Genomic DNA, 54598 nt, shown 5'->3' on the forward strand with positions numbered 1-54598 from the left:
CCCGTCAGCGGCATCACCGTCGCGGCGACCAGCGTCGTGGCCGCCGCCGTGCTGGTACTGGCGGGCACCGAGCCGGTACCGGTCGCCAGACCGGTCGGCGCGCCCCACATCGTCGGCGCGGCGGTGTCCACGACGCAGACCGCGGGCCCGCCGCCGGTCACGCGGCCCGGGCGTGCGCCCGGTGCCCAGCCGCGGATCGCGATCTTCGGTGACTCGGTCGCGTACACCCTCGGCGAGTTCCTGCTGCCGGTACAGAGCGGCCTCGCCGTCACCAGCCGCGGCAAGTGGGGCTGCGGCATCACCCGGCGACCGGCCTGGTTCATGGATGCCCCGCACGGCGTCATCGCCGACTGCGAACAGTGGGACCAGCGCTGGCGCAAGGACGTGGACACCGACGACCCGGACGTCGCCGTCATCCTGCTCGACCGCTGGGAACTCATGGCACGCGAGCTCAACGGCCGCTACCAGCACCTCGGCGACCCGGACTACGACGCGTACATCACCGGCGAACTCCGGCTCGCCATCGCCACCGCGTCGGTACGGGGTGCGCGGGTGGTGCTGCTGACCGCACCGTATCTGCGCCCGCCGGAGCGGCCGGACGGCAGCCAGTACCCCGAGGACACCCCGGAGCGCGTCGACGCCTGGAACCGGCTGCTGGCCCGGGAGGCCGCCGCGAACCCCGTACACCCGACGGTCCTCGACCTCAACCGGGTCATCTGCCCCGGTGGCGCGTTCGCGTGGTCGGTCGGCGGCGTACGGGTACGCAGCGACGGCGTGCACCTCACCCCGGAGGGGGTGCAGCAGATCATCGCACCATGGCTGCTGCCGCGCCTGGCCGCCGTGGCGATGACGTAAGAATGGCGCTCGACGACGCCATCGGGCGGGCTCCCTACCAGGCGTCCGAGTAGCGCACCGGCACCCCGAACTCGGCGGCCCGCCGTACGATCGCCGGCCCGGCCCGCTCGGCGAGCGCCGCGATAGTCAGCGACGGATTGACGCACAGCGACGTCGGTACGGCCGAACCGTCGGTGACGAACAGGCCGGGGTGGCCGCGTAGCTCGTTGCTGTCGTCCAGCGCGGAGGTGGCGGGGTCGTCGCCCATGCGGCACGACGACAGCGGATGGGCGCACAGCGCGCCGCCGACGTCGCTCCACGGGCGTACCCGGGACAGGCCGTCGCGCTCCAGTACCGCCCGAGCCTCGGTGTCCGCCGCGGCCCAGCCGCGCAGCGTGTTCGCGGTCGGCGCGTACCGCAGCGGGCTCAGCCCGATCGACGAGGCGAGCCGCGTGAACGCGCCGGTCGGCGGCGGCACCCCGAAGGTACCTTCGTTGTCGTCCTCGGTCATGGCCAGCACGGTCAGCCAGGAGCGCCACCGGGCGCTCAGCTCCTTCTTCTCCACGCCGAACCAGCTCGACCCGGCGTCGCCGCTGCGGGTCAGCAGGTTGGTGATGGTGGGGAAGTAGATCTGCTGCAGGGAGAAGCGGGTGAACTCCGCCGCGTGCGGGTCGAGCCGGTCGTAGCTCATCGATCCGATCGGCTTGCCGATGTGCAGCGCCTCGTACGGCACCCCCGGCTCGCGTTCGAGGCCCAGTACGTCCCGGATCCGGTCCTCGTTCATCGCGGCGACGCTGACCCGGTCACCGTTGCTGGAGAAGTACCGGCCGACGGCCGCGGGCACCCCGCCGAGCGCGGCCGCCGAACGTTGCAGCAGGACCGGGGTCGCCATCGCGCCGGCCGCCAGGACGACGATCTTGGCCTCGATCGCGCCGCCGCCGGTAGGTACCCGGTAGTCGTCACCATCCACTGTGGTGTACGTGACGCGGTACCGGTAGCCGGGCGTGACCGCGGGCCCGATGAGCTGCACCTCGTGCAGCGGCCGGATCTCCGCGCCGTGCGCGAGCGCCGCCGGGAGGTAGTTGAGCAGCATGGACCGCTTGGCGTCGAAGCGGCAGCCGGAGAGCATCCAGTTGCAGTTGGTACAGCGCCGCAGGTCCACGGCGACCGGGACCGGGTTGCAGGTGCGGCCGGCGTTGCGGCAGGCGGCCGCGAAAAGCCCACCCGGGTACGGGACGTCGTGCCACGACTGCTGCGCCACCGGGAGGGTCTGCTCGACCCGCTCGTACCAGGGATCCAGCGTCGCCCGCCGCAGCGACGCCGGCCAGAGCCGGTGCCCCAGGCTGCCCCGCCGATCGAACACGAAGCCGGGCGCGCGCAGCGAGGCGGCGAAGTAGACGACGCTGGAGCCGCCGACACAGTTGCCGGCGACCACGGTGATCCCGTCGCCCTGGATCAGATCGACGATCCGGGTGTACGTGCCGAGCCGCAGATCGTGGGTGAAGTCCTCGGTCCGCAGCCACGGCCCGCGCTCCAGGACGACGACCTTCGCGCCGCCCGCGGCGAGGCGGTACGCCGGGATCGCGCCGCCGAAGCCGCTGCCGATCACGACGACGTCGGTGGTCTCCGTTGCCGCGTTCATGCCGGGCTGCCGGACGGGGTGGTCGACGGGTGCGGATCGGCCAGCGTGCGCTGGTAGGAGAACCGGGGGTAGCGCCACAGTCCGTCGGCGTCGGGCTGCGGGAACCGCAGGTGCGCCAGGCCCGGGTGGCCGTGCCGCACCGCGTCGGGCGTGTGCAGGTGCGCGGCCGTGTCGAAGGCCAGCGCGGAGACCAGGGCGAGCAGCAGCCACAGCTTCTGGTCGGGCGTACCGGGCCGTAGCAGGTCCGCGGCCAGGGCGGCGCGATCGGCGTACCGCAGGCCGACGAACGGCGGCTGGAGCGACAGCGGCGGCTGGAGTGACAGCGGCGGCTGGAGCGACAGCGGGGGCCGGCCGTGCGTGGTGGCGTACCCGGTCGCCTCGACGTCGAGCAGGCCCGCCAGCCCGGGCAGCAGCGGCGTGAGGCCGAGCTCGGGCGCCCTCAGGAGCGTGATCGCGCCGGCCTGTACCGCGCCGGGACCCGGGGCCGCCCCGGCGAGCGCGTGGTCGCCCGGGTACCGCTTCACTCCGGGCACGATGGTGTCCGCGAACGCCTCCAGCGTGGCGACGGTGACCGGGTCGACGGGCAGGGCTGGGCCGGCGGACAGGGCCGGGCTGGCGGACGCCCGACCGGCCGGCGCGACCGCGTACAGCGCGCCGACCGCGGCGGCCAACCCGCGCAGCAGGGCCCGCCGGGACAGGGCCCGCCGGGACAGGGCCCGCCGGGACAGGGCCCGCCGGGACAGGGCGCCGGTCATCGGCACGGCAAGCCCAGGGGGAGCCGCACCCGCGCGCCCCGCGCGGCGGGTGCGGCGGGTGCGGTGGCGCCGGCGATCGTGTCGGCCAGGTCGGGCCGGTACGGGCGCAGTTCGGTGGCGACCCGTTCGGCGTCCGCGGGCTGCCCGGCGACCGTGAAGTTCGCCAGCCGCGCGGCGGCCTCGCCGGCCCGCTTGTCGAACCAGTAGCTGCCGTCCCAGCCGACGAGCCTGGTACTGCCGGGGCCGACCTGCACGCTCCAGTGGTCGACCTGCCAGTACCGGCAGGCGGGCACCGCGACGGCGAAGCGCGCCGGCTCGGCGAGCGCGAAACGCAGCGCGCCACCGTTGTCGGCGGTGATGTCCCGCTTGCTGTACTCGACGCAGAGCGGGTCGCTGCCGGCAAGCTCCAGCGGTGGCTTTTCGCCCTCGCCGAAGTGGTGGAAGTGGCACTCGCCGGCGAACGCCGGGTCGGCGTAGGCGGCCACGATCGGAGTCGCCGCGGCGGCGGGTGCGGCGGCGGGTGCGGCGGGCGCGAGCAGCGGCAGGGCAGCCGCCAGGGCGACGACGGTCGACTTCAGCGATCCATGCATGATCAGGCCGCTCCTCCCGCAGCCGGCGAAGCCTTCACCGGCGGGCTGCATTCGGCGTATCGTGATTCGGCGTATCGTGCCGCACCGGTACGTCCGACCACAAGGGAGTCACTCCTCGGCGCGGATCGCTCAGGCACGGATCCCTCAAGCACGGATCGCTCAAGCACGGATCGGTACTCCGTGTTCCCGGTCGTCGGTGAGGATCTCGAACAGCGCCCGGTGCTCGGCGACCAGCGTCTCGCGGGTACCGGTCGCCCGGTCGGTCACCTCCACCTCGCAGCGCGCGATCTTTGTGTTGAGGCAGTGCTTCACGCCGCCGGGCGGGTTCGCGTACGCGAGACCCACGAACGCCTCGGCCGGCGCCTCGATGCGCCCCCACACCCGTACGGTGTCCGACTGCGACGCGAACTCCCAGAAGAAGTACCCGAACCGGCCGCTCGCCCGCAGCCCCTGCCGCAGCGTGTTCATCGAGTGTTCCCGACCGCCGTGCCGCAGGACCAGCAGGGTGACCAGCGGCGTGCTCACCGGGCCGATCCGGTTGGCCGCCGTGGTGACCTCCAGAAAGGTGTCGGGGGCGTTGTCGAAGCCGGCCACCTGGCCGAAGGCGTACCGGTCGGTGTGCCGGCTGCCCCAGTTGTGGTTCTGGCTGCCCACCCAGCCGTCGACCGGCACCAGGCGTCCGTCGGCCACGAGTTCGCCGTCGTAGCGCGCCAGGGGAGTGCCGACCAGGCTCTTCGCGGTCGGGAAGCGGCCGGTGTACAGCCGCTTCGGCAGCAGGTACAGCGGCGGTTGGCCGTCCGTGTAGGTGAGGTCCCAACGGGTCTCGCCGGCTCTGCCGGCCAAAGCGTGCGGCTCCAGCGTGGAGTCCGCGATCCGCACCCCGAAGGCCCGCCGGTCGTACGCGCAGTCGGCGATCGGGTGCTCACGCTTGGCTACCACGTGCTCCCCGGTCTCCCCGTCGAACAGCACGAACCACAGCTCACCGAGCGCGTCCGCCGGCCGGCCCGCAGGACTGAAGACCGTGTACCGGATCCAGCAGGCGAGCGGCCGGGTGGGGTGGTTGGCCCGCTGGTAGAAGCTCTCATAGTGGCCACCCGGCCGGCCGGGTTCGTACCGTGCCCAGTTGACCTGCTGGTCCATCGGTGAATCCGGCCGCATCGGTCCGCCGCCCTCCCTGTGTCATTGACGATCACTGTCATTGACGATCACTGTCATTGACGATCACTGTCATTGACGATCACCGTCATCGACGATCACCGCTGAGGGTATCCGTCGGCAACCCCCCGGAGCCGGGAGACCATAGACTGCCGTCGTGACGAGCATGCAGGACCCGGGCGGGTACGACCTGGGCGCCATGAGCCAGCGGCTGAGCTGGGTGGCCGAGGATCTGCGGCGCGCCGGGGATCAGCTCCGGCAGGCCGTCGACGGCGCCGAGTCGCTCAGCTACGAGGCGGCGTCGAGCGACGGTCTGGTACGGATCAGCGTGAACGGCCGGGGTCGGGTCACCTCGCTGGAGCTGAGCCCGTACGTGCTGCGCCAGGACCCGGACACGCTGGACGCCGCCCTCACCGCGACGCTGAACGACGCACTCGGGCAGGCGCGCGCGGGCTCCCGGCAGGCGCTGTCGGAGGCGCTCCCGCCGCACCTGCGTGCCGGCATCGAGCAGACGGTGGACGACGCCCGACGGGAGGGCCCACGGTGACCATGCCCTCGCCGGACGAGCGGATGGAGCAGCTCCAGCGGGCGGTCGAGGACTACCCGTACCGGGTCAGGCGGCTGACCGAGGACGCCGCCGAGGCGGCGGCGCAGAAGGTGACGGGGGAGGCCGGCAACGGCCAGGTTGTCGTCACGGTCACCGGCGGCGGTGCGATCGACAGCGTCCGGGTGACCTACGGCGCCCTGCGCGAGCTGGACAACCGGACCCTCGCCGACCGGGTGATGGCCGCGGTCAACGACGGACTGGAACGGGCCGAGGCGCTGATGCCCGGCGCGGGAGAGCCCGACGACGCGGCCGCCGAGGAGGCGCTCCACCGGTTCGAGCAGCGCATGGACGACCTGCTCTACGAGCTGGACTACATCGACCGGAAGCTGAACCGGATCGACGAATAGAGGCGGCGCCGGCCTACCGCTGCGCCTCGCCTACCTCTGAGCGTGGTCCTGGGCGTCGCTGGCGTCCTGCCAGCCCTCGACGTAGTCCTTCCCGGTCGCGTAGAGCTTGCCGCCCCCGCCCGGGATGTTGACGGTGCCGCCGGTGGCAGCGGAGATCCCCTTGGACGTGGCCGCGTACTGGATGCTGGAGCTCGTCATCGCGCCGAGCTTGTCCCAGCCCTTGGCGGTCTTGGCGAGTGCCTTGCCATCCTTGAGCACCTCGAGAAGCTGCTTGACCACCTGGCTGATCGTCTTGAGGAGCTGGCTGAGCTTGCGGAAGATCTCGGCGACCTTGGCGAGGACCTGGGCGAGCTTCTCGACCACGCGGGCCACCTTCGCCAGCGTGTCGACGGCCTTGGCGACGACCGCGGCCACGCCGGCCGCGAGGCTGGTGCCGAGCGAGATCACCGCCAGCGCCACGTTCACCGCGATCGTGCCCAGCGCGAACATGATCAGGCTCGTCACCAGGTCGATGATCATGTTGGCGCTCTCGACACAGGCCTGGGCCCCGGACTCCAGCACCTCCTTGACCGGCTTGATGGCCTCGGCCAGCTTCGCCAGCTGCTCCTCGACGTGCTGCATCTTCTCGGTGAACGCGTCGTAGGCGTCGCCGCGCCACTGACCGGCGAGGGCCGCGCGGGCCTGTACCTGCTGCTGGCCGACCAGGTGCACGGACTCGGCGATCTGCACGTACTGGCCCGCGGCGGCCATCAGCGCGTCGGGGTTGCCGGCCACCGACTTCAGGCAGCCGTTCGCCCAGTCGAACGGCTCGTGCAGGACCTCCTGCACCAGGCTGGGCAGCGAGGAGAACCACGACTCCAGCTTGTTGGCGTGCTGCTCCCCGCTCATCGGACCCCCCGGATGTCGACGCCGCTGAGGCCCTGCTCGACGGCGGTGTGGCTGTCGCGCGCCGCCTGGTCGGAGGTGGTGTACGCGACGACGACGCCCCGGACCGTCGCGGCGATCTCCGCCAGGGCCTCGGAAGCCGAGGAGATCGAGTCGGCGCAGCCGGTGACGAACTCGTCGTACGCCTCGTAGATCCGGCCGCCGATGCCCGGTACGTAGCCGAAGGCGTCCCGCGGCACGTGCACACCGTCCATCCGGCTACGCAGGTTGCCGTACTCCTGCTGGCGGCTCATCGTGGAGGCCGCGAACCCCTCCACCGCATGCGGCTCGATGTAGAACTCGCTCATGGTGCCCCCGTCTGTGTGGTCGGACCGGCCAGCGCCGCCACCAGGGAACGGCCTCGGGCGGCGGACACGAAGCCCGGGGTCCAGGCCTTCATCGACCCGTCGGTGAAGCGCACCTCCACCCGGCCTCGCTGGAACAGCAGCTTGCCCCGGCGGGTCGCGGACGCCACCGCGGTCCGCGGCACCTCGAAGAGGATCTCGTAGCTTCCCTTGTCCGGCTTGTCCTCGGCCAGCACCAGCAGGCGCCGGTCGGTGACCGCGTACGCCATCTCGCCGCCGTACGACTTGGCCGTGCGCCACAGCCGGCCCGCCAGCGACCCCGGGGCACCTTCGCCGGAGATGCCGCCCATCCACCGGTCGATGCGGTTGGGATTGACCTGCAGTCCACCCTGGAACGGGTCGAACCCCTCGATGAACCTGTCGGAGCGGGGCAGCGGCCCGCGCTTCTCGACGTACTGGCGCATCCGGGGAGTCAACTCGGCGACCGTACGCTCGAGCCGGCTCTCGTCACCGATGAGCGGCTCCCGGTAGGGGCCCATGTCGATCAGCCGTTCGCCGGGCTCCAGCACCGCGGCAACGTCCGCCCCGTACAGCTTCACGTAGTTGACCAGCGGCATGTCCCGGTGCTCTTCCATCCATCTAGACAGCGGCGGACCTCACCATATCGGTCGGCCGATCCGCCGTGCCACCCCCGCTACTCCGCTGTGGGCGCGGGCGCCGCCGCACGGCGCCGCTTCTCTAGCATGGTTCCGGGCTCCCCGGCGACGGACCGGCGGGGGCGGCGTGCGGCGAGGGCGAAGGCGGATGTCATCGGTGAGCATGGATGCGGATACGTGGCTGCCCCCGACCGTCATCCCGCAGCAGCGGGGCGCCGCCGAGGCGCGCGGCGAACTCGTCGAGCGCGGTGGGTTTCTCGTCCAGGCCGGCCGGCGGCTCGGTCAGGTCGTCCGCCGTCGGCCGTCGGGGATAACGCCGAATCAATGGAACAGCGCCGTCCGTACCCACCTGACCTTCGTGGTCTGGGAAGCGGACGCGGTGACGCCGGTGGCGCACGAGTCCGCGATCAACGCCGTGTTCGCCGGTCACGATGCGGCCATGCTGTGCCTCTCAAGACGCTCGACATCGCTGAGCCACGGCTCGTCGGCCGGGACCTCCTGGGGCGCGACTTCGCCGAACTCAGGCTGCGCCGGGACCAGATGGCGGGCGCCTTCGAGTACGACCACCTCTCGTTCGGGTAGCCCTACGGGCTCGTGGGCACAGCCTCACGGGCGGACCGTCGACCGCGATCCGCCGGGCAGGGTCCGCTCGTCGACCACGTCGAGCCTGAGGTCGGGCCGTTCGGCCGCCAGCCGCCGCATCCGGTCGAGGATGGCGTCGTCGTCGGTGACCACCCGGTACTGCCGATCGTTCCGGCTGGCCACGATGCTCTCCACGTACTCGTCCGGGGTGCGGTTGTACCGCAGCCAGATGAAGGTGAACCAGTCGGTGGTCCGGTCCCGCCGGAGGCTGCACAGCAGCTGCATGGTGATGGTGTCGACCCTGTGCCGGGTGTGCACGATCAACGCCCGGTCGTCGTTCGGCGTGTAGCGGTGGACGCGGTAGGCCAGGTGGGCCGCGACCACGCCGGCCGGGTTGCGCCGGAGGTAGTCGTTGACCCAGCCGCTGTTCGCGGTGGCAACCCCGGGCCGCACCTCGAGACCGCCGGTGACGGCGGCGACAGCCGCCACGCACGCGGTGGCGATGACGGCCATCCGGCGCCGGCCGTCGACGCCGAGCTTGAGCCGCCCCAGCAGGGGGGTGGCCGCGCCGGCGGCGACCAGCGCCGTCACGATCACGCAGTACATCATCTTGTCGAAGAAGTAGGCGAGCGTGCCGATCAGGTAGAGCTGCACGGCTGCGAGCGCCGCCGTCGCGCCCACCACCGTCGCGACCGACGCTGTCACCGAGCGCAGCATCGGCGACCAGCGCCGGGCGCAGGCCAGGGCCAGGACGAACAGCGCCAGCAGGACGGCGGCGTGGCCCAACGGCACGGTACGGATGCCGAACTGCTGGACCAGGAGGGCCCACGAGTGGTCGGAGGCGTTCTTCATCCGCGGGATCGGGGCCACCGCCACCGTGACCACGCCCGCCGTCAACAGCACCGGCCAGTGTCGCAGCAGCCGGCGGCGGTAGGTCCACCCGTACAGCAGCAGCGGGACCGCCGCGAGCGGCAGCAGCAGGTAGTACGTGAAGGCGACGCCCAGCACCGCGGCCGAGAGCGCGACGATCTGCTGTCGCGTGCTGGGCAACGGCCGGGCCGCCAGCACCATGATGAACACGAGGTACGTCATGCCGACCACCTGCGGCGCGAACCCGTACCTCCACCCGTCGAAGAGGTCGCCGAAGAGCAGGTAGCCACAGATGAGCCCGGCGACCGGCCAGAAGGTGAAGATCCGGGCCGACGGACCGGCCAGCCGCCGGGCACCCCAGATCATGACCAGGCCCAGCATCGAGTAGGCCAGGATGTCGTAGCCGAGAAAGCGCGAGTACGCCGCCGTCGCGTCACCGGGGACCGTCGTGGAGGTGAGGAAGTTGTCGAGCACCGCGCCGACCATGTGGGCGCCGGCCGGATAGGTGCGGTCCGTGTGCATGACCCACTGCGCCGTCACGGCCGACTCGGGCGTGAAGAACAGGTACCCGCCGGCGCGCCGCATCGAGTCCATGACCATGAAGTGGCGGTGCAGGTCCTCACCGAGCACGAGCATGCCGAAGCGGTCGGGCAGCGCGCGGACCAGGTACGGGATGCCCAGCAGTGCGGCGAACCCGCCCGCCGGGACGGCCACCAGCAGGTCGGAGCGGCGCGGCCGCGGCAGGCTGGGCGCCCGTCCACGCACCCCCCAGAGCAGCACCACGACGGTCAACGCCGTGCCGCCCAGCGCCACCGGATGCAGGTGCCACGGCCACACCGAGAACAGCAGGCCCGCGAGGCAGGTGGTGCCGGCCAGCGTGATCAGTGACAGCACGAGCCGGTCCATCAGGGTGCCCGCCCGGTCCAGCACGACGGCGGTGGCGACCACCACCAGGACCAGCAGCAGCCAGTCGGCGCGCGCCGCGTGCAGCGCCACGGCCGCCAGCCAGGCGCCGGCCAGGCCGGCGGCGGTCAGGAGCAGGCGCCGGCCGAGCGTCGGAGCGCTGCGCGGACGCCGTGCCGCTCCGGACGCCCGCCCCACGGCCGGCGGTGCGCCGTCGGCCACCCGGGTAGCGGCCGGAGCCGGGTCCTGGGCGGACGGGTCCTGGTCAGGCGAGTCCTGATCGAGCTGGGACGTCATCGCGGTCGTTGTTCCGTTTCTGTGCTGGCTGCGCGTCACGTCGGCGCCGTCACCGGCTGGCGTCTGCGTTCCTCTCATGGCGAGCCCCCGCTCTCGCGCCGTGTGGCGGCGCTCCTGTCCAGAAGTGTTCCAGACTGTTCGCGGACGGCGGCGCTCACCGTACCGGGCATGAGCCGGTCTGCTCCGACCGGACCAGCCCCGAAGATCCGGGCCAACCGCCCGTTCCCGCGCCGAGCCGCGCGGGGCTCAGGACGAGCGGGTACGCGGCCGGCGCCAGCCCCGCTGGAGCAGGTGGTCGACGAGCAGCAGGGTCGGCCCGCTCGCGTGCTCGACGGAGGCCGCGTGCCAGGGCCGGCGCAGGGGGGTACCCGGGACCGGCACGACCGCCAACCGCCCCTCGGCCAGCTCCCGCTCCACCGCGGCCCGGGACACCAGCGTCAGCCCGAGCCCGGCGACCGCCCCGGCCACCACCGCGCCGTTGGACCCCAGGACCAGCCGGGGCGGGTCGATCTCCAGCCCGGCCAGCAGCGACTCGCAGGTGGACCGGGTACCCGAGCCGGGCTCCCGGAGCAGCCAGGTGCGGCCCGCGAGGTCTGCCTGCGCGCCGGTCCCACCCGCCTCCACCACCACCAGTTCGTTCGGGAGCGCAGCCCTTACCCGCGCGTCCAGGCCCGCCGGTGGCCGGCCGGCGATGGTCAGGTCGACGGCGTGGTCGCGCAGCAGCGTCCAGACGTGGTCGCTCGCCCCGACCGAGAGCCGGATCTGGATGCCCGGGTGCGCCGTGCGGAACGAGGCCAACAGGTCGGGCAGGAGATGGTCGGCGGCGGTGGTGACGGCCCCGACCGCCACCTCGCCGCGCTCCGGGTCGAGTTCGCCCCGGGCTGCGGCGCCGGCCCGGTCCAGCAGGCCGAGCATCTGGCGGGCGTACCGGGCGTAGACCCGGCCCGACGGGGTCAGCCGCAGGCCGCGCCCGTCCCGCTCGACGAGCGCGACGCCGACGTCGCGGCTGAGCGCGGCGACGGCGGCCGACACCGCGGACTCGGTGACCACCAGGCGGCGGGCAGCCTCCCGGACCGAGCCGGAGTCGGCGACCTCGACGAACGCGCGCAGCCTCGGGAACGTCACGGCGCTCTCTCAATCGAACGCTCAAGTGTCACGCGGGAACTCTTGATGGACAGTCAAAGCCTGCCACGACGAGCATGGATCTGACGAGAGGAGCCCGTCATGGCGGACACCACCAACCGTTGGGCGGCCGGGGTGATCCCGTACGCGGACATGGGCTACTGGCAGCCCGACTACGAGCCCAAGCCGACGGACGTGCTCGCGGCGTTCCGGGTGACGCCGCAGCCGGGGGTTCCGCCGAACGAGGCGGGCGCCGCGGTGGCGGGCGAGTCCTCCACGGCCACCTGGACGGTGGTGTGGACCGACCGGCTCACCGCGTACGAGAACTACCAGGGCAAGTGCTACCGGGTCGACCCGGTACCGGCCCGGGAGGGCCAGTACATCGCGCACATCGCGTACTCGCTCGATCTGTTCGAGGAGGGCTCGATCGCCAACCTCACCTCCTCGATCATCGGCAACGTCTTCGGGTTCAAGGCGGTCAAGGCGCTGCGGCTGGAGGACATGCGGATCCCGCCGCACTACACCAAGACCTTCCAGGGCCCCGCGCACGGCATCGTGATGGAGCGGGAGCACCTGAACAAGTACGGCCGCCCGCTGCTCGGCGCGACCACCAAGCCCAAGCTCGGGCTGTCGGCGCGCAACTACGGCCGGGTGGTCTACGAGGCGCTGCGCGGCGGCCTGGACTTCACCAAGGACGACGAGAACATCAACTCCCAGCCGTTCATGCGCTGGCACGACCGGTACCTGTTCTGCATGGAGGCGGTCAACCGGGCGCAGGCCGAGACCGGTGAGATCAAGGGCCACTACCTCAACGTCACCGCGGCGACCATGGAGGACATGTACGAGCGGGCCGAGTTCGCCAAGGAGCTGGGCAGCGTCATCATCATGATCGACCTGACCGTCGGGTACACCGCGATCCAGTCGATGGCGAAGTGGGCCCGGGCCAACGGCCTGATCCTGCACCTGCACCGGGCCGGCCACGGCACGTACACCCGGCAGAAGGACCACGGCGTCAGCTTCCGGGTGATCGCGAAGTGGATGCGGCTGGCCGGGGTGGACCACATCCACGCCGGTACCGTCGTCGGCAAGCTGGAAGGCGACCCGAACATGGTCGCCGGCTTCTACGACACGCTGCGCCTGGGCAGGGTGGACCCCGACCCGCGCAAGGGCCTCTACTACGAGCAGGACTGGGCGTCGATGCCCGGCGTCATGCCGGTCGCCTCCGGCGGGATCCACGCCGGCCAGATGCACCAGCTCCTGCACTACCTGGGCGAGGACGTCGTACTCCAGTTCGGCGGCGGCACGATCGGGCACCCGATGGGGATCGCGGCCGGCGCGACGGCCAACCGGGTCGCGGTGGAGGCCATCATCAAGGCGCGCAACGAGGGGCGCGACTACTTCATGGAGGGGCCGGAGATCCTGCGGGCCGCGGCCAAGCACTCCCGGGAGCTGGACGTGGCGCTGAACACCTGGGGTGACATCACGTTCAACTACGAGTCCACCGACACGCCCGACGTCGTCGAGACGCCGACATCGGTATAGGAGGAGGCGCGCGATGCGGATCACCCAGGGCACGTTCTCGTACCTGCCGGACCTCAGCGACGACGAGATCAGGGCGCAGATCCAGTACGCCCTCGACAACGGCTGGCCGTTGTCGGTGGAGTTCACCGACGACCCGCACCCCCGCAACAGCTACTGGGAGATGTGGGGGCTGCCGATGTTCGACCTGCACGACGCGGCCGGGGTGCTGTACGAGGTGAACGAGTGCCGCCGCGCGTACCCCAACCGGTACATCAAGGTGAACGCCTACGACGCGCGGTTCGGGCGGCAGACCACCGCGCTGTCGTTCATCGTGAGCCGGCCCGCGGAAGAGCCCGGGTTCCGGCTCGACCGGCAGGAGTCGGCCGGCCGGATGATCCGCTACACCACCCATCCGTACGCGCTGGACCTGCCGTCCGGCGACCGGTACCCGCAGCCGTGACCGGCGGGCGACCCGCGTTCGGCATGCGCGGTGATATCGGCGAAGCCGACGGGCGGGTGTCCGACGACGCCGATGATCGGCTCCCCGACGACGCCACCGTCGACCTCGCCGCCGAACGCGCGGCCGCCGGCATCGACGAGGTGCTCGACTCGTTGGACCGGGAGCTGGTCGGGCTCGCGGCGGTGAAGACGCGGATCAGCGAGATCGCCGCCCTGCTGCTCGTGGACCGGGTACGGGCGAGGTTCGGCCTGTCGGCCTCCCGGCCGAACCTGCACATGTCGTTCACCGGCAGCCCCGGTACCGGCAAGACGACCGTGGCGATGCGCATGGCGGAACTGCTGCGCCGGGTCGGGTACCTCGAACGCGGCCACCTGGTCGCGGTGACCCGCGACGACCTGGTCGGGCAGTATGTCGGGCACACCGCGCCGAAGACCCGCGAGGTGCTCAAGCGGGCTATGGGCGGGGTGCTTTTCATCGACGAGGCGTACTACCTGTACCGGGCCGAGAACGAGCGGGACTACGGCCAGGAGGCGATCGAGATCCTGCTCCAGGTCATGGAGAACCAGCGGGACGACATCGTGGTGATCCTGGCCGGCTACGCCGAGCGGATGGACACCTTCTTCGCCTCCAACCCGGGGATGAGCTCCCGGATCGCCCACCACCTGAACTTTCCCGACTACGACCTGGACGAGCTGGCGGCGATCGGTGGACTGATGCTGGAGCAGCAGCGGTACCGGCTGTCGGAGGACGCCGAGGAGACATTCCGCGAGTACCTGCGGCTGCGGATGCTGCGCCCGCGCTTCGCGAACGCCCGCAGCGTCCGCAACGCCGTGGAGCGGGCGAGGTTGCGGCACGCCAACCGCCTGCTCGGTGGTGCCGGGCACGCGTGGACCAGGGACGACCTGATGCGGTTGGAGCCGGCGGACTTCCTGGCCAGCCGGGTGTTCAGGGAGGCGGAGCCGCCGTCCGGCCCTGTCGGGGGACCCGGCTAAGGTCTGTCGATGGCCGGTGCGGCGCGGGTGACGTATCGCAGCGGGCTCACCGACAGCTCCCGATGGGAACGGTTTCCGTTCCGGCCCGGTGACATCGTGATCAGTACGCCGTCGAAGTGCGGGACGACGTGGATGCAGATGATCTGCGCTCTGCTGATCTTTCAGAGCGCAGATCTACCCGCGTCGTTGACCACGTTGTCTCCCTGGCTCGACATGCGGCTGCGGCCGATCGATGAAGTCCTTGCGCTACTCGAAGCGCAGCAGCATCGGCGGTTCATCAAGACTCACACCCCGCTGGACGGTCTGCCGCAGGTCGACGGCGTCACGTACGTGTGCGTGGGACGCGATCCGCGGGACGTCGCTGTATCCATGGACCATCACCGCGCCAACCTGAACCGCGACGTCTTCGAGAGGCTGCTGCCCCAGAAGCATCATGACGCGAGAACGGTCCACCCCGGCCGACCGGGCGACCAACGCGAGCGTGTCCTCCGGTGGATACTTGACCCGCGACCGCCGACGATGAACCTGGACTCGCTGCGGGGAGTCGTGCGGCACCTCGGCGGTGCCTGGGCTCGGCGGCAGGAACCGGCGGTGGTGCTCATGCACCACGCCGAGCTGTCCCGCGACCTGTACGGACAGATGCGGAGCCTGGCCGGGCGGCTGGGTATCACCATGCCCGGCAGGCTGTGGCCGACGCTGGTGGAGGCTGCCTCATTCGACCGCATGCGGGCACGAGCCGGTGATCTCGTGCCCGACGAGCGACTCGGGCTGTTCTCGAACAGGGACAGCTTCTTCCGATCCGGCAGGCCCGAGCAGTGGCGGGCTGTGTTCACCGCAGATGATCTCGTGGCGTACGAGGATCTGCTGCGGTCACTGGCCCCGGAGGACCTGATGACCTGGTTGGCAAACGGACGGTGACCCTTGGGCGGGTCGCCCGGCTGGTCAGCGGCCGATAACGTCGAGAAAGACGGTGCCGCTGCTGATATCGAGATAGACGGGCCCGCTGTATCGGGCTGTGCGCACGTCCTTGGCGAACTCATCGCTGACCTGCCAGGCGCCGGCCGCGGGTAGGAAGGGGCGCAGCTCGGCACGTAGCGACGCATCCCAGTTCGCGGGCGCGGGCTTCCACTTGTAGCGCGAGGCGGCCGATGCGAGGGCCTGGGGCGGCAGCACTGCCAGCGCCTGGATGTGCACGTCGGTAGGCCCGGGTACGCCACCGTTGTCGGACCCGGCCGCCGAGCCCTGCCAGTGGACCGTGGTGAAATCACCGAGCTGAGGAAAGCGCTTCGCGATCGGCTCCCGGTCGGTACGCACTGCCGACGTGCTCATGGTGGTGGTCCTCTCCGCGGGGCGTCGGTCGGTGGGGGAGCTGCCTTGGGTGCAGCCGGTGAGAGCCAGCAGGGTCACCGACAATACGGCCGCGGCGCGCAGGTCAGCCATTGTTGCGCCGGTCCACGCGGTCCTCACCGGGAGCGTTGCGTTCGGGGCCGGTGTCGGCGCTGACGTCGGACGACTCGCCGATCGTCCATGTCACAGTGCGTTCCACCTGTCCGTGCGTAGGGAACCCCTTGGCCCAGCCAAGAGTTGAGAACCGGCCGTTTTCGTTGTCGGGTGCCCCGGTGGCGATGTCGGCGGCGTTCGCGTTGAAGTTGTACATGTCCTCGGCGTGTACCTTGATCTTCATCGTGATCTGGTTGCCGTTGACGACCACGTCGGACGTGCCGTAGACGGTGTGGTCGCCGAGGGCCTTCTGCCAGTTCTCGGTCGCTGGGTAGCCGCCCAGAGCCGTGACTGAGGATGGGTTTCCCGTCATCTGGAAGCCGGTCTGTCCGGTCTCGCGGTAGATCCGCTCCGCCTCCTTCTGCGCGGAGAGGATCTCATTGTCCACCGCCAGTCGGATGTTCGCGTCCTCCCGGTACGCCTCCTCGTAGTCCACCCGCAGGTCCGTGCCGGTTCCGTCCATGTAATGGGCGTAGGCGGCGGTGGCGTCGTCCAGGTCGACCCGAAGCAACTGGCCACCGCGCAGCTTGGCCTTCCACTTGGCCCAGCTGGCGTAGTCGCCGGGCGTCGGCGCGGCGTTGGGGTCGTATGGGAAGTCGTCGTCGAACGTCAGGTCGGGCGCCGTCGGCGGTCCGACGTGGTATTTGCCGTGGATATCCTCCAGGCCCGGCGTCTCGTCAACGATCTTCGCGCTGAGTGGTGAGCTCGCCAGGAAGTCGGGCAGTAGCCGATAGGCCGCGGTGAGCTGGCCGACGGCGTCTTCGCGCGCTTCCGTCTCGATACGGAGCGCGTCGTCGTAGGCGGCGGTGGCGCGGTGCCACAGCCGGTCGGCTTCGGCGCGTACCTTCTCGATCTCGTCGTGGACGCCGAGCTCGATCAGCCAGTCCGTGACTCCGGTGGTACTGCGCAGGTCGTTCCACTGCCGCAGCGGGTCGGAGAAGCGCACCTGCAATGACTGGGTGGCCACGATAGGTGCGATCAGCGCGTGCAACTGGCCCTCCGCGGTGACACCGTCCGCCACCAGTGTCTGGGCTTGGACCTGTGCCCGAGCATAGGCGGTGACAGCCTGCCCAGCCTTGTCGAACCCGTCATGTAGACCCTCGGCGAGGTCGATCGTCTCCTTGAGGCGCCGCTCGTAGAGATCCGCCGCATCGGATCTCCACTCCACCTTGCCTGGCAGGCCGTCGAGCGTTGGCAGTGCCGTACGAATGATGCTCTTGGTGCGTAGGCACTCCTCGCCGACCGCGTTGACGAAGCCGGGATTCATGTCCTCGATGTACTTCGCCGCGTCGTGGTAGGCCATGGCGTCACTTCGTTCGGTGGTCGGCGGCCCGGAACGTCGACGCCGTCAGGAACCTCGTCATGTCCTGTTCGGTCGCCTCGTCGGTCTGCTGGTAACCGATTGCCGCGGCCTTGACCCGTGTCGACAGCGCCGCGAGCAGCGCGACAAGGTCCTGGTACTGATCGTGCGCGAAATCCCCGAACAAGCGCATGGCCCGCGCCACATCCGGGTGGCTCGCAGGGTCCCTCGCCCAGTCCAGCAGGAAGCGGTCGAACTGCCCGGCCTGCAAGTCATGGGCCAGGTCGTGCAAGGTCGCGGCCGCGCCCGTGAGCGACGTGGGATCAACCTGAAATTCTCCCGTCATCGCCACCTGCCAGATCAACCGCTGTTGTTTCGACACGATACCCGCCGTGGTCAACCGCTGATCATCGTTGATTCGTCAACCGTGCTGCCGGCCGGTTCTGGAATCATGCCAGGCATGACTTCCGAATCGAGGCAGCTCAGCGTGCGGATCGACCGGTCGGCGGCCGACGTGTACGAATACGTCTCGAACCCGGCGAATCTCCCGCAGTGGGCTCCGGGACTGGGCAGCACCGTCGAGAACGTCGACGGACAGTGGTACGTGGAGACTCCGTCGGGCCGGGCCGGCTTCGCTTCGTGGAGCGCAACAAGTACGGCGTCCTCGACCACGACGTCACGATGCCGTCAGGTGAAGTCGTCTACAACCCGATGCGGGTCGTTCCCGACGGTGACGGCTGCGAGGTGGTGTTCACCCTGCGCCGACTGACCGACATGAGCCACGGGGAATTCGCCCGCGATGCGGGTCTGGTGCAGGCCGATCTTCAGCGGTTGAAGCGGGTGCTCGAAGCCGCAGGCTAGGCCGGCGACTGTTTCCCCGGGGAGTCGATCACTTTCGTTGTCGATCCCCGGCGCGTTCGGCTACCGTCGGGGGCGGCCCGCGCCTTGACAGGTTACGGGCCGTTTCCCTGCGGATGACCTCGACAGGGTGGTGGGCGTGGCGATGTCGAGGGAGGCGTCGGAACATGGTCTCCCCGATGGCGGTGGAGCGGCTGCAGCGTGGTGATCACGCGTGCTGGCTGTACAGCGACGAGCCGCAACGGCTGACTGCCACGGCCCGGTACGTGCAGGCCGGGCTCGACGGCGGCGAGAAGGTGCTCCTGCTCACCGAGAGCATCCGGCCCGACGCGTTGCTGGCCGGCCTCGACGCGCACGGTGTCGACGGGGCCGCACCGACCCGGTCCGGTCAACTCGAGATCATCACGGCGGATGAGGCATACCTGGCCACCCGTGGTTTCGACCCGGAGGTGATGATCGCGGGCTGGCCCGGTGTGATCGCGTCGGCCCGCGACGGTGGGTGGTCCGGTCTGCGGGTGGCCGCGGACATGAGCTGGGCACTGCGGGCGACCGTCGACGACTCCCGGCTGGCCTGGTACGAAGCGCACGTCAACGCCGTGTTCAGCGACACCTACACGACCGTGGTGTGCCAGTACGACCGGAGCCGGTTTCCGGCGACTGAGCTGCGCCGGATCTCGGCGGCCCATCCGGCGACGATCCCGGTGGGCGCGGACGGTGCCTGGGAACCGTTGCTGCACGTGACGCGCATGACCGACCCACCCGGGCTTCGCCTGTCCGGTGAGGTGGACATGTCCAACCGCCCCGCGGTCGCCGCGACGCTGTACGACGGGATCGCGGACGGTGCACACAGCGGGCGGGAGTTCGTCGTCGACGTCGCCGCGCTCCGGTTCGCAGACGTGGCTACCGCGGAGCTGCTGGTGGCCGCGGCCCGGACCGGCCCGGCCGGCCTTGCCGTCGTCGGTTGTTCGCCTGCCCTGGCCAGGATGATGACCTGGGTGGCTGAGGCCGACGGCGCCGGTGCTGAGGCGGCTGTGCCTGGGTTGAGGATCGTTGTCCGGGAGCGGGCGTCATGACTGTCGTGGCAGAGACCGGGGCCCGGCCCCGGGGTGATTTCGATCACCTGGCCCTGTTCTACCGGAACTCCGACGAGTTCGCGGCGGGCGCCGTCGCGTTCGTGCGGGACGGGCTGGCAGCCGGGGAGCCGACGCTGGTGTCCCTGGCGGGTGAGCACCTGGACCTCATCCGCGGCCGGTTCGGCGGGTACGGCGCCGACGTCCGTTTCCTCGACGCCGCGGCGGCCGCCCGTAACCCCGGGCGGATCATCGCGGAGGTGCTGTGGCCGTTCGCCGCCGCGCATCCCGGCCGGCGGGTACGCGTCGTCGGTGAGTCGATCTGGCCCGGTCGCGCCGGGTTCGAATACCACGCCTGCGTGGCGCACGAGTCCGCGATCAACGCCGTGTTCGCCGGTCACGATGCGGCCATGCTGTGCCTGTACGACGCTGTGGGCCTGCCCGAGACCGTGCTGTCCGACGCCGGTCGCACCCATCCGCTGCTGACGGACGGTGCCCGGATCAGCATCAGTCCCGGCTACGCCGCTCCGGAGGCGATCGTCCTGCGGGACCGGCGACTACCCGAGGCCCCGGCTACGGCGGTGACCATGGTGTACTCCGACGAGTCGATGCTGCGCCAGGTACGGCGCTTCGTCGTCGCGCACGCCGCCACCGCGGACCTGAGCCCCGAGCGGGCCGACGACCTGTGCGTCGCCGTGAACGAACTGGCCTCCAACACTCTCCGGTACACCGCCGGGCCCGGCCGCTTGTCCATCTGGACCGAGGCTGACGTCCTGGTCTGCCAGATCGACGACGACGGTCACATCACCGACCCGACGGTCGGCCGCGTCCCGCCCGGCCACGACCGCACGGGCGGCCGCGGCCTGCTACTGGCCCATCGGCTCTGTGACCTGACGTGCATCCACAGCAGTGGCGAAGGCACCCGGATCCGGGTACACGTCAACCGGTAGCCCGGCTGCGGGTGGCCGAACGGTTGCCATAGCATGATCGAATAGCTGGCGGGTGTCCGCTGAAACCGCTGCGGCAGTCGGTGAAAGGGGAAGAGCCGAGTTGTCCACGACCGTTGACGGCACCGCCCTGAACGACCCGGCCAGGCTGGCCGCGGTGCACCGCTACGAGATCCTCGACGCCCCCCGCGACGGGGAGTTCGACGTGATCGCGGAAGCAGCCGCCGCGCTGTGCGGCACCCCGATCGCCACTGTCAGCATCGTCGACGCCGACCGGGTGTGGTTCGCCGCTGCCCAGGGTCTTGACGGTGTCGCTCAGGTGGGCACCGAGCCGGGCCTGTGTGCGTCGGCTTTCCTGGCCGATGACGTGTACGTCGTCAACGACGCCTCGATCGACCCTCGTACTCTCGACCACCCGTTGGTGCGCGGCGAGTTGGGGCTGCGCTTCTACGCGGCCGCGCCGATCACCACCGCCGATGGATACCACCTGGGCACCGTCACCGCCATCGACTCCACCCCGCGGGAGTTGACCGAAGCGCAGACCGCCGTGCTGGGCAAGCTCGCCACGGTGGCCGCCCAGCAGCTGGAGCTGCGCCTGTCCGCCATCAAGGCGGTACGGGCCGAGCGGCAGCTACGGGCCGAGGCCGAAGAGCGCGCCGCCGCTTCGGCGAAGCTGGCCATGCAGATGCGTGAGGCCGCCGAAGCGCAGCGCAACACCCCCCACCCGGCACTGTGCCAGCTCGGGGGCACCGAGGGCTGCTCCGCCCCGGCGGAGCTGAAGGTCGCCGACTCGTGGGGCGACTCCGCCTGGGGCTGCGCCGCGCACGTCGAGGAAGCCATCATCAACGTCCGGTCGGTCTTCATCGCCAGCGAAGAGCTCAACGGACTGGCTGCTTACCGCAACCGCCACCGATCGCGCTGAGGGCGGGCAGCGCGCCGCAGCACCCTATCGGCGGCGCCGCCAGCCGGGCGCCGGGTGCACGGCGCGCTGCAGTTCGGGCAGCTCGCTCAGCACGGCCGCGCGTACCGCCGCCAGGTCGGCGGCCGGCACCCGGTCGAGCACGTCAGGGGCGTCGCCGGGCAGCGGCAGGTCCAGCGACCAGCTCGCCACCAGCAGGGCGACCAGCTCACCGAGGTCCAGCTCGTCCGGCGGTCCGCCGCCCAGGCTGATCAGCTGGCGCTGGAGCCGCCGCCGCTCCCGTACCGTGAAGGTGAGCGGATCCCGCAGCACCGCCCAGTGGCCGTCGGCCAGCGGCACCCGTTGCCCGGCGAGCAGCAGGTCGCGGATGGACAGGACGCCGAGCACCCCGGACCCGTCGGCCACGATGAGATGGCGGAAGTGGTGCGCGGCCATCTCGGCCGCCGCCTCGTAGATCTCCCAGTCCGGTTCGACCGTCACCACGTCGCGGGTCATCAGTTTCTCGACCCGGGTCTCGTCCAGCCCCATCCCCTCGGCTACCGCCCGCAGGACGTCCCGCTCGGTGAGGATCCCCACCAGGTTGTCCTCGTTCAGTACCACCGCCGAGCCGACCCGGTGCTCCACCATGTGCCGGGCCGCGTCGCGCAGGGACCATCCGGGCCCCACCGACACCACGTACGCGTTGCTCAGGTCGCCGACCTTCATATCGACGTCACCTGGCCGGTGTCGAGCGGTTCGTAGCTCCAGTCCGGCAGCTTCCGGTCGTACCCGGTGTCGTACCTGAACCGGCCGGCCGTACGGTCGAAGTCGACGATCTTCGGAATCGGCAGCGCGCGCGGCCGTGGGCAGGCCCGGCCCAGGTGCGCGGCGAACTCGTCGGCGAACTGCTCCACACTGCTGCGTACCAGGCCTGCGTGGCCGACCGGCAGGGCGCACCGGTGGCCGCCGGTGACGCTGCGGCACTTGCCGGCCAGCGCGGCCAGGTCGTCCTCTTCGCCGTCGCCGCGCTCGATGCGCGCCAGGATCGCGCTGATGTCGTGCGATCCGTTCTTGCAGGCGGGGCACTGCGCGCACGACTCGACGTAGAGGAATCGCGAGCAGGCCAGGGTGGCCGCGACGACGCAGCCGGAGCCGTCCAGGGCCAGGAAGCCGCCCGAGCCGAGGCCGGACCCGGCGTCCCGCAGCGCGTCGAACTCCAGCGGGGTGTCGAACCGGCGCCGGTCGAGCACGCCGTGCGAGACGCCGGGGAACACCGCCTTGAGGTCCTCGTCGCCGGGCGGTCCGCCGCCCACGTCGTACAGCAGGGTCCGCAGCGGTACGCCGAGCGGCAGCTCGTAGACGCCGGGTCGCCGGACGTCCCCGCAGAGCGTGAACAGCATCGTGCCCGGCGAACGGTCGGTCCCTAGTAGACGGAAATGCTCGGCACCGTCGCGGACGATGCGCGGCACGTTCGCCAGCGTCTCCACGTTGTTCACCAGGGTCGGGTTCGGCGAGCCGGGCCGGGCGAACAGGCCCACCTGGTACGAGGGCAGGATCCGGGGGAGCGGCTCGCTGTTCTCCAGTACCTCGAGGAGGGCCTTCTCCTCCCCGAAGAGGTACTCGTCCGGGCCGGCGGTGATCGTGACCGGTACCGGGCCGAGCAGGTCGGCCCGCTCCATCTCCTCGACCGCGCGCCGCAGGACCGCCAGCTCGTGCCGGTACCCGCCCTTGACCGCGACGTACGCGCAGGCCGCGCCGACCGCGTACGCGGCGATCGCGAGCCCTTCGAGCACCTGGTACGGGTTGTGGCCCAGCAGCCACCGGTCCTTGAACGTCGCCGGCTCGCCCTCCGCCGCGTTGCACACCACGAACCTCGTCGGACACGGGTGCTCGCTGATCGCCGACCACTTGACCCCGGTGGGAAAGCCGGCCCCGCCCCGACCGCGCAGCCCGGAGCGCCGCACCTCGTCGATGACCACGTCGGGCGGTACCCGCAGCGTGATGGAGAGCGCCTCCCCGCCGCCGGCGGCCCGGTACGCCGCCAGGGTCGTGACCGGCCCGCCGGCGAGCAGCACGCTGCTCATCGGTCCGTACTCGCGGCCGCGGTGAGCAGGTGGTACGCGATGAAGAGCTGCCCGATGGCGAGCGGGTCGGAGTGGCGCCGCCGGTTGCCCTCCAGGAACATGCCGATCGTGCGGCGCTGTACGTGGTGGTCGAAGTCCATCCGGTCCCACAGCAGCGACTCCAGGTGCCTGGTCTCCTCCCGGGAGATGTCGCGGTCCACGTCGAACAGGTCGACCGGGTGGCCCGCGTCCCGGCCCAGCCGCAGCCGTACCGAACCGCAGCCGTCCGCCGCCGCCTTGTCGACCAGTTCGGTGAGGGCGCGGTGCGAGATCGTCGGGCGCAGCACCATGGACAGGGCCAGCCGGGAGTCGTCGACCGACCCCTCGACCGGCTGGAACCGCACCACGATGTCGGCGGTGTCGCGCTGCGGGCGTACAAACGCCGCCGAGTCCGGCTCGCGCCGCTTCAGCTCCGCGACGACCTCTTCCGGGGTGTACCCGCGGGCGGCGCAGTCGCGGCGAACCTTCCACACGCGACGGAGCTCCTCCGCCGGGTCGAGGTAGACCGTCACCGCGAAGCAGTTGCGCATCGCCCTGGTGGTCAACGACAGCAACCCCTCGACCACCATGAACTGCCGCGGTGCGAGGTACTCGGGAGCGGCGAACGTACCGTTGCGGTGGTCGTACACCGGCTTGAGCAGCGGCTCTCCGGCCGCGAGCAGCCGCAGGTGCTGCGCCAGGATGTCCATGTGGTTGCACTCCGCGTGCAGCGGGGTGATGTCCAGCTCGCGGCGGCGGACCCGGTCGTAGCGGTGGTAGTCGTCGGTGCACAGCTGTCCGACGCGGCCGTGCCCGAGGATCTGGAGCAGTCCATCGGTGAAGGTCGTCTTGCCGGCGGCGCTGTCGCCGGCGATTCCGAGTATGGCTGGCCTCATGCCCCTTCACCTCCGTGCCTGGATGGTCACCGTAGGGCACGGGCGGGGCTCGGGGCATCCTTCCAGCGGGGTGGAGTAGAGGGGGGAAACGACCTCCCCCACCACGGGGAATTCACTCCTGTCACTCGGTTACCGGGGCAAGCGTACGTACCCTGTCAGGATGGGAAGCAGTCGTTCGCTGCTTCGGCTGATGGCCGTCGACGACCACCAGATGGTGCTTGACGGTCTGGGGGCGATGCTGGCCCCGTACTCCGACCGGGTCGAGATCGTCGCGGAGACCCGGGAGCCCGCCCAGGCGCTCGACCTCGTCGTCCAGTGCGAGCCCGACGTGGTGCTGCTCGACGTCCGCCTCAAGGACAGCAGCGGGCTCGACCTGTGCGCCGACATCCTCCGCCGCCGGCCGGAGTGCAAGGTCGTCTTCCTGACCGTGTACGACGACGAGCAGTACCTCTACCAGGCGCTGCGGCTGGGCGCCTCGGGCTTCCTGCTCAAACGGGTACGCGGCGGTGAGTTGGTCGACTACCTGACCCGCATCTGTGAGGGGGAGGTGCTGATCGACCCGACGCTCGCGGGGCGGGTGGCGCTGTCCGCCGCCCGCCTGCACAGCCAGCGCTTCTGGCCGGGTGCGCACCTGGGCCTGACCCAGCGGGAGAGCGAGGTCCTCGCGCTGCTCGTGGCAGGGCAGTCCAACCGGGCGATCGGCGCCCGGCTCACCATCGGCGAGGAGACGGTCAAGAGCCACGTCCGTGCCGTGTACCGCAAGCTCGGCGTCTCCGACCGGGCCGCCGCGGTCGCCGTCGCGCTGCGCGAGGGGGTCTTCCGATGAAGAACGGCGTCCTCCGGTGACCGGCCTCGGGTTGACCGACGCCGCACAGGAGGCCCGGCTGCTCTCCCGGATCATCGAGACCATCTCGACCGGCCTCGACCTGGACGCGATCGTCCGGGCCGTCGCCGCGCTGATCATCGAGACCACCGCGACGGACGTCTGCTTCGTACACGTGCTGGACGACACCGGGCGGCGCCTGCACCTGCGCGGCGCGACGCCGCCGTTCGACGCCCTCGCGGGGCACATCGAACTTGCCGTGGGGGAGGGGGTGGCCGGGTGGGTGGCCGCGCACGGCGAACCCGTCGTCATCGTCGACAACAAGCTCGCCGACCACCGGTACAAGTACATCCCGGCCCTGCGTGGCGAGGACTTCACGTCGCTGGCCTCGGTACCGGTCACCACCCCGACCGGACACCTCGTCGGCGTGCTCAACGTGCACAGCCGGCGTCGCCGCGAGTTCACCGACGTCGACGTGCGGCTGCTCGGTACGGTCGCCGGGCTGATGGCCGGCGCCATCGAGAACGCCCGGCTGCACCAGCGGCTGGCCGAGCGCGAGGAGGCGCTGGAGCGCTTCGCCGAGCGGGTGGTACAGAGCCAGGAGGCGGAGCGGCGCCGGCTGGCAGGGGACATCCACGACGGGATCAGTCAGCGGATCGTGAGCCTCAGCTTCCACCTGTCCGCTGCCGCCGACGCCCTCCCGTACGCCCCGGTGTACGCCGCCGGCCAGATCGCGCGGGCCCAGCGGCTGGCCGAGGCGGCGCTGGACGAGACCCGCTTCGCGATCGCCGGCCTGCGCCCGCCGGTCCTCGACGACCTCGGCCTGACCGCGAGCCTGGAGAGCCTGGCCGGCTCACTGCCCCATGTGGAGGTACACGTCGAGGCGTCGCCCTGCCGGCTGCCCGAGCACGTGGAGACCGCCGTGTACCGCATCGCCCAGGAGGCGCTGCAGAACGTCGTCAAGCACGCCGGGGCGCGGACCGCGACGGTCCGGCTGGAGGTCGAGCCGGGTGGCGTGGTCCTGACCGTCTCCGACGACGGGCGGGGATTCGACCCGGCGGAGGTGGCGGAGCGGGCCGCGCCGACCTACGGGCTGGCCGGCATGCGGGAGCGCGCCGAACTGCTCGGGGGAGCGTTGACGCTGCGCAGCGGCCCCGGGGCGGGTACCACGCTGCGACTGGACGTACCGCTGCGGCTGGACGTACCGCCGCCGGCCGTCGGTGGGGGCTGAGTACCGGCGGCCGGCGCCGGCCGCCGGTACTCAGCCGGGCGGGGAGTTCGGCTTGTCAGCCCGGGCGGCGGAACCCGGCGATGGGCAGCACGTCGATCTTTGCCATGCGTACGACGTCTCCGGTCTGGGGTGCGTGCACCATCCAGCCGCCGCCGACGTACATGCCCACGTGGTGCAGATCCCGGAAGAAGAACACCAGGTCGCCCGGGCGCAGGTCGGCGCGGTTGACCGGCTTGGTCTGCTGCCACTGCCAGTTGGTGTAGTGCCCGAGCGTGGCCCCGGCGGTGGACCAGGCCGTCAGCGTCAGGCCGGAGCAGTCGTAGCCGTACGGCCCGGCCGCCGCCCAGATGTACGGCTTGCCGATCAGTCCACAGGCGACCTTGGCCGCCGCGCCGCCCCGGCCGCCGGAGTACTCGACGGGGCAGGCCACGGGTCGCAGGTTCGTCGCGGCGGCCGTCGTCACCTGCTGGCGCAGCGCCTGCAGGTTGGCGAGCTGGCTCTCGATCCGCGCCTTCCGGGCGGCGAGGTCCGCGTCCTGGCGGCGCTGCTGCGCGATCAGGTCGTCGATGACCCTCTTGTCGGCGGCGTACCGGTCGCGCGCGGCGGTCACGTCGCTGATCTGTACCCGCTTGTCGTGGGCCAGGGCGTTGAGCACCGACAACTGCTGGGCGAGCGTGGCCGGCGATCCGCTTTCGAGCAGGGCGTTCAGGGTCGAGGTACCGCGGCCCTTGTACGCCTGGACCGCGATGTCGCTGACCTTCGCCATCGCCGCGTCCACCTGTACCTGCAACGGCAGGATCCGTTGCTGGAGTTCGGCGGCCCTGGCCTGGTTGGCCTGCAACTCGCCGTGGACCCTGTTGTACTGCTCGACCAGGGGTTCGAGCTCGTTCCACGCCTTGTCGATCTGCGCCTCGACGGTCCCCTGGTCGGGGTCCGCGTTGGCGTGCGCCGCCGGAAACAGGACGGCCGTCAGCGCGACGGTGGCGGCGGCTACCAGTACCCGCAGCGGTCTTCGGCGGGGCCGGTTGCCAGGCGTGTGCGGTGCCACAGAGGGCAGCTCCTCTTCCTCGTACCGCCTACCGGGTTAGCTGACGGGTTCGGGCGGGAAGTGTCGCCCTACCGCGCACGCGCGGATTCACCCCAGTGGGTAGTGGTTCCCCGGTTCACATCCGTGATTCGACGGCGACCGCCGCGGCCGCACCAGGCGACCTGGCAACGACGGTCGGCCTGACGATAGTGAGAGCGGCCGGTCGAACGTGGCAGGCGCCGACCAAGTTCACTAGGACAGGCGAATTACTACTTCTGTCCGTAATCGTCTGATTTCTCTGCGTGTTCGGATGGCTCCTCTGCGTCGGTCTTGGCGACTACGCCGGGCCCGATCCGGAGGGTCGCTACGCCGGGCGGAGTGACCGGGCCGCCGGCGAGCACGGCCTCCACGTGGGCGATCAGACCGGCGGGTGAGAGCGGCTTGTGCAGCAGCAGCGTGGCGCCCAACGTGCCGGCTGTCTCGGCGCGGATCCGGCCGCCGGTCACCACGATGATCGGGATGTCGGCGATCTCGGGGTCGGCTCTGATCGCGGCGACCATTTCCAGCCCGGACATGCCGGGTGGCATCTCGATGTCGGTGAGGACCAGATCCGGCCCGAGGGCGCGGATCTGGGTGAGTGCGGCGTCGGCGTCCGGGCATGCCGTCACATCGTGCCCCGCGCGCGCGAGCGTCCGGGCGAACGCTGCGAGCAGGTCCGCGTCGTCGTCTGCGATGACCATTCTGGCCATGGATCTCAGACCGCCACCGGCCGGTACCGCTGGCGCGGTGTGGGGAGAGGGCCGGGCACCGTCACGGACGTGTCGTCGGTGTGCCTCTCGTCGAACATGCGGCGCTGCTCCTCGGACACGAGGCGCGCCAGTTTGGTGAGTGCCAGGCCGGACAGTTCGTCGGTCGCGCCGTCGTCCAGGTTGTCGACGAAGCTTCGCCGGCCCTGGGCGCTGGTGACGTCGCCGCCGGCCGCCTCCCACTCGTCCATCGCGCGGAGCACGTTGCCGAGCTCCGCCACGTCCGCCAGCAGGGTACGTCTGTTCGTCATGGGTCCTACCTCCTGCTCTGTCTGGCGTCACTGTCGCGACGGATGTCACCGCTTATGCCCACTTTCGGGGGAATACGTTCGGATGAAGATTCCGGCGGGTACCGCGTTCGTCGCGGTGTGAGCAGCCCGTGGGTCCGGTAGCGGTCGCCGAAAGGTCGACGCCGACGTGGTGGTTCGCGGGCGCCGGACGGTGACGGGGGTCCTGTCGGCCGAGACAGGGTGCGTGTCGGATCGGCGGGGGGGCTGGGGGAGGGCGGGGAGCGCCCTCCCCCAGCGGGGTCCGGCTCCACGGGGTGAGCCGGACCGGCGGGCGGCCTGGGGGTGCGGCCCGCCGGGGTCAGGATCAGGGTGAGGAGCTCGTGGCGGGCTGCGTGGTGCTGTTGGCGCTCAGTTTGTTGCCGGAGCCGGTGTTGTTGCCGGTCTGGTTGCCCGAGCCCTCGTTGTTGCCGGAGCCTTTCTTGTCGCCTTTGCCGGCACCGGGGCCCGTGTTGGGGCTGGCGCTGCCACTGGCCGACGGCGTCGCGGCCAGCAGGGCCTGGCAGAACCCGTCGACCTTGTCCTTGGCGCCGGCCGCCGTGACCAGCGTCGAGAATGCGGGATTGGCGAGCATCTGCTCGCGCTTCTTGGCGTTGTTGCCGGCGAGGTAGGCGCGACACAGCCCGACCACCGCCGGCGAGGGGGGCTTCGAAGCGTCGGGTCCGTGGGATTTCCGCGGGCCGGTCGACCCGTCGACCTTGCCCGGGCTGCGCGTGGTGACGGCGGGGTGCGCCGCGGAGAAGCCGGCGGAGCTGGCCGGAGCGGGCGGTGTCAACGGATTGGGCAGCGTGCCCACGCCGGCCGCCAGCGCCACTCCGCCCACGGTGGTGGTAGCGGCGGCGACCGCGATCACCTTGACGGTGAGTACCCTCATCACCGCACTTCGGATCACGGATAGCCGACCCGGCTGCCCGCCGGGCTGCATCGCGGCCGTGCGGAACGCCGAGGCGCTGACGTCCTCGCTCGTGAGTTCGCCTGGCCGGCCGGGCACGGCCGCCGCGGTCAGCACGGCCGCCAGCGGCGGGTGCGGGTGGCGTGCGCCCATCGGCGCCCCGCTGAGTAGTTGCTCGGCGGTGCGACGGTCGATGTGGCGGGGTGGCTGGTTGTTCATCTCGTCTCAGTAGGCGCCGTGGCCCACATTTCTGTCACACTCTCGTCCGGGAGGGCGTCGTCCCGGGCGGCGGCGAGTTGGTCGAGGCGTTCGGCGAGCCGGCGCAGCCCCCGGTAGGAGGCGGTCCGCACGGCCCCGGCCCGCTTGCCCAGGACCTTCCCGGCGGTCTCGGCGTCGAGACCGACCACGGCGCGAAGCAGTACCGCTTCGGCCTGGTCGCGGGGGAGTGACCGGATCAGCGCCAGCGCCGCGTCGGTCGAGATCGATTCCGTGGCGCTCTCGGCGGTGTCCCCACGGCCGGGCAGCTCCACCAGGTCCTCCACCGGGACGGTGACCGCCGGACGCCGGCGCTGGTGGCGCAGGTGATCCATGGCCCGGTTGCGGCCGATCCTGGCCACCCAAGCCCGGAACTCGTCCTTGCCCCGGAAGGAGCGCATGTCCCGGGCGACCTGCAGCCAGGTCTCGGAGGCGACATCCTCGGCGTCATCGCCGACCAGGGCCCGCAGATAGCGGAGCAGGCCAGGCTGAACCGCCCGGTACAGGCCGCGGAACGCCGTCTCGTCGCCGTTCCGCGCGGCGGAGACCAGCGGAGACAGATCCGTCGGCCGCATTGCCGACGGATTACCTTCTGTCACCAGGACTCCCTCGCCACGCAGTAACGCCATGTACCTCTAGTAGGCGTCACCGCGTCCGAAAACGTCACGCTCGCGAAGTTCGCGGGCTGGCCGGCCACGGGTCGCGACCATGCCCGATGCGTGTCCGCGGGAAAAGATTGTGACATCGCAACCACGATCGGCCTTCAACGGCCCGGGTGATCGTGAGGAGGGTGTCGGGCGCTACCGCAGATCCAGGGCGTCGCCCCGGGTCGCGCCGTCCAGGCTCCCGAACACCCGTAGTCGCGAGGTCAGTCCGCGGGTGTGCAATCCCTGGTAGATGAGTTCCTGCGGGGCTGACAGCCGCAGCTCCACCCCGGCCGCGGTGCACGCCCGGTCACACGCGTCCAGCATCGCCAGCCCGGCCGAGTCACACTCCTCGACCTCGGCGAGGTCCACCACCAGTACCCGTTGGTCGCCAGCCAGCAGGCGGGCCACCTCGGGCTCCACCGTCAGCACGGTGTCCGAGCAGAGTCCACCGGACAGGGCGAGGACGGCGGCCCCGTGCATCTCGTACGTCGACCAGCTCAGGTCCATTCTCCGGCGTTACCCAACGGTGCCGAATATTGCACTGAGTAACAACGGAGTCACGCCGAGGCGGTGGCCGCCATCCCGAGGATCTCGGCCAGACCGACGGTGTCCAGCTTGTACCGCATGAAGGCACTGGGGTTGTCCACGACGAACGGAGTGTTCTGCCGGCGGGCCGTGCGGTAGCCGCCCACCAGGGCGCGCAGGCCCATGGAGTCCATGAAGGTCACGCCGCCGACGTCGACCACCAGTCGGTCGGGCCCCGGTACGAGCGCGTCGGCCAGGGCCTGTCGAAGCAGGTCGGCGGTGCGCAGGTCGAACTCGCCGCGCGCGCTGACCAGCGCGACGCCGTCAGCGCATCGACGGACGCTGACTTGAGCCGGCGTCGACATCACAACCTCCTCGTGGCGGTACGAGGCTTAAGGCCCACCGGAGAGGGGCCCTAAACATGCCGGCCGGAGAAGTCTTGACTTGGGGTAGTGGCTGAAATACGTTCGCTCCACTCTGATGTATCAGATCTTTATTCAGATATTTCAGAGCGGTTTCCCTCCTGCCTGCGAGCGATCGAGGAGCCACCATGGCCGGTCCCGCCACACCGATAACCAGCATCGACGACGCGCCGTTGACCCCGTTTCACAAGCGCCTGATGTACCGGTGCTCCGGAGGCCCGTTCCTGGACGGCTACATCCTGAGCATCGTCGGCGTGGCCGCCACCGGCATGACGACCGACCTGAACCTCAGCGTCTCGGCGCTCAGCGCGGTCGGCGCGGCCGCCCTGGTCGGAATCTTCGTCGGCGCGATCATCTTCGGCCGGCTCACCGACCGGATCGGCCGCGAGGTCATGTACACGGTCGACCTGATCGTGCTGGTGGTGGCGTCGGTGCTGAGCGCCTTCGCCGACTCGGCCTGGCAGGTCATCCTGCTCCGGTTCATCCTGGGGCTGGCCATCGGCGCGGACTACCCCATCGCCACCGCGCTCCTGGCGGAGTGGCTACCGCGACGCAACCGGGGCAAGATGCTCGGCGCGCTCATCCTGTTCTGGTACATCGGCGCCACCGCCGCCTACGCCGTGGGCTACCTGATGATCGAGTTCGGCGGGGACGGCCTGTGGCGGTGGATGCTGGGCAGCGCGGCGGTGCCGGGCCTGGTCATCCTGTTGATGCGGATGGGTACCCCCGAATCCCCGCGTTGGCTGGCCCAGCACGGCCGGCTCGACAAGGCCCGCGAGGTTGTCGCGAAGGTCTTCGGCGACTCGGTGGACGTCGACGCGGTGCTGGCTGCGGAGACCGCGGGTACGGGCGGGCGTCGCGGCCGGTTCAGTGACGTGTTCCGGGGCGTCTATCTGCGCCGGATGGCCTTCTGCGGCCTGTTCTACCTGTGTCAGGTGACCCCGCTGTTCGCGATCTACACGTTCGGCCCGATCATCCTGGAGGCGTTCGGCCTGAACGAGGGGACCCTGGCCTACCTGGGCTCGGCCCTGATCAGCCTGCTGTTCCTCATCGGCTGCGTCCCGGCGCTGCGGTGGGTGGACGCCTGGGGACGCCGCCCTCTGATCATCTGGTCCTTCGTCCTGATGGTCATCCCGCTCGCGGTGCTCGGCATCGTGCCGACCGCGCCCGCGGCCGTCATCATCACGTGCTTCTGCCTCTACGCGCTGTTCTCGGGCGGCCCCAACATCCTCGAGTGGACGTACCCGAACGAACTGTTCCCGACCAACGTGCGGGCCACGGCGGTCGGCATCTCCACCGGGATCAGCCGCATCGGGGCCGCGATCGGCACCTACCTGCTTCCGCAGTCCCTGACCAAGATCGGCGCCGGCCCCACGATGCTCGTCGGCGCCGTGATCACCCTGGTCGGGCTCGTCGTCTGCATCGCCTGGGCCGAGGAGACCAAGGACGCCGCCCTCGGCGCCGAGGGCGACCGGGCACCGCTGGCGACGGTGTGACCGGAATGGCCCGCCTCGTGGATCCGCTCCTGGAGCCGTTCCAGCTCAAGAACCTCCGGCTCCGCAACCGGGTGGTCAGCACCTCCCACGAGCCCGCCTACTCCGAAGAGGGCATGCCGAAGGAGCGGTACCGCCGTTACCACGTGGAGAAGGCGAAGGGCGGGATCGGGCTGACGATGATCGGTGGTTCCGCCATCGTCGCGCCGGACAGCCCGGCCGCCTTCGGAAACCTGCACGTGTACAAGGACGAGATCGTGCCGTGGCTGGCAGAGTTGGCGGACGCCGTACACGAGGCGGGCGCCCACGTGATGTGCCAGATCACCCACCTGGGCCGGCGTACCAGCAACTACGCGGGGGACTGGCTGCCCGTGGTCGCGCCGTCGCCGTTGCGGGAGCCCGCTCACCGGGCCTTCCCGAAGACCGCCGAGCCGTGGGACCTCGACCGGATCGTCCGCGCGTACGCCGATGCGGCGGCGCGCTGCCGGGAGAGCGGCCTCGACGGGGTGGAGTTCGAGGCGTACGGCCACCTCCTCGACGGCTTCTGGTCGCCGGCCACCAACCGCCGCGACGACGAGTTCGGCGGCGACCTCGAAGGCCGGCTGCGCTTCCCGCTGCGGGTGATCCGCGCCGTCCGCGAGGCCGTCGGACCGGACCTCGCCGTCGGCATGCGCATGTCGCTCGACGAGGACATGCCGGGCGGCCTCGGCAGCGAGGAGGGGCTCACGATCGCGCGGCGGGTGGTCGCGGAGGGCGTCGACTTCATCAGCGTCATCCGGGGCCACATCGACACCGACGAGGGGTTGGCGCGGGTCATCCCGCCGATGGGTACGCCCTCCGCCCCGCACCTGCGGTTCGCCGGAGAGGTCAGGCGGTCCGTGGGCGTACCGGTGATGCACGCGGCGCGCATCAACGACGTGGCGACGGCCCGGTACGCGATCCGCGAGGGGCTGCTGGACCTCGTCGGCATGACCCGCGCGCACATCGCGGACCCGCACATCGTCGCCAAGGTCCGGGCCGGCGAGGAGGACCGGATCCGCCCCTGCGTGGGCGCCGGGTACTGCCTCGACGCGATCTACCAGGCCAGCGACGCCAAGTGCATCCACAATCCCGCCACCGGCCGGGAGGACCGGCTGCCGCACCTGGTACCCGCCACCGCCGGGCCGGCCCGCAAGGCGGTGGTCATCGGCGCCGGTCCGGCCGGCCTGGAGGCGGCCCGCGTCCTCGGCGAGCGGGGCCACCGTGTCGTGGTGTTCGAGGCGAACGGGTTTGCCGGGGGCCAGGTGCGCCTGTCGGCGTCGCTGCCGCGCCGCCGCGACATGATGGGCATCGTCGACTGGCGGGTGGACGAGTGCAAGCACCTCGGCGTGGACCTCCGCTACAACGTGTACGCCGAGGCCGCCGACGTCCTGGCAGAGGAGCCGGACGTGGTCGTCGTGGCTACTGGCGGCCTGCCGAACACGGAGTTCCTGACGGCCGGTGCCGAGCTGGTGTCGGACACCTGGGACGTGCTGAGCGGGTCGCTGCGGGCCACCGGCGAGGTGCTGCTGTACGACGACAACGGTGGTCACCCCGGTCTGGACGCGGCGGAGGCGCTGGCCGCCGGCGGGGCGCGGCTGGAGTTCGTCACGCCGGAACGGATCCTCGCGCCCGACGTGGGCGGCATGAACTACCCGGGGTACTTCACGGCGTTCGCGGCGCACGACGTACGCGTGACGCTGAACCACCGGCTCGTGGGCGTCGAGCGGCGCGACGGGCGTCTGGTCGCGCAGCTGTACAACGAGTACGCCGGGATCAGCCGGGAACGGGTGGTCGACCACGTGGTGGTCGAGCACGGCACACTGCCCCAGGACGAGCTGTACTTCTCGCTGGTGGCGGGATCGTCCAACGGCGGCGAGGTCGACCAGGCCGCGCTGCTCGACCTGCGTCCGCAGCGGGTGCGGCGCAACCCGGACGGGCGGTACCAGCTGTTCCGGATCGGGGACGCGGTGGCGAGCCGCAACGTCCACGCCGCCGTGTACGACGCGTACCGGCTCTGCCTGGCCCTGTGAGCGGTCAGAACATCTCGCGGACGTCCTCCTCGAACGCCCGGACGTGGTTCTCGGCCGCCTCACGGGCGCGGGCCGGGTCACGGTCGAGGATCGCGCGGATGACGTCCGCCTGACCGCGGACGTGCTCGCCCAGGTGGGGCAGGCGTTCGAGGGCGAGGTTCCAGATCCGCAGGGACTGGTCGAGGTTCGTGGTCAGCACGTCCAGCAGGTACGCGTTGTGGGTGAGCCGGTACACCGTACGGTGGATCGCCGTGTCGAGATCGAGAAGCTCGTCGTGCCCGGAGACGGTGTCGAGCCGCTCCAACAGTTGACGGAGCTCCTGCCGCTCCTCGTACCGGGCCCGCAGGGCGGCGCGCTCGGCGGCCAGGCCCTCGAGCCGCTCCCGGATCTCGCAGATCGCCTCCAGGTCGGCGATGTCCATCTCGGCGGCGAACGTTCCACTGCGCGGCCGGATGACCACGAGCTTCTGGTACGCGAGCCGCTTGATCGCGGCGCGGACCGGCGTCCGCCCGACCCCCAGCTCGGTGGCGAGCCGTTCCTCGTCGATCGGGGCGCCGGGCGCTATCTCCAGCGTCACCAGCTTGTTGCGGATGGCCTCGTACGCGCGGTCGGAGAGCAGTTGGGCGTCCGGCTCGCGGCTTTTCGCCGGCCTTCCTTTCGAGGACGGCGGCCCTTTCGAGGACGGCGACGCTTGGGTCGAGGACGGCGACATTCCGGCACCTCTGAAATATTTAATCGTGGTCGTAAAATTTCAGTATCCGGCACGTGACCATAACATCATCATTGCCGAACGCCCCGTCCGCGACGACCCTGGCCGCAGAGTCCATCGCAGACGGGAGGCTATCGATGAACCATTTGCCGATCATGGCATCGTTTAGCCGGTGGACACCGAACAGCCCTTCCGGGCGCTACCGGCGGCGCTCGGGACGCCGGTGGAGCCGGCGGAGCCGCTCACCCACAACGAAGGCAACGCCGCGACCGGCGGCATCTGGCGGGTACGGGGCACGCTCGGCGCCGCGGTCCTCAAAATCGCGCGTCCACCGTCCGTCGAACCGGTCGGTTCTCCGGCGTGGCAGACCAGCGACGAGCCGAGCCACTGGAACTACTGGCGGCGCGAGGTCCTGGCCTACACGACCGGCTTCGCCGCCACCGCCTACGCCGACGCGGGCATCGCGGCACCGGCCCTGCTGGAGGTGAGCGAACGCCCCGACGGCGCGGTCGAACTGTGGCTGGCCGAGGCGGCGGGCGCGCCGGGCACCACCTGGACGGTGCCCCGGCTGGCGCAGTTCGCATACCGGTTGGGGGCGGCCCAGGCCGGGTGGGTCGACCGGGTCCCGCCGCTGCCGTGGCTGTCCCGGCGATGGTTGGCGCAGTACCTGGCCAGCGGGCCGAGCCGGCGGGTGAGCGTCGACGACGGGTACTGGGACCACCCGGCCGCCGAGGCGTGGCCGGGTGAGGTATGCCGACGACTGAGGGATCTGTGGACGCGGCGCGACACGGTCCTCGCGGTCGCTGAGGCGACGCCGAGGACCCTGTGCCACCTCGACGTGTGGCCCTCCAACCTGATCGGGGACCAGACGTCGACCGTACTGCTGGACTGGTCCTTCACCGGCGAGGGCGGGCTCGGCGAGGACATCGCCAACCTCATCGTGGACAGCGTCGCCGACGGCCTGATGGACGCGACGTTGCTGCCGGAGATCACCGCCGGCGTCACCGACGGGTACCTCGCCGGGCTGCGGGACGGCGGCTGGACGGGCTCACCCGACACGGTGCGGCACGCCATCGCGGCGTGCGGAGCGGCGAAGTACAGCTGGTTCGGCCCGGCCGTGCTCGGCCGGGTGGTCCGCGACGGGTCGTTCGGTCACCCGCAGTACGGCCGGGACCGTTCGGGAACCCAGGCGCTGCACCGGCTCGAAGGTCTCGTCAGTCTGCTTGCCGACTGGACGGCGACGGTACGGTCCTGACCTGCGTACCGTTCGTTGGGCTCCCGTGAGGGTGTGAGTTAGTGCCGTCGCAGCCCGGGTAGGCCCCAGCGTCATAACTCGACAGGCCCGCCACGAACGCCCGCCTCGCCGCGACCGATCCCCGATCCCCGACCGGGTTCGTCGTGGCGCGAGAGACGCTCGCTTCCTGCTCACGCGCTACGCCCGGGTGGCGTCGGAGTCGCTGCGGCCGCTCGCGGCGCCGGTCGCGTACGTGGCAGCCGTGGTGGGCTTACTGGCTGTGCTGGTCATACCCGCAGGCCCGCCGCAGCCGGCGGTGCGCAAGGTGTGCGTGAGTGACGGGGCCCAGGCCAAAGCCGTGGCCGGCCTGGCCAACTTCGCCGGCTGGCTGCGACGCAACGGGGTCTCCGGCTTCATCGGTGAGGTCGGCTGGCCGTCCAACAGGGACAGTCGGCAGTGGAACGCGCTGGCCGATACCTGGTACACCGCGGCTGACCGGATCGGCCTGCCGGTGACGGCATGGGCGGCCGGATCGTGGCCGGCGGACTATCCGATGGCGATCTACCGGTCGGGCCCCGATCCGTCGGAGGTGAACGTACCGGGACCGCAGGCGGCCGTCCTGACGCGGCACCCCAGTACCGGCCGTTACCTGCGCGGGGTCAACCTGGCATACGGCTCGTTCGGAGCGGCTGACACGAATGTCGCCTTCGGCGCGGGCAACCCCGGCCGGTACGGCTTCGAGTACGGGTACGAGGCCTCCGGCACGTACCGTGACCTTGCCGCGCGGGGCGTGCGACTGGTACGGCTCGCGGTGAGCTGGGAACGGCTCCAGCCGGTACCGTTCGGGCCGCTGGACCTTGACGAGCTGACCCGGGTGCGCGCCGCGCTCGACCGGGCCGACCGGGCGCACCTAGCGGTCGTCTTGGATCTGCACAACTACGGCGACTTCGCCGCCGGTGGCGGGGCGCACGGCCAGATCCACCGCCTGCTGCTCGGATCGCCCCAGCTGCCGACCACCGCCCTGGCCGACTTCTGGAAGCGGATGGCGCGGGCCGTCGCCGACGAGCCGTCGGTCGTCGCGTTCACCATCCTGAACGAACCGACCCGGCTGGCCGCCGCCGGCCGGGCGGGGGCGCTGATCTGGGAACGGGCCGCGCAGCAGTCCGTCGACGCGATCCGCCGTACCGGCTCCACCACCGCGGTGATGATCAGCGGGTACCTGCCGATGGGCCCGCCGGCGTGGGGGCAGATGCACCCCCACGCCTGGGTCCGCGACCCACTCGGCCGGGTCGCCTACGAGTCGCACGCGTACTTCGACAGCGACGGCAGCGGCCGCTACACCGCTGGTTACGCCGAGGAGGTACGTCGCGTCGGCCCGGTACCGAGTCGCTGCCTCTGGCTCGCGCCGCTCGCCACCCGGGCGCTGCCCACCGTCACCGGCCCCACGGGCCGGTGATCGCGAAGTCGGCCCACCACGCGCCCTCCAGCTCGTGGCTGCGGGTCACCTGCTCGGGGTCGGCTACCGGGCCTTCCCGGCGGGGATCTGTACGGCGATCTCGGCCCCGAGCCGCGAGCCGTCGGACAGGCGGAGGTCGTCGCCGCTCCAGAACCGGCCGGGGTCGTACCAGTTCGGCCGGCGCCCGGCCGGGAGCAGGCCCATGGCCTCGTACGTGACCGCGACGACCTCGGCGCAGTAGGCGGTCTCCAGCCGGGCGTCCCGACCGGCCCGGCCGTCCCGGCCGTCCCGGCGCACCGCCGGCACCCGGCCGCGCAGCCACCGCCCGAACAGCTGCGCCGTCGACGGGAACGGGGTGCCGTCCAGCCGGGCGACGGTACGCAGGACCGCGTCCTCCATCTGCCGGCTCGCCTCGGGTTCGAGCTGGCGCAGCCAGGCCCGTTGGCCGTACCGGTTGGCCCAGTGGCAGACCGCGTCCCGCAGGTCGTGCAGCTGGACGCCGCGCTGGTGGCCGCCGGACCACAGGTCGGGCAGCGACCGGCCGAGCTCGGCGTGCCACATCAGTGGCGGCAGGTCGTCGAGGACGACGGACATGCCGACGTGGTTGACGGGGCTGTTCGTGGTCAGCTGGATCGCCCGGTCCGGCATCGTGCGGCCACGGAAGACCCAGACGTCGCCGGTACGGGTCAGTTGAAGCGCCTCGTCGAGCCCGATACTCATGTCGGACTATCCTATGTAGATGCGTTGGTGGAAGGTAGTCGGCCTGGCGGGCATCGTCGGTGTCGCGGCGACCGGGGTCGTGATCACCCGGGCCGAGCGGCGGCGCCGGGCGTACACCCCGGAGGAGATCCGTACCCGGTTGCGTGACCGGTACACGGCGGCGTCCGGGGGCGCCTGAGCCGGGATCTGCGGGTCAGGAACGGCATCAACGCCGATCTCACCGTCCCGTGGGACGCCATCGCCACCGTCGGGGCGCGCGAACGCAGCCGCGAGAAGTCCCGCTCCCTCCAACTCGACCGGGACGGCACCGGTACCGTGCTGAACGTCGTCACGGCCAGCCGGACCAACGTGGAGCTCGCGCTTCGTTCTCCGCTCGCGGTACGCCTACCCGAGGGCGAGGAGTCCGTGACCGAGATCCGGCTGTTCGCCGACGACGCTCGCGAGCTGGTCGCCCGGGTGCGCGAGTACCTACCTGCCGGGACGGAGACCAACCGGTAACCCCGGAACGTGACGAGGCGGCGATCCGCATCGTGCCCGCCGGGCCCGCCGTGCCCCTGTGGACGAGCGCCCCGGTCGTCGCCGCCCTGGACGCCCCGCAAATCGGTTGCCGGCCGAGCCGGCCTCTGCTGCACTGCGATTGACAGCCGGTCGACCCAGGAGGGGAAATGCGCGAAGCGTTCGTGTTCATCCGGAAGGTAATCATCGCCTACCCAGAGGACATGACGCTTCGTGAAATCGCTGAACGTGGGGATCCTGGCGCATGTCGACGCCGGTAAGACGAGCCTGACCGAGCGGCTGCTCTACACCGTCGGGGTCATCGACCAGCTCGGCAGCGTCGACGACGGCAGCACCCAGACCGACACTTTGACGCTGGAACGGCAACGCGGCATCACGATCAAGTCCGCGGTGGTCTCGTTCGTCGTCGACGGCGTCACCGTCAACCTGATCGACACGCCCGGTCACCCGGACTTCATCGCCGAGGTCGAGCGGGTGTTGAGCGTGCTCGACGGCGCGGTCCTGGTGGTGTCCGCCGTGGAGGGTGTGCAGGCGCAGACCCGGGTGTTGCTTCGCACGCTGCGGCGGCTTGGCATTCCCACCCTCATCTTCGTCAACAAGATCGACCGCGGTGGCGCGCGCTACGACGGTGTGCTGCGGGCCATCGCCGAGAAGCTGACGCCGGCGGTCGTCGCGATGGGGTCGGTACGCGACCTCGGTACCCGCGACGGTGATTTCCTCCCGTACGGCGCGACCGACGCCGCCTTCACGGCCGGCCTGGCCGAGCTGCTGGCCGACCACGACGACGCGTTCCTGGCCGCGTACGTCGCCGACGAGGCGGCCGTCTCGTACCCCTGTCTTCGTGGCGGGTTGGCCGCGCTGGCCGGGCGGGCCCTGGTGCATCCGGTGTTCTTCGGCTCGGCGATCACGGGCGCCGGCGTGGCGTCGCTGATCGCCGGGATCACGGAGTTGCTGCCCGGGACGGACGGCGACGTCGACGGCCCGGTGTCGGGCACCGTGTTCAAGGTGGAGCGCGGTCGGGCGGGGGAGCGGGTCGCGTACGTCCGGATGTGGTCGGGAACGGTACGCGTGCGGGACCGGCTGGCGGCGGGCAAGGTGACCGCGATCAGCGCGTTCGAGCGCGGGGCGGCCGTCGAGCGGGCGTCGGTGTCCGCGGGGCAGATCGGCAAGGTGTGGGGTCTGGGGGAGGTCCGCATCGGCGACGCGATCGGTGTACCGCGAACGAGTCCGGGAAGTCACCATTTCGCCCCGCCGACGCTGGAAACGATCGTCGTGCCGCGCCGCCGCGCCGACAACGGGGTGCTGCGCGTGGCGCTCGCCCAACTGGCCGAGCAGGACCCGCTGATCGACGTGCGGTACGACGACGTCCGGCGCGAGATGTCGGTCTGGCTCTACGGCCAGGTGCAGCAGGAGGTCGTCCAGGCCACGCTGGCGGCCGATTTCGGTATCGACGTCACCTTCGGCGAGACCACGACGATCTGTATCGAGCGGCCCGCCGCCACCGGTGCGGCGGTCGAGGTGCTCGGGGTGGAGCCCAACCCGTTCCTGGCGACGGTCGGGCTGCGCGTCGAGCCGGCCCCGATCGGCACCGGCGTGCGATTCCGGCTGGGGGTCGAACCCGGGTCGATGCCGCCCGCGTTCTTCGTGGCGGTCGAGGAGACCGTCACCGAGACCCTGCGGCAGGGGGTCCACGGATGGCAGGTCACCGACTGCACGGTCACCATGACGCACTCGGGCTACCGGGCGCGGCAGAGCCACTCCCACGGTGTCTTCGACAAGAGCATGTCGAGCACGGCCGGGGACTTCCGCAACCTGACGCCGCTGGTCCTGATGACCGCGCTGCGGCAGGCCGGCACCGAGGTGTACGAGCCGATGCACCGGTTCCGCCTGGAGCTACCGGCGGACACGCTCGGTTCCGTCCTGCCCGTACTGGCGGGGCTGCGCGCCGTGCCGCAGCCGACGTCGACCGGCACGCTGGAGGGCGAGATCCCGGCGGCCAGGGTGTACGAACTGCAGCAACGGCTGCCGGGGCTGACCCGCGGCGAGGGCGTACTGGAGTCCGCCTTCGACCGCTACCAGCCGGTGCGCGGCAGCGTACCGACCCGGCCCCGGTCCGACCACAACCCGCTGGACCGCAAGGAGTACCTGCTGCGCGTCGTCCGGCGGGCCGGAGCCCGGGAGGCCGGGTGACCGAAGATGCCGGGGCGCCGAGATCGCACTGACGCTGCGCGGTCGGCGGCCTGACCACCGCATCTCGGGCCGGTCCAGTGCCAGCACCGCGTCCAACGCGCCGGGCAACGCGTACACCGGCAGCGGCGCCGGCGGGTCGTCGCGCAACGCCCGCGCCCGCAGCAGCGGGGGTCATGTGAGAGATGCTCGCAAGGACGCGGCCGCCGCCGGGGACGAGGTGCGGCCGCCGTACTCCGGCGTTAGCGTTGCTTGAGTGCCCGTAACGAGAGTGGCCCGGATGGCGACCGGAGCGTTCGTCGTCATGCTTGCGTTGGGCCTACTGGGAGTGCTCACATCGTCCACTCGCCGTTTGCACTCGACCCCCAGGGACCCCACACCCACCGACTTCTCCCTGGGACCGCAGGACAGGTCCTCCCACGGCGACGACCTGGTGTCCGTCACGACCCTGGTGAAAAACCTGGACGTTCCCTGGGGCGTGACCTTTCTGCCCGACGGCGGTGCCCTGGTGACCGAGCGGCAGACGTTGCGGATTCTCAAGGTCGGACCGGGGCGGGGGCCGACCGGCGAGCTCACCGTGACCGGCGTGGCCACGATCACCGAGGCGTACTCCAACAACGAGGGGGGCCTGCTCGGCATCGCCGCCTCGCCGCACTTCGCCCGGGACAGCACCGTCTTCCTCTTCTACACCACCAGGATCGACAACCGGATCGCGAAGATGCGGCTCGGCGGGCGGCCGGTGCCGATCCTCACCGGCATCCCGCACGCCGGTGTCCACAATGGTGGTCGGCTCGTGTTCGGCCCCGACGGCTTTCTCTACGCGAGTACCGGTGACGCGTCGCGGGCCGGGCACTCGCAGGACCTCGACGACCTCGGCGGGAAGATCCTCCGGATGACCACGGACGGCAGGCCCCCGCCCGGCAACCCGTTCCCGCGCTCGCTGGTCTGGTCGTACGGCCACCGCAACCCGGAGGGTATGGCCTGGGACGACGAGGGCCACATGTACTCGGCCGAGATCGGCGAGGCGGTGTGGGACGAGCTCAACGTCATCCGGCCGGGCCGCAACTACGGCTGGCCGAAGGTCGAAGGCATCGGCACCGACCCGGCCTACGTCGACCCGATCGTGACGTGGCGCCCCGAGGTGGGTGTCGCCGACGGCGTCGCGATCCTCGGCCGGGTCGCGATCGTCACCTGCCTGCGCGGCCAGCGCATCTACCTCGTACGCCTCAACGACGCGGTGGTGACCGGCTTCAGCAGCCAGCGGGTCGACGGCGTCGGAGTCGGCACGTCCAGCATCCGCTGGCGACCGGGCGCCGGCGTCGCGAGCCGCCCGATGGAGGCGCTGACCGGCAGGTACGGCCGGCTGCGCGCCGCCGTCCCGGCGCCCGACGGCAGCCTCTGGATCACCACGTCCAACCGGGACGGGCGTAACCAGCCCGTCCCGGAGGACGATCGGATCCTCCGGCTCACCCTGCACCCACCCGGGACGAGCCCCACCCCGGGGCCGCGCTGACGCCTGCCCGGCCTCAGCGATACACCCGTACCCGGCCGTTGGTGGCGTACGCGAGCACCTGGTCGATCTCTTCGACCGGCCGGCGGAGTGTCCTGACGGCGAAGCGGATGCCCTTGATGCCCAGCACCTTGCGGCGTAGGACGCGCTGGATGTCGGGATGGTCGAGCCCCACGACTCCAGGTGTGGTCGCGGTGACGCCAGGTCCGAGGTCCAGGACGAGGAACCGCTGCCCACGCCATCTCGCCAGGTGGAAACCGGCGACCGCGTACCAGGGCAGGAACACCGAGTCCGACGCTGCATCGAGACTGAGGCGCAGCCCGTCGGCGGTGATACGCATCGCCACCGGGGGGACGCCCGCCGTCTCCCAGAACTTCCGCAGGCGCCGCACGGTGGCCAGCCGGCGCCCGCCGTCGGCGCAGAGGATCACTCCAGGGATGGCCATCAGCAGCAGCGCGAAGTCCGCTCCGGACCGGAAAGCGAGCGCGGTCGCGAGGGTGAGCGCGACGATCAGCACACCACCGGCCAACCCTGTCCAGGCAGAGGTGACCAGTGCGCGCAGGGTCACGACCCGCGCCCGTGACACCACCGCCTGGTCGATCTCCACGATGTAGTCCGGCATCGAGGCCTGTCCCGGGTGCACCCGCACAGTTTGGAGCACAGGTCCGGTGCCACCAAGTCCCGCTTCGGCTTCGGGAACGAGGACGGCATGGTGCCCGGTGCGCGGGACGGCTACCCGGACCTGCCGAGTTCGTCGACGAGGCGGGCGGTGACCGGGGTGTCGACGCCGTGCCGCCGGGCCGCGCGCAGGACAGCGCCGCCGATGGCGTCCAGCTCGGTCGGCCGGTTGGCCTCGACGTCGCGCTGCATGGAGGACTTCATGCCCGGCGCCACCCGGTCGAACATGCCGAGGACCGTCGCCGGGTCCACCTGGGAGCCGGCTGCCCCCGCCACCGCGGCGACCTCGCCGATCACCGCTTCGAGGTCGGCTCGCCGCTGCTGGCGTACCACCCCGGCCGGCGCACCGGCGTGCGTGGTCAGCAGCGCCAGCGGCGCCAGGAACGCGAGCTTGTCCCAGAGCAGGGCCGTCTCGTCATCGCGGACCTTCACGTCGAGCCCGGCCTGCCCCAGCTGGGCCGCGAGCGCGTCGACACGGTCGCGCGGCGCGGTGTCGCTGGCCACCTCGATCCAGGAGAACGGGCTGGTGTGCTCGATGCGCCCGGGCGAGACCCGCGTCGACTCCACCCGGATCGCGCCGGCGACGACCTGCTCTGCGGGGAAACGCGTACGCAGCGCGGCCATGTGGTCGACGCCGTTGAGCAGGGGGAGCACCAGGCCGTCGCCCAGCGCCTGCGCCGGTACGCCGGTCAGCGCCGCGTCCAGGCTCGTCGCCTTGGTCGCCACCAGGCACAGGTCGACCGGCCGGTCGAGTTGCGCTGCCGCGGTCGCCGGCGTGTGGAAGTCACCGAACTGCGCGCTCTGCACGCTGATCCCGCCCGAGTTCAACGCCGCCGCGGTGTCCGGCTTCGCCACGTACACCACGGGGTGTCCGGCCCGCGCCAGGACCGCACCGAGCAGACCGCCGACCCCGCCCGGGCCGACGATCGCGACGCTCCACCGCGAATCAGACATTCGCCCTCCCACTCACACGTCACCGCCAGCCGTGGTGATCATCGCGAAGTCTATGCCGGGCCCGCTGGGGCGAGTCAGCCCCGAGGGTCAGGGTCAACCGATCGCCGCCTTCATGAACCAGGACGTGACCCGGGGCCGGCCGTCGAGCTCCACTCGCCCGGTGGCCCACAGCAGCACCTGGACCGGGTCGCCGGGCGGGACGTCGGGGAACAGCCGGGCCAGTACCGCGGCGCACAGCGGCCCCGGCGGCAGCCAGTCGATGCCCAGACCCTGCGTGATGTCGTACGTGTGCATCAGGGTCTCGTTGACCCCGAGCGCCGCGAAGCCGCCCGGGTCGGTCGGTCCCCAGTGCCAGGCGCGGGCATCCGGTCCGGCCGCGGACAGCGCGCCGCTCAGGAGCCGTCCGCAGGCGGTGACCACTCCGAGCACGTCGCGCGGCGGCGTGCCGGCCCGGACGACCAGGTCGTACGGCAGGTAGCCGTCGCCGGCTCCGGCCGCTACCTGGCCGGCGTAGGCCAGCAGGTCATGGGCGACATGGGCGGCCGTCGTCCAGCAACTCCAGTCCAGGGATCCGGCCCGGGCCCGCCAGTCCCGGGAGGCGTGCGGGGTGAGTACCCGTACCATCTCGGCTACGGCCCGGTCGACGTCGCGGCTGTCCAGGGTGTCCATGTCTCAGATGGTCACCGTCAGCGCGGTGAGGCGCCAGGCCCCCGGATCCGGAATGCGCCGGGCGCCGCCGTCGGCGAGCGCGAGCCGAGGGAAGCGACGCAGCAGTGCGGTGAGCGCGACCTCGGTCTGTACCCGGGCCAGCGCCGCCCCGAGGCAGAAGTGCGGCCCGTGGGCGTAGCCCAGGTGCGCCTTCCGGCCGGCCGGGCACACGTCGTCAAGCAGAGCATCCACTATGTACTCGACTCGCGGCCGGAACTCGGCAGCGCGCCGGGCGGTGAACGCGGGGGACACCAACCGGCGCAGCCGGGCGTGCTCGGGCCCGTTCATCGAATGCATGGTCCGCATGTACTTGAGGCAGTGTTCGGGCACGTCGAGGCGCAGGTAACTGGCGTCGGTCGGCTCGAATCGGGGGTCCGTGAGCATCGCCTTCGCGTCGTCGTACCGGGTGACGGCCCACATCGTGCCGAACCCGGGCGCCACCAGGCGTGCGAGCGGCGCACGTTCGCGCGCCTGCCCGTACGCGGCGAGCGGGTCCGTCAGGACGGCCGGCGCGGCGCTGGCGGACTTCGCGCGCGCCTGGCTGGCCCGCCTACCGCTGGCCACCGAGGACCGGCAGAGCGCGAGCCGGCTGGGGCGCGACCTCATCCCCGAAATCCTGGCCGACGACCGGACCAGCCGCCCGTATGCGCAGCTGACGAGCCTGAACGCGATCCTGCTCGGACTCGCGCTGGAGCAGTTGCGGCCGAAGCGGGCAGGGGCGCGCATGGTACGGGCGGCCGAGGTCGCCCTGACCGCCCTGCACGGCGCCGGCCAGCTCGCCGCGGCGGCGCCCGGGTTCGGTGAGCCGTTCGCCGTGGTCCGCGCCTGCCAGCAGCTCGCCGAGCTCGACCTCGACGACGGGTGGCAGCCCGCCCACCTGCCACACGTCCCGCCGGCCCGACCCGTCGACCGACCGTGGGCTCCGCCGGCCATGACCGACGCCCTGCGCGACGAGCCGGCGAACCTGACCGGTGACGGCATCGTGGCGATCCTCGGTCTGCACCGCCTGGCCGCCATCGAGGAGGCGCTCCGTGCGGCGCCGCCGACGGCAGCGGTGACCGCGGTCCTCGTCACCGGTTACCCCGGCGAGCTCGGGCCGCTCGCCCGCCTCACGCTGACCGAGCTGCGCGGCTGTCTTCGGGCCGCCGTCCCGTCGACGGCCTGGCCGCGCCTCCAGATCGTGCACGACGAATCGGGTGCCCTCGCCGCCGCCGCGGACGTACTCGCGCGCAGCGATGCCACCGAGAGCGCGGTACGCGTCAAGGCCGGCCGGATCGTCGCCCGTGCCGACGGCTACGGCGCCTGTCACGCGGTCGCCTCGGTGTGACGCTTCCGGCTGGTCAGAGCCGCGCGACGGGCGCCGCCCGCTGGGTCGTCCAGCAGAGCAGCCCGACCGGCAGGATCGCCCAGCAGGACAGCAACCGGTAGACGAGTACCGCGGCGGCGGCGGGTACCGCGGCCGCACCGGCGGCGGTGAGCGCGAGGAGCAGACTGGCCTCGATGACGCCGATGCCGCCAGGGGTGAGGGGAATCTGCCGGACCAGTTGCAGGGCGAGGTAGGTGGTGGCGACGGTCAGCGCGGGTATGGCGAGCGCCAGGGCCCGCAGGGCGGCGAGGAGGCACGCCAGGTCGGTCAGCCAGTTCAGCACCGCCAGGGCGGCGACGGCCAACCAGCATTCGACACCGACCGCCCTGGCCAGCGCCATCGAGCGCCGTGCGGTGTCGTGCAGTCGGCGTACCGGCGAACCCCCGCCGTCGTACGGCCGTGGGGCGGACGACAGAGCGGTGGCTCGACCGGGGAGGGGGCGGGCGGCGAGCAGGACCAGCCCGGCTACGGCCACCCCGGCGGTCAGGTACGTCAGCCGGGCGTCGGGAGCCACGGCCCAGAGCAGGGCGTCGCCGGTGTAGAGCAGGGCCAGGCCGATCAGCGAGGCGAGCCCGGACAGCACCATGACGGCGGCGGCGACGTGCTGGCTGGCGCCGCGGGAACGGAACTGCCGGAACGCGTAGCCGGCGGACACGATCGACCCGGCCGGCAGGGCGATGGCAATGGCCGAGCGGGCGTAGCTGACCGCCAGCGAGGTCGCCGCCGACATGGACACGCCGAAGGCGCCCAGCAGCCGACGCTGCTGCTCGCCGAACGTGGCCATGGACAGCACCTGGAGTACGGCCGCAGCGGCTAACCATCGGCCGTCGGCGTGGCGGAGGGCGGCCCAGGTCGAGGCCCAGTCTGGCAGGTTGCCGCGCAGCGCCAGGCCGGCGAGCACGACACCGCCGGCGAGCAGCGCCGGCCGCCACCACGACCGGCGTCGCCGCCCGTTGTCCCGGCCGGCGTCTTGGGTCAGGAAGCCGTCGAGAGACCGTGACGGAATCACGGTCTCTCGACCTTGCAGGACAGCTGTCACGAGGAGGACGACGGCGACGGAACGGCGGAGCTGGGCGTGGTCGACCGGGTCTGGGTCGGCTTCCGGCTGTCGTCGCCGTCCTCGGCCACGGCCGCTGCGGGGGCGTTCTGCGGAGTCGCCTCGTCGCTCATGTTTCTTGCTCCCGTAGGTCGTCGTCATGGTGGTCGGACCCATGCCGCCCACCGGAACATCCCAAGAATCGGCCGGTCAATAAAGATCTACAGCTACCGCGAATAAGAACTGGCTAAGAGCACCGTGGGCCGCCCGGGCGGCGTCCAGCTCGCTTGCGGGGCCGCGTTGGATGGATGCATGCGCCCCGACTTCACCGTTCCCGCAAAGTTGACCGCCGGAGACCGGGTCGTGGTGGTCTCGCCCTCGTTCGCCGCGCCGGGCGCCTTTCCCGCCGTACACGAGGCGGCGATGCGCCGGCTGCGCGACGAGTTCGGCCTGGAGCCGGTGGAGTACCCGACCACCCGCCGGCTGGGCTCTTCGCCACAGGACCGGGCGGCGGACCTGATGGCCGCGTTCGCCGACCCGGCAGTACGGGCGGTACTGAGGTGTACCGGATGCTGCGCAACGCCGGCGAACGGGGCCTGCTGGCACAGTTCCCAGCCGTACTGGTCGGCACCGCCAAGGCCAGCAACCTGGAACGCCGCACCACGACCGAGCAGCGGGAACGGTACCGCGCCGAGCAGCGCGAGGCGATCCTTCGCGCCTTCGACCGGTACAACCCGTCCGCCATGGTGGTCTTCAACGTGGACTTCGGCCACACCGATCCACAGTGGTATTGCCCTACGGAGGAACGGTCACCGTCGACGGTCCGGCACGCCGGATCACCTCACACTACTGATCGGGCTGATGCACGACGTGATTGGCGTTTCCGGTGATACTTCTTGTCGTCACACCTATTCTGTACATGTTTGCCAAGCAGAACCGCGCGGTGGCACGCCGGGCCGTCAATGAGTCGGATCCGGTTGTGCTGAGCCGGCCGGCCGATCTTTGAACGAATCCAGGGGGGACCGGCGACCACCAGCGCCCGAGCGGCCACTGTCGGCAACGCCTGAGGCACGGTACGGTATCGCACGCGGACTCGTGGATACGTGCTGGGAGAGGGTGAGGACGTGCCGGTCACCGGGCAGCGAGTTGTCCGCCGAACCCTCGGGCGAAGGCTCACCCTGTTGCGTGCCGCCAGCGGTAAGAGCAGGCGCGAGGTAGCCGAGGAGAGGCTGGGCATCTCCGAGCCCACGCTGCACCGCATCGAGACCGGGAAGGTGCCGGTCACGGTGGCCAACGTGCGGGCGCTGTGTTGGCTGTACGGCGCGGACGAGAGCGTCACCGGCGCGCTGGCCGAGTTGGCGTTGGGCACCTCCCAGGAGGAGTGGTGGGATGCCAGCCCGGCGATCCCGGACTGGTTCAAGCTCTACGTGGGGCTGGAGGCCAGCGCCAGCCAGATCTGCAGCTACGACGGGGAGGTCGTGCCGGGCGAGCTGCAGACCGAGCAGTACGCCCGGGCGGTGTTCGCGGCGGAGCAGTCGACCACGAGCGAGACCGCCGATCGGCAGGTGAAGCTGCGGATACAGCGGCAGAAGACATTGTTCAGCCGCAGCCCCGAGCTGCGGTTGGTGACCGTCCTGGGTGAGGGGGCGCTGACCCGGCCGGTCGGTGGTGAGGCGGTCCTCAAGGCCCAGATCGAGCACCTGAGGCAGCTGGCGCGGCGTGACGACATCGAGATCAAGGTGCTGCCGTGGTCGGTCGGCGCCCACGCCGCGATGGCGGGAGCGTTCCGGATCCTCGACTTCGACGACCCCGACGACCCCGACGTGGTCTACCTCGAGTCGCACGTGGGTGCCCTGTACCTGGAGGAGCCCGCGGAGGTCAACGAGTACCGGCGGATCTTCGAGCTGATCCGCAAGGACGCCATACCGGTTGAGGAGTACCGGTAATCGGCCGAGCCGTCATCTGGTCCTGTTAGGACAGTCCACAAACTCTTGTACGGGCGGAGTCGGACGCGCGAGAATGCTCGCAACCCCGGTGAGGCGCCGAGCGGACGCGTTGGCGACAGGGCCGGTCCTCGGCGACGACAGGTGGAGGCACGACCACAATGGACAACGGGGCGCAGGGTCGCACGCAGAAACCGGCGACCGCTGCCAGGATGTACGACTACTACCTGGGCGGCATCCATAACTTCCCGGCCGACCGGGAAGCGGCCGACAAGATCATGGCCCAGTTCCCCTTCGTGCCGATGGCGGCCCGGACCAACCGGGCGTTCGTGCGCCGCGCGGTGCGTCAGCTGGTGGACGCCGGGGTACGCCAGTTTCTCGACCTCGGCTCCGGCATCCCGACCGTGGGCAATGTTCACGAGATCGCCCAGAAGCAGGCGCCGGACACGCGCGTGGCCTATGTGGACATCGACTCGGTCGCGGTGGCCGAGAGTCTGGAGATCCTCGAGGGTAACGAGCGGGCTACCGCGGTACGGGCCGACCTGCGCAACCCTCGTGCGGTTCTCGACCATCCCGGGGTCCGGCGCCTGCTGGACTTCGATCAGCCGATCGGGCTCGTGATGGCCGCCGTGCTGCACTTCGTACCCGAAGACGCGGAGGCGTACGACCTGGTCGCCCAGTTCGTCGCCGCGCTCGCTCCGGGCAGCTACCTCGTCCTGTCGCACATCGCGGCCGAAGCCTTCGTGGCGGACAGCGACGAGGGCAGGGCCGCCCGGGAGGTCTATCAGCGGCGGACCGCAACGCCCGTCTGGTCGCGTAGCCGGGCGGAGGTTCAGCGGTTCTTCGCCGGCCTCGAGCTACTGGATCCGGGCCTGGTCGAGGTGCACGAATGGCGGCCGGACGAGGATGCCCTCGAGGACCTTGGCGACAACCAGCGCAGCGGTAGTTGGGCCGGCGTCGGTCGCAAGGGGTAAGGCCATCTGAGCTGCTCCCGTACCGGCCGCGCGGCCGGTACGGGAGCGGGTTTCACCCGGTCCGACGGCCCGCGGCAACGCCCACTCGCCGACGACGCCGTTCAGCCGGCCAGGAGCTGGTCGAACTCACCCTTCTTGGCACCGTCGAGAAAGGAGTCCCACTCCTCGGCGGTGAACCGGACGGTGCCGCCCTCAGGGTTCTTGCTGTTGCGGACCTCTATCAGTCCTGCGTGCCGGCGGGCCTGTACGCAGCTGCCGCCGTTGCCGGTCGACCTGCTCGACATGATCCATCCGATCTCGCTGTTCATCAGTGCTCCTCTATCATCCGGCGTCCTCGCGGGACTAAGGTCTGCGGGGCATGGCGGGACGCGTCGATGCGGTCGGGGTCTCGCACCGGTATCTCAGCTCCCGAAGCGCATGCCGGATCCGAAGTGGACGCTCGCGGCGTCGCTGTGGGCCGATCGGCGGCGTGCCGCTGATCCGGCTACGAGTCGTCGCGGTGTCCGGTTGCTGATCCCAGCTGCTCGGTCTCGTCGTCGGTGCCCCCTCCCACCGGGCCCCTGCCAACTGTGGCACGGTTTTCTCGTGACTTCGTTCAGTGATCGGATCGGTGGACCGGCGACGATGTCCACAGTGGTCAGACCTCGGTGACCAGCACGTCCTCGTCTCGCCCCCTCCGAGTCTCTTTCACCGCGAAAGTTCGAGGCACGTAGCGTAACCGAAACTGGTCCCGATGCACGATCTCTGTGTGATATCTGATCGATGTGAAATCTTGCACGAGAGAATCGATCGCTGTCATGATTACGACTGCGATGACGGGGCGCAGGTACCGCCATCACGCTTCAACCGCGATCCGGTCCGCTGCAGCCACGAGGGGACGGGCATGGAGATCCTCAGCCCCGCCACCAGGATCGATGCCGGCTTGCACCAGACCGTTCCCGCCGCCGACGCCGAACTTGCCCGACTGCGCGCGCAGGTGGCATGGCTACAGGCGGAGCGGGAGGCCCTGTGGTGGGCCGTCGGCCATGACGAGTTGACCGGCCTGGCGAACCGGCGGGGCTTCTACATGCTTGCCCCGACGGTGCTGCGCGAACCGGGTCGGCCCGCCGTGGTGATCGTCCTCGATCTCAACGGGTTCAAGCCGATCAATGACAGGTTCGGTCACGACGCCGGTGACCGCGTTCTGTGTGTCGTCGCCAAGCGGCTCGCTCGCCACGTCGGCGACAACCTCGCGGCCAGGCTCGGTGGCGACGAGTTCGCCGCCGTGGTGTCCAGCCCTTACCCCTACCATCGCGAGCAGTGGTGGCAGCCCGCGGTGACCGCCCTGTCCGCGGCCATCGCTGAACCGGTGTCGGTGGGCGACCACAGCGTGACCGTGACGGCGTCGATCGGCGTCGCCCCGGCCCGCGGCGACGCCGAGATCTGCGAACTCCTCCACGACGCGGACCTGGCGATGTACCAGGCGAAGATGAGCGGCAGCAGCCATGTCGTCTGCGGGGTCGACACCGCGATCGGCGCCGGGCACAGCCGCCAGGTGGCCGCCGTGCCGGCGAAGCCGACGACGCAGGGGCACATCCCGGCACAGCGGTCCCAGGTCCTGGAACTCGCGATAATCTCGGCGGCCCAGCAAAAGGGGGCAGCCCTGCCCGCTCCCACCTGCGACCCCGTCCGGCGCGATCCGGTCGAGGTCGCTCCGGCCGGCACCTACCACCCCAGGGATCCCGTCTGGGTGCACCGGTACGGGGCCTGGCGGCCGGGCGTGGTCGAAGACGCCTCCTCGCGGGCGGTGATGATCACCTACCGCTGCGCCCAGGGACAAGGAACGGTCGTCGACACCGTCTCCGCCGAGTTCGTCCTGCCCCGGATCGAGGCCGACCCTCAGCTTGACCGGACCACCTCCGGTCCGGGTACGGCCGCGTGATCCGACCTGCTCGGCGACGGTGACGCGGCGTGAACTCGCTGGACAAGGCCTGCGTGCCGGCGGTAGAGAGCGGCATGACGTCGTGGAACCTGGTACCGGAGGCCTTCGACTCGCCCGACGCGTACCGCCTGCGCCGTGACTTCTACGACGAGGTCGCGAGCCGCTACTTGAAGCGGCCCGCGACCTCGGAGGAGATCGACCACGGCTTGACCGGGGACGGCGTCGAGCTGCTCACGCCTCCCACGGGCCAGTTCGTCGTCGGTCGCTACGGCGGTGAAGCCGCAGCCTGTGGCGGAGTGTTGATGCTGGACGCCGAGCGCGCCGAGCTCACCCGGATCTACGTGCGGCCCGCGTCTCGCGGCACGGGGGGCGCCGGCCTCCTGTTGGGGCTGCTGGAGGACGAAGCGCGCAGGCTTGGCGCCCGGCGGATGGTCCTCAACACCCGTCTCGATCTGACCGAAGCCCGGTCACTGTATGTCCGCCACGGCTACACCGAAATCCCGGCGTACTGCACAGGTCCGTACAGAGAGATCTGGTACGGCAAGGAACTGGCGTGAGGTGCGTCAAGGTCCACCGCGCCGACCAGTTCGGTGCAGGTGACGCGCGGACAGCGCGAGCGCGTGGGTCGGGCAGGGGTGGCTACGGCTGGAGCGCCGTCCAGGAGCCGTACCCGTGCACGGCGATGCCGGCGAAGGCGTTGTACCGCTGGGCGTCGCGGTCGACGTCGGCCAGTACCCGTTCCATCCGTTGCGCGCCCAGCGGGGCGAACGTGCAGTACCCGCAGTCGGCCAGCGGTTGGGTCTCTACGGCCAGTCGGGCGGGTTTGGCCGCCCGGCCGGCGCGGCCCAGCAGGTCGGCGCCCACGTCGAGGATCGAGTTGGGACCGGTGGCGGTGTCGCGGTAGCTCATGATGGTCAGGGCGTCGGCGCGCCGCAGCACCTCGTCGGCGAGGTTCGAGTCGCCGACGGGGACGGTCGCGTACCAGAACGCCACGTCGACCTCCACCGCCTGGTCTGCCGGGCGGATGAACTCGTCGAGCAGCGTGAGGAAGCCCCGGACGGTCGCGTCGCGGGCGGTGTTCCACTCGGGCAGGGCGTACGGCTCGACGTCGAGGTGGAGGGCGTGGAACAGGCCGGTGTCGCGGACCGCCAGCTGCCAGGCGAGCGCCCTGGCGTGGTCGAGCGCCCAGTCCGGTTCGCCGCCGAGCGCGTCGAGGACGATGCCCGCCTCGTCGCAGCGCCGCTTCAGCTCCTGTAACCGGGGCAGGTCGCCGTTCGTCGCCACCTGCGGATCGACGTAGGCGAAGACGGTGGTCACCCGGTGGGTGGTTGCCCAGGTCACGACGGCCGCCGGGTCGGCGGCCGTCCAGACCCACATGGCCCGGGTACCGGGTGGCGCGGTCGCCGAGTCGGTGGTCGTCGGCGGCAGCGTGGTGGGCGCACCGCCGACGAGTACGGCCACCAGCAGCACGAGCGCGGAGAGCAGGTACCCGCTGCAGTGGGGGAACAGGCGGCGTCCGAGCTTCGCCACGGCGCGCCCTACTTGGCGGGTGTGGCGGAGCCGCAGGCCCGCTGCGTCGCGCTGGTCAGAGCCCGCGCGAAGGTGGCGTCGGCGGTCAGCCGCTGCCGGAACCGCTCGACCTGGGCCGGCGTCAGGCCGGGGTACTCCGGGGTGGCCTGGTAGGCGTCGGCAAGGGCCTTCGGATCGGCGTACACCATCGACTGGACCGAGCACAGGTGGGCGGCGGTGGCGTCGAGGAACGTCTGCTCGGCGCTGGGCGTGGCGACCCGTACGGGGGTCGCGGGCCGGCCGGTGGAGGCGGTCGGGCGGGTCTCGGAACGCTGGTGGAGCAGGACTGCGGCGGTGGTGACCACGGCGATCGCCATGGCGGCCAGGACGAGGCCGGTGGTGAGGACGGCGGTGCGTCGAGACAAGGGTTTCCCGTTCTGTCGGTTCAGGTGAGGGACCCGGCCGGGCGGCCCGGGTCCGTCACCACGGCATCGGGCGGGGGAGGGGTCAGTTGACGGTGACGGTGATCGAACCGTCGTAGCTGCCGCCGGTCCAGGTCGCCTTCACCGGCACGTTGTAGGTGCC

At 71.1% G+C, this 54598-nt stretch carries 63 protein-coding genes, 1 pseudogene and 1 riboswitch (1 of these 65 cut by a window edge); of the genes and pseudogenes, 29 read left to right on the forward strand and 35 right to left on the reverse strand.

Features of this window, described 5'->3' with window-relative positions; all coding sequences use genetic code 11:
- Positions 1-855, forward strand: an 855-nt coding sequence (locus Pme01_RS21570) for a DUF459 domain-containing protein (RefSeq protein WP_275408549.1), incomplete at its 5' end; no start/stop codon positions are given.
- A 34-nt stretch (positions 856-889) separates the two neighbouring features.
- Here Pme01_RS21570 and Pme01_RS21575 read toward each other — a convergent pair.
- From Pme01_RS21575 to Pme01_RS21590, 4 genes are all read right to left on the reverse strand, one after another.
- Complete coding sequence (locus tag Pme01_RS21575; RefSeq protein ID WP_168117234.1) at positions 890-2476, reverse strand: GMC family oxidoreductase N-terminal domain-containing protein; 1587 nt, start codon at positions 2474-2476, stop codon at positions 890-892.
- Positions 2473-3231, reverse strand: a complete 759-nt coding sequence (locus Pme01_RS21580; protein WP_373315506.1) for a DUF5987 family protein — start codon at positions 3229-3231, stop codon at positions 2473-2475. Before Pme01_RS21580 ends, Pme01_RS21575 begins: the two co-directional genes overlap by 4 nt.
- Positions 3228-3821, reverse strand: coding sequence for a hypothetical protein (locus tag Pme01_RS21585; protein WP_168117233.1), 594 nt, complete (start codon positions 3819-3821; stop codon positions 3228-3230). Before Pme01_RS21585 ends, Pme01_RS21580 begins: the two co-directional genes overlap by 4 nt.
- Positions 3822-3980: 159 nt before the next feature.
- The gene (locus Pme01_RS21590) at positions 3981-4961 is read right to left on the reverse strand and encodes a hypothetical protein (protein ID WP_203935790.1); all 981 of its coding nucleotides are present in this window, start codon (positions 4959-4961) and stop codon (positions 3981-3983) included.
- A gap of 181 nt (positions 4962-5142) precedes the next feature.
- Here Pme01_RS21590 and Pme01_RS21595 point away from each other — a divergent pair, with 181 nt between their 5' ends.
- Positions 5143-5523 carry a YbaB/EbfC family nucleoid-associated protein gene (locus tag Pme01_RS21595; protein ID WP_239088388.1) on the forward strand — a complete coding sequence of 127 codons (381 nt, stop codon included), beginning with the start codon at positions 5143-5145 and terminating at the stop codon, positions 5521-5523.
- A 2-nt stretch (positions 5524-5525) separates the two neighbouring features.
- Complete coding sequence (locus tag Pme01_RS21600; protein ID WP_239088389.1) at positions 5526-5930, forward strand: YbaB/EbfC family nucleoid-associated protein; 405 nt, start codon at positions 5526-5528, stop codon at positions 5928-5930.
- A gap of 30 nt (positions 5931-5960) precedes the next feature.
- Here Pme01_RS21600 and Pme01_RS21605 read toward each other — a convergent pair whose 3' ends face one another.
- From Pme01_RS21605 to Pme01_RS21620, 4 genes are all read right to left on the reverse strand, one after another.
- A complete protein-coding gene (locus tag Pme01_RS21605) occupies positions 5961-6818 on the reverse strand; it encodes a WXG100 family type VII secretion target (protein ID WP_168117229.1) in 858 nt (285 codons plus the stop codon).
- Complete coding sequence (locus tag Pme01_RS21610; RefSeq protein ID WP_168117228.1) at positions 6815-7162, reverse strand: hypothetical protein; 348 nt, start codon at positions 7160-7162, stop codon at positions 6815-6817. Before Pme01_RS21610 ends, Pme01_RS21605 begins: the two co-directional genes overlap by 4 nt.
- Positions 7159-7794: a hypothetical protein gene (locus tag Pme01_RS21615; protein WP_168117227.1), complete on the reverse strand. Its 636-nt coding sequence runs from the start codon at positions 7792-7794 to the stop codon at positions 7159-7161. Before Pme01_RS21615 ends, Pme01_RS21610 begins: the two co-directional genes overlap by 4 nt.
- Before the next feature lie 172 nt (positions 7795-7966).
- Positions 7967-8245, reverse strand: coding sequence for a hypothetical protein (locus Pme01_RS21620; protein ID WP_168117226.1), 279 nt, complete (start codon positions 8243-8245; stop codon positions 7967-7969).
- 14 nt (positions 8246-8259) lie between these two features.
- Between Pme01_RS21620 and Pme01_RS21625 the strand changes: the two genes are divergently transcribed.
- Positions 8260-8397: a hypothetical protein gene (locus Pme01_RS21625; protein WP_168117225.1), complete on the forward strand. Its 138-nt coding sequence runs from the start codon at positions 8260-8262 to the stop codon at positions 8395-8397.
- A gap of 24 nt (positions 8398-8421) precedes the next feature.
- Here the strand turns inward: Pme01_RS21625 and Pme01_RS21630 are convergent, their stop codons facing one another.
- On the reverse strand, positions 8422-10467 hold the full coding sequence (locus tag Pme01_RS21630; RefSeq protein WP_168117224.1) for a hypothetical protein: 2046 nt from the start codon (positions 10465-10467) through the stop codon (positions 8422-8424).
- A 246-nt stretch (positions 10468-10713) separates the two neighbouring features.
- Positions 10714-11592, reverse strand: coding sequence for a LysR substrate-binding domain-containing protein (locus Pme01_RS21635; RefSeq protein ID WP_168117223.1), 879 nt, complete (start codon positions 11590-11592; stop codon positions 10714-10716).
- A gap of 99 nt (positions 11593-11691) precedes the next feature.
- Between Pme01_RS21635 and Pme01_RS21640 the strand changes: the two genes are divergently transcribed.
- From Pme01_RS21640 to Pme01_RS21655, 4 genes are read left to right on the forward strand one after another with little or no spacing between them, the layout of a single operon-like run.
- A complete protein-coding gene (locus Pme01_RS21640) occupies positions 11692-13131 on the forward strand; it encodes a form I ribulose bisphosphate carboxylase large subunit (RefSeq protein WP_168117222.1) in 1440 nt (479 codons plus the stop codon).
- Positions 13132-13144: 13 nt separating this feature from the next.
- Positions 13145-13570 carry a ribulose bisphosphate carboxylase small subunit gene (locus Pme01_RS21645; protein ID WP_168117221.1) on the forward strand — a complete coding sequence of 142 codons (426 nt, stop codon included), beginning with the start codon at positions 13145-13147 and terminating at the stop codon, positions 13568-13570.
- Positions 13571-13593: 23 nt separating this feature from the next.
- A complete protein-coding gene (gene cbbX / locus Pme01_RS21650; protein ID WP_168117220.1) occupies positions 13594-14562 on the forward strand; it encodes a CbbX protein in 969 nt (322 codons plus the stop codon).
- A gap of 9 nt (positions 14563-14571) precedes the next feature.
- Positions 14572-15480, forward strand: coding sequence for a sulfotransferase domain-containing protein (locus Pme01_RS21655; RefSeq protein WP_168117219.1), 909 nt, complete (start codon positions 14572-14574; stop codon positions 15478-15480).
- Positions 15481-15504: 24 nt separating this feature from the next.
- Here Pme01_RS21655 and Pme01_RS21660 read toward each other — a convergent pair whose 3' ends face one another.
- Genes Pme01_RS21660 through Pme01_RS21670 form a run of 3 tightly spaced genes read right to left on the reverse strand, consistent with a single transcriptional unit; the run spans position 15505 to position 17762 of the window.
- Positions 15505-16002, reverse strand: a complete 498-nt coding sequence (locus Pme01_RS21660; RefSeq protein WP_205864339.1) for a hypothetical protein — start codon at positions 16000-16002, stop codon at positions 15505-15507.
- Positions 15995-17365, reverse strand: a complete 1371-nt coding sequence (locus tag Pme01_RS21665) for a hypothetical protein (RefSeq protein WP_168117218.1) — start codon at positions 17363-17365, stop codon at positions 15995-15997. Before Pme01_RS21665 ends, Pme01_RS21660 begins: the two co-directional genes overlap by 8 nt.
- Positions 17366-17369: 4 nt before the next feature.
- The gene (locus Pme01_RS21670; RefSeq protein ID WP_168117217.1) at positions 17370-17762 is read right to left on the reverse strand and encodes a hypothetical protein; all 393 of its coding nucleotides are present in this window, start codon (positions 17760-17762) and stop codon (positions 17370-17372) included.
- A 239-nt stretch (positions 17763-18001) separates the two neighbouring features.
- Between Pme01_RS21670 and Pme01_RS31120 the strand changes: the two genes are divergently transcribed.
- The 4 genes from Pme01_RS31120 (at position 18002) to Pme01_RS21690 (ending at position 21159) form a co-directional block, all read left to right on the forward strand.
- Positions 18002-18223, forward strand: a complete 222-nt coding sequence (locus tag Pme01_RS31120) for a hypothetical protein (protein WP_239088377.1) — start codon at positions 18002-18004, stop codon at positions 18221-18223.
- 164 nt (positions 18224-18387) lie between these two features.
- Positions 18388-19293, forward strand: a complete 906-nt coding sequence (locus tag Pme01_RS21680) for an MEDS and STAS domain-containing protein (protein WP_168117216.1) — start codon at positions 18388-18390, stop codon at positions 19291-19293.
- Positions 19290-20240: an anti-sigma factor RsbA family regulatory protein gene (locus Pme01_RS21685; protein WP_168117215.1), complete on the forward strand. Its 951-nt coding sequence runs from the start codon at positions 19290-19292 to the stop codon at positions 20238-20240. Before Pme01_RS21680 ends, Pme01_RS21685 begins: the two co-directional genes overlap by 4 nt.
- A gap of 100 nt (positions 20241-20340) precedes the next feature.
- Positions 20341-21159 (forward strand): GAF domain-containing protein, encoded by an 819-nt coding sequence (locus Pme01_RS21690; protein ID WP_203935791.1) that lies wholly within the window; start codon positions 20341-20343, stop codon positions 21157-21159.
- A gap of 24 nt (positions 21160-21183) precedes the next feature.
- Here Pme01_RS21690 and Pme01_RS21695 read toward each other — a convergent pair whose 3' ends face one another.
- From Pme01_RS21695 to Pme01_RS21705, 3 genes are read right to left on the reverse strand one after another with little or no spacing between them, the layout of a single operon-like run.
- Positions 21184-21861 (reverse strand): CBS domain-containing protein, encoded by a 678-nt coding sequence (locus tag Pme01_RS21695; RefSeq protein WP_168117213.1) that lies wholly within the window; start codon positions 21859-21861, stop codon positions 21184-21186.
- Positions 21858-23219: an NADH-ubiquinone oxidoreductase-F iron-sulfur binding region domain-containing protein gene (locus Pme01_RS21700; protein ID WP_168117212.1), complete on the reverse strand. Its 1362-nt coding sequence runs from the start codon at positions 23217-23219 to the stop codon at positions 21858-21860. The genes Pme01_RS21695 and Pme01_RS21700 overlap by 4 nt, the downstream gene beginning before the upstream one ends.
- Entirely contained in the window at positions 23216-24133 is a 918-nt protein-coding gene (locus Pme01_RS21705) for a phosphoribulokinase (RefSeq protein ID WP_168117211.1), read from the reverse strand. Before Pme01_RS21705 ends, Pme01_RS21700 begins: the two co-directional genes overlap by 4 nt.
- A 160-nt stretch (positions 24134-24293) precedes the next feature.
- Here Pme01_RS21705 and Pme01_RS21710 point away from each other — a divergent pair, with 160 nt between their 5' ends.
- Entirely contained in the window at positions 24294-24959 is a 666-nt protein-coding gene (locus tag Pme01_RS21710) for a response regulator (protein ID WP_168117210.1), read from the forward strand.
- Positions 24960-24975: 16 nt separating this feature from the next.
- Complete coding sequence (locus Pme01_RS21715) at positions 24976-26187, forward strand: GAF domain-containing sensor histidine kinase (RefSeq protein ID WP_168117209.1); 1212 nt, start codon at positions 24976-24978, stop codon at positions 26185-26187.
- A gap of 55 nt (positions 26188-26242) precedes the next feature.
- Here the strand turns inward: Pme01_RS21715 and Pme01_RS21720 are convergent, their stop codons facing one another.
- The 7 genes from Pme01_RS21720 to Pme01_RS21750 all read right to left on the reverse strand — a co-directional run bounded on the left by Pme01_RS21720 (position 26243) and on the right by Pme01_RS21750 (position 30991).
- Complete coding sequence (locus Pme01_RS21720) at positions 26243-27235, reverse strand: C40 family peptidase (protein WP_239088378.1); 993 nt, start codon at positions 27233-27235, stop codon at positions 26243-26245.
- 10 nt (positions 27236-27245) lie between these two features.
- Positions 27246-27379: riboswitch (cyclic di-AMP (ydaO/yuaA leader) on the reverse strand.
- A gap of 104 nt (positions 27380-27483) precedes the next feature.
- A complete protein-coding gene (locus Pme01_RS21725; protein WP_168117208.1) occupies positions 27484-27954 on the reverse strand; it encodes a response regulator in 471 nt (156 codons plus the stop codon).
- Between the two features lie 14 nt (positions 27955-27968).
- The gene (locus tag Pme01_RS21730) at positions 27969-28271 is read right to left on the reverse strand and encodes a hypothetical protein (protein ID WP_168117207.1); all 303 of its coding nucleotides are present in this window, start codon (positions 28269-28271) and stop codon (positions 27969-27971) included.
- A gap of 343 nt (positions 28272-28614) precedes the next feature.
- Positions 28615-29418, reverse strand: coding sequence for a hypothetical protein (locus tag Pme01_RS21735; RefSeq protein ID WP_168117206.1), 804 nt, complete (start codon positions 29416-29418; stop codon positions 28615-28617).
- On the reverse strand, positions 29415-30029 hold the full coding sequence (locus Pme01_RS21740) for an RNA polymerase sigma factor (protein ID WP_168117205.1): 615 nt from the start codon (positions 30027-30029) through the stop codon (positions 29415-29417). Before Pme01_RS21740 ends, Pme01_RS21735 begins: the two co-directional genes overlap by 4 nt.
- A 225-nt stretch (positions 30030-30254) precedes the next feature.
- The gene (locus tag Pme01_RS21745) at positions 30255-30608 is read right to left on the reverse strand and encodes an STAS domain-containing protein (protein WP_168117204.1); all 354 of its coding nucleotides are present in this window, start codon (positions 30606-30608) and stop codon (positions 30255-30257) included.
- A 50-nt stretch (positions 30609-30658) separates the two neighbouring features.
- On the reverse strand, positions 30659-30991 hold the full coding sequence (locus tag Pme01_RS21750; RefSeq protein ID WP_168117203.1) for an STAS domain-containing protein: 333 nt from the start codon (positions 30989-30991) through the stop codon (positions 30659-30661).
- A gap of 185 nt (positions 30992-31176) precedes the next feature.
- Here Pme01_RS21750 and Pme01_RS21755 point away from each other — a divergent pair, with 185 nt between their 5' ends.
- Both Pme01_RS21755 and Pme01_RS21760 read left to right on the forward strand, forming a co-directional pair.
- Positions 31177-32544, forward strand: a complete 1368-nt coding sequence (locus Pme01_RS21755) for an MFS transporter (RefSeq protein WP_203935792.1) — start codon at positions 31177-31179, stop codon at positions 32542-32544.
- Between the two features lie 5 nt (positions 32545-32549).
- Entirely contained in the window at positions 32550-34592 is a 2043-nt protein-coding gene (locus Pme01_RS21760) for an NADH:flavin oxidoreductase (protein ID WP_168117202.1), read from the forward strand.
- A gap of 4 nt (positions 34593-34596) precedes the next feature.
- On the opposite strand, the gene Pme01_RS21765 is transcribed toward Pme01_RS21760, so the two are convergent.
- Positions 34597-35304, reverse strand: coding sequence for a GntR family transcriptional regulator (locus Pme01_RS21765; RefSeq protein ID WP_168117201.1), 708 nt, complete (start codon positions 35302-35304; stop codon positions 34597-34599).
- A gap of 169 nt (positions 35305-35473) precedes the next feature.
- Between Pme01_RS21765 and Pme01_RS21770 the strand changes: the two genes are divergently transcribed.
- The gene (locus Pme01_RS21770; protein WP_168117200.1) at positions 35474-36556 is read left to right on the forward strand and encodes a phosphotransferase; all 1083 of its coding nucleotides are present in this window, start codon (positions 35474-35476) and stop codon (positions 36554-36556) included.
- 187 nt (positions 36557-36743) lie between these two features.
- The gene (locus Pme01_RS21775) at positions 36744-37991 is read left to right on the forward strand and encodes a glycoside hydrolase family 5 protein (RefSeq protein ID WP_168117199.1); all 1248 of its coding nucleotides are present in this window, start codon (positions 36744-36746) and stop codon (positions 37989-37991) included.
- 63 nt (positions 37992-38054) lie between these two features.
- On the opposite strand, the gene Pme01_RS21780 is transcribed toward Pme01_RS21775, so the two are convergent.
- Positions 38055-38711, reverse strand: a complete 657-nt coding sequence (locus tag Pme01_RS21780; protein ID WP_168117198.1) for a hypothetical protein — start codon at positions 38709-38711, stop codon at positions 38055-38057.
- A 19-nt stretch (positions 38712-38730) separates the two neighbouring features.
- Between Pme01_RS21780 and Pme01_RS21785 the strand changes: the two genes are divergently transcribed.
- From Pme01_RS21785 to Pme01_RS21800, 4 genes are all read left to right on the forward strand, one after another.
- Positions 38731-38889 carry a hypothetical protein gene (locus tag Pme01_RS21785; RefSeq protein ID WP_168117197.1) on the forward strand — a complete coding sequence of 53 codons (159 nt, stop codon included), beginning with the start codon at positions 38731-38733 and terminating at the stop codon, positions 38887-38889.
- Positions 38890-39026: 137 nt separating this feature from the next.
- Positions 39027-39209 (forward strand): hypothetical protein, encoded by a 183-nt coding sequence (locus Pme01_RS21790; protein WP_168117196.1) that lies wholly within the window; start codon positions 39027-39029, stop codon positions 39207-39209.
- 231 nt (positions 39210-39440) lie between these two features.
- A complete protein-coding gene (locus Pme01_RS21795) occupies positions 39441-41417 on the forward strand; it encodes an elongation factor G (protein ID WP_168117195.1) in 1977 nt (658 codons plus the stop codon).
- Between the two features lie 349 nt (positions 41418-41766).
- Complete coding sequence (locus Pme01_RS21800; protein ID WP_239088379.1) at positions 41767-42927, forward strand: PQQ-dependent sugar dehydrogenase; 1161 nt, start codon at positions 41767-41769, stop codon at positions 42925-42927.
- Positions 42928-42940: 13 nt separating this feature from the next.
- Here the strand turns inward: Pme01_RS21800 and Pme01_RS21805 are convergent, their stop codons facing one another.
- From Pme01_RS21805 to Pme01_RS31565, 4 genes are all read right to left on the reverse strand, one after another.
- Positions 42941-43567 carry a hypothetical protein gene (locus Pme01_RS21805; RefSeq protein ID WP_168117194.1) on the reverse strand — a complete coding sequence of 209 codons (627 nt, stop codon included), beginning with the start codon at positions 43565-43567 and terminating at the stop codon, positions 42941-42943.
- Positions 43568-43656: 89 nt separating this feature from the next.
- Positions 43657-44556, reverse strand: coding sequence for a ketopantoate reductase family protein (locus Pme01_RS21810; protein WP_168117193.1), 900 nt, complete (start codon positions 44554-44556; stop codon positions 43657-43659).
- Positions 44557-44649: 93 nt separating this feature from the next.
- Positions 44650-45216 carry a maleylpyruvate isomerase N-terminal domain-containing protein gene (locus Pme01_RS21815; RefSeq protein WP_168117243.1) on the reverse strand — a complete coding sequence of 189 codons (567 nt, stop codon included), beginning with the start codon at positions 45214-45216 and terminating at the stop codon, positions 44650-44652.
- 12 nt (positions 45217-45228) lie between these two features.
- Complete coding sequence (locus Pme01_RS31565; RefSeq protein WP_275408550.1) at positions 45229-45648, reverse strand: cytochrome P450; 420 nt, start codon at positions 45646-45648, stop codon at positions 45229-45231.
- Between Pme01_RS31565 and Pme01_RS31130 the strand changes: the two genes are divergently transcribed.
- The gene (locus tag Pme01_RS31130) at positions 45641-46591 is read left to right on the forward strand and encodes a TetR/AcrR family transcriptional regulator (protein ID WP_239088380.1); all 951 of its coding nucleotides are present in this window, start codon (positions 45641-45643) and stop codon (positions 46589-46591) included. The two genes, Pme01_RS31565 and Pme01_RS31130, sit on opposite strands and share 8 nt — an antisense overlap.
- 13 nt (positions 46592-46604) lie before the next feature.
- On the opposite strand, the gene Pme01_RS21830 is transcribed toward Pme01_RS31130, so the two are convergent.
- Complete coding sequence (locus tag Pme01_RS21830) at positions 46605-47639, reverse strand: lysylphosphatidylglycerol synthase transmembrane domain-containing protein (RefSeq protein ID WP_203935794.1); 1035 nt, start codon at positions 47637-47639, stop codon at positions 46605-46607.
- A 26-nt stretch (positions 47640-47665) separates the two neighbouring features.
- Positions 47666-47800, reverse strand: a complete 135-nt coding sequence (locus tag Pme01_RS31570) for a hypothetical protein (RefSeq protein ID WP_275408551.1) — start codon at positions 47798-47800, stop codon at positions 47666-47668.
- Between the two features lie 178 nt (positions 47801-47978).
- On the opposite strand from Pme01_RS31570, the pseudogene Pme01_RS31680 reads away from it, so the two are divergent.
- From Pme01_RS31680 to Pme01_RS21845, 4 genes and pseudogenes are all read left to right on the forward strand, one after another.
- Positions 47979-48176, forward strand: a pseudogene (locus Pme01_RS31680) (LD-carboxypeptidase); the annotation flags it as partial.
- Between the two features lie 59 nt (positions 48177-48235).
- On the forward strand, positions 48236-48556 hold the full coding sequence (locus Pme01_RS31685) for a S66 peptidase family protein (protein ID WP_308441101.1): 321 nt from the start codon (positions 48236-48238) through the stop codon (positions 48554-48556).
- Positions 48557-48790: 234 nt separating this feature from the next.
- Entirely contained in the window at positions 48791-49612 is an 822-nt protein-coding gene (locus Pme01_RS21840; protein WP_275408552.1) for a helix-turn-helix domain-containing protein, read from the forward strand.
- 158 nt (positions 49613-49770) lie between these two features.
- Positions 49771-50583, forward strand: a complete 813-nt coding sequence (locus tag Pme01_RS21845; RefSeq protein WP_168117188.1) for an SAM-dependent methyltransferase — start codon at positions 49771-49773, stop codon at positions 50581-50583.
- A gap of 101 nt (positions 50584-50684) precedes the next feature.
- Here the strand turns inward: Pme01_RS21845 and Pme01_RS21850 are convergent, their stop codons facing one another.
- On the reverse strand, positions 50685-50891 hold the full coding sequence (locus tag Pme01_RS21850) for a DUF397 domain-containing protein (protein ID WP_168117186.1): 207 nt from the start codon (positions 50889-50891) through the stop codon (positions 50685-50687).
- Positions 50892-51466: 575 nt separating this feature from the next.
- On the opposite strand from Pme01_RS21850, the gene Pme01_RS21855 reads away from it, so the two are divergent.
- The gene (locus tag Pme01_RS21855) at positions 51467-52504 is read left to right on the forward strand and encodes a GGDEF domain-containing protein (RefSeq protein ID WP_168117184.1); all 1038 of its coding nucleotides are present in this window, start codon (positions 51467-51469) and stop codon (positions 52502-52504) included.
- A gap of 29 nt (positions 52505-52533) precedes the next feature.
- Positions 52534-53061, forward strand: a complete 528-nt coding sequence (locus Pme01_RS21860) for a GNAT family N-acetyltransferase (protein WP_239088381.1) — start codon at positions 52534-52536, stop codon at positions 53059-53061.
- A gap of 82 nt (positions 53062-53143) precedes the next feature.
- Here the strand turns inward: Pme01_RS21860 and Pme01_RS21865 are convergent, their stop codons facing one another.
- The 3 genes from Pme01_RS21865 to Pme01_RS21875 all read right to left on the reverse strand — a co-directional run.
- The gene (locus Pme01_RS21865) at positions 53144-54034 is read right to left on the reverse strand and encodes a hypothetical protein (protein ID WP_168117183.1); all 891 of its coding nucleotides are present in this window, start codon (positions 54032-54034) and stop codon (positions 53144-53146) included.
- A gap of 8 nt (positions 54035-54042) precedes the next feature.
- The gene (locus Pme01_RS21870; RefSeq protein ID WP_168117181.1) at positions 54043-54438 is read right to left on the reverse strand and encodes a hypothetical protein; all 396 of its coding nucleotides are present in this window, start codon (positions 54436-54438) and stop codon (positions 54043-54045) included.
- Positions 54439-54520: 82 nt separating this feature from the next.
- Positions 54521-54598 carry the end of a hypothetical protein gene (locus tag Pme01_RS21875; RefSeq protein WP_168117180.1) on the reverse strand. It continues 723 nt past the right edge of the window, so only the last 78 of its 801 coding nucleotides appear in the window; the start codon falls outside the window, past its right edge — the gene reads right to left on this strand; the stop codon is at positions 54521-54523.

Source organism: Planosporangium mesophilum, assembly GCF_016863255.1.
In the GTDB taxonomy this organism is placed as follows: Bacteria; Actinomycetota; Actinomycetes; order Mycobacteriales; family Micromonosporaceae; genus Planosporangium; species Planosporangium mesophilum.

Excerpts from the sequence above, each read along its gene's own strand:
- Pme01_RS21575 (WP_168117234.1), bottom strand. The coding sequence starts at position 2,476 with ATGAACGCGGCAACGGAGACCACCGACGTCGTCGTGATCGGCAGCGGC.
- Pme01_RS21580 (WP_373315506.1), bottom strand. The coding sequence starts at position 3,231 with ATGACCGGCGCCCTGTCCCGGCGGGCCCTGTCCCGGCGGGCCCTGTCC.
- Pme01_RS21585 (WP_168117233.1), bottom strand. The coding sequence starts at position 3,821 with ATGCATGGATCGCTGAAGTCGACCGTCGTCGCCCTGGCGGCTGCCCTG.
- Pme01_RS21590 (WP_203935790.1), bottom strand. The coding sequence starts at position 4,961 with ATGGACCAGCAGGTCAACTGGGCACGGTACGAACCCGGCCGGCCGGGT.
- Pme01_RS21595 (WP_239088388.1), top strand. The coding sequence starts at position 5,143 with ATGCAGGACCCGGGCGGGTACGACCTGGGCGCCATGAGCCAGCGGCTG.
- Pme01_RS21600 (WP_239088389.1), top strand. The coding sequence starts at position 5,526 with ATGCCCTCGCCGGACGAGCGGATGGAGCAGCTCCAGCGGGCGGTCGAG.
- Pme01_RS21605 (WP_168117229.1), bottom strand. The coding sequence starts at position 6,818 with ATGAGCGGGGAGCAGCACGCCAACAAGCTGGAGTCGTGGTTCTCCTCG.
- Pme01_RS21610 (WP_168117228.1), bottom strand. The coding sequence starts at position 7,162 with ATGAGCGAGTTCTACATCGAGCCGCATGCGGTGGAGGGGTTCGCGGCC.
- Pme01_RS21615 (WP_168117227.1), bottom strand. The coding sequence starts at position 7,794 with ATGGAAGAGCACCGGGACATGCCGCTGGTCAACTACGTGAAGCTGTAC.
- Pme01_RS21630 (WP_168117224.1), bottom strand. The coding sequence starts at position 10,467 with ATGACGTCCCAGCTCGATCAGGACTCGCCTGACCAGGACCCGTCCGCC.
- Pme01_RS21640 (WP_168117222.1), top strand. The coding sequence starts at position 11,692 with ATGGCGGACACCACCAACCGTTGGGCGGCCGGGGTGATCCCGTACGCG.
- Pme01_RS21645 (WP_168117221.1), top strand. The coding sequence starts at position 13,145 with ATGCGGATCACCCAGGGCACGTTCTCGTACCTGCCGGACCTCAGCGAC.
- cbbX (WP_168117220.1), top strand. The coding sequence starts at position 13,594 with ATGCGCGGTGATATCGGCGAAGCCGACGGGCGGGTGTCCGACGACGCC.
- Pme01_RS21655 (WP_168117219.1), top strand. The coding sequence starts at position 14,572 with ATGGCCGGTGCGGCGCGGGTGACGTATCGCAGCGGGCTCACCGACAGC.
- Pme01_RS21660 (WP_205864339.1), bottom strand. The coding sequence starts at position 16,002 with ATGGCTGACCTGCGCGCCGCGGCCGTATTGTCGGTGACCCTGCTGGCT.
- Pme01_RS21665 (WP_168117218.1), bottom strand. The coding sequence starts at position 17,365 with ATGGCCTACCACGACGCGGCGAAGTACATCGAGGACATGAATCCCGGC.
- Pme01_RS21680 (WP_168117216.1), top strand. The coding sequence starts at position 18,388 with ATGGTCTCCCCGATGGCGGTGGAGCGGCTGCAGCGTGGTGATCACGCG.
- Pme01_RS21685 (WP_168117215.1), top strand. The coding sequence starts at position 19,290 with ATGACTGTCGTGGCAGAGACCGGGGCCCGGCCCCGGGGTGATTTCGAT.
- Pme01_RS21695 (WP_168117213.1), bottom strand. The coding sequence starts at position 21,861 with ATGAAGGTCGGCGACCTGAGCAACGCGTACGTGGTGTCGGTGGGGCCC.
- Pme01_RS21700 (WP_168117212.1), bottom strand. The coding sequence starts at position 23,219 with ATGAGCAGCGTGCTGCTCGCCGGCGGGCCGGTCACGACCCTGGCGGCG.
- Pme01_RS21705 (WP_168117211.1), bottom strand. The coding sequence starts at position 24,133 with ATGAGGCCAGCCATACTCGGAATCGCCGGCGACAGCGCCGCCGGCAAG.
- Pme01_RS21710 (WP_168117210.1), top strand. The coding sequence starts at position 24,294 with ATGGGAAGCAGTCGTTCGCTGCTTCGGCTGATGGCCGTCGACGACCAC.
- Pme01_RS21725 (WP_168117208.1), bottom strand. The coding sequence starts at position 27,954 with ATGGTCATCGCAGACGACGACGCGGACCTGCTCGCAGCGTTCGCCCGG.
- Pme01_RS21730 (WP_168117207.1), bottom strand. The coding sequence starts at position 28,271 with ATGACGAACAGACGTACCCTGCTGGCGGACGTGGCGGAGCTCGGCAAC.
- Pme01_RS21735 (WP_168117206.1), bottom strand. The coding sequence starts at position 29,418 with ATGAACAACCAGCCACCCCGCCACATCGACCGTCGCACCGCCGAGCAA.
- Pme01_RS21740 (WP_168117205.1), bottom strand. The coding sequence starts at position 30,029 with ATGCGGCCGACGGATCTGTCTCCGCTGGTCTCCGCCGCGCGGAACGGC.
- Pme01_RS21745 (WP_168117204.1), bottom strand. The coding sequence starts at position 30,608 with ATGGACCTGAGCTGGTCGACGTACGAGATGCACGGGGCCGCCGTCCTC.
- Pme01_RS21750 (WP_168117203.1), bottom strand. The coding sequence starts at position 30,991 with ATGTCGACGCCGGCTCAAGTCAGCGTCCGTCGATGCGCTGACGGCGTC.
- Pme01_RS21755 (WP_203935792.1), top strand. The coding sequence starts at position 31,177 with ATGGCCGGTCCCGCCACACCGATAACCAGCATCGACGACGCGCCGTTG.
- Pme01_RS21760 (WP_168117202.1), top strand. The coding sequence starts at position 32,550 with ATGGCCCGCCTCGTGGATCCGCTCCTGGAGCCGTTCCAGCTCAAGAAC.
- Pme01_RS21765 (WP_168117201.1), bottom strand. The coding sequence starts at position 35,304 with ATGTCGCCGTCCTCGACCCAAGCGTCGCCGTCCTCGAAAGGGCCGCCG.
- Pme01_RS21780 (WP_168117198.1), bottom strand. The coding sequence starts at position 38,711 with ATGAGTATCGGGCTCGACGAGGCGCTTCAACTGACCCGTACCGGCGAC.
- Pme01_RS21785 (WP_168117197.1), top strand. The coding sequence starts at position 38,731 with ATGCGTTGGTGGAAGGTAGTCGGCCTGGCGGGCATCGTCGGTGTCGCG.
- Pme01_RS21810 (WP_168117193.1), bottom strand. The coding sequence starts at position 44,556 with ATGTCTGATTCGCGGTGGAGCGTCGCGATCGTCGGCCCGGGCGGGGTC.
- Pme01_RS31565 (WP_275408550.1), bottom strand. The coding sequence starts at position 45,648 with ATGCTCACGGACCCCCGATTCGAGCCGACCGACGCCAGTTACCTGCGC.
- Pme01_RS31570 (WP_275408551.1), bottom strand. The coding sequence starts at position 47,800 with ATGAGCGACGAGGCGACTCCGCAGAACGCCCCCGCAGCGGCCGTGGCC.
- Pme01_RS31685 (WP_308441101.1), top strand. The coding sequence starts at position 48,236 with ATGCTGCGCAACGCCGGCGAACGGGGCCTGCTGGCACAGTTCCCAGCC.
- Pme01_RS21845 (WP_168117188.1), top strand. The coding sequence starts at position 49,771 with ATGGACAACGGGGCGCAGGGTCGCACGCAGAAACCGGCGACCGCTGCC.
- Pme01_RS21850 (WP_168117186.1), bottom strand. The coding sequence starts at position 50,891 with ATGAACAGCGAGATCGGATGGATCATGTCGAGCAGGTCGACCGGCAAC.
- Pme01_RS21855 (WP_168117184.1), top strand. The coding sequence starts at position 51,467 with ATGGAGATCCTCAGCCCCGCCACCAGGATCGATGCCGGCTTGCACCAG.